Source organism: Bacillus sp. OTU530 (genome assembly GCF_038440375.1).
The window spans coordinates 1-57,671 of sequence record NZ_JASATP010000029.1; the positions used below are offsets into that span (position 1 = coordinate 1).

General features: G+C 41.9%; 58 protein-coding genes and 1 riboswitch. Of the genes, 16 read left to right on the forward strand and 42 right to left on the reverse strand.

Features of this window, described 5'->3' with window-relative positions; translation table 11 throughout:
- Window positions 1-157: 157 nt before the first annotated feature.
- The gene (locus AAHB12_RS19420; RefSeq protein WP_342046596.1) at window positions 158-1,411 is read left to right on the forward strand and encodes an MFS transporter; all 1,254 of its coding nucleotides are present in this window, start codon (window positions 158-160) and stop codon (window positions 1,409-1,411) included.
- A 93-nt stretch (window positions 1,412-1,504) separates the two neighbouring features.
- On the opposite strand, the gene AAHB12_RS19425 is transcribed toward AAHB12_RS19420, so the two are convergent.
- From AAHB12_RS19425 to AAHB12_RS19450, 6 genes are all read right to left on the reverse strand, one after another.
- Window positions 1,505-1,879, reverse strand: a complete 375-nt coding sequence (locus AAHB12_RS19425; protein ID WP_342046597.1) for a hypothetical protein — start codon at window positions 1,877-1,879, stop codon at window positions 1,505-1,507.
- Between the two features lie 447 nt (window positions 1,880-2,326).
- A complete protein-coding gene (locus AAHB12_RS19430) occupies window positions 2,327-2,524 on the reverse strand; it encodes a YjcZ family sporulation protein (protein ID WP_342046598.1) in 198 nt (65 codons plus the stop codon).
- A gap of 378 nt (window positions 2,525-2,902) precedes the next feature.
- Window positions 2,903-3,130 (reverse strand): helix-turn-helix domain-containing protein, encoded by a 228-nt coding sequence (locus AAHB12_RS19435; RefSeq protein ID WP_205650969.1) that lies wholly within the window; start codon window positions 3,128-3,130, stop codon window positions 2,903-2,905.
- 1,149 nt (window positions 3,131-4,279) lie between these two features.
- On the reverse strand, window positions 4,280-4,633 hold the full coding sequence (locus AAHB12_RS19440) for a HesB/IscA family protein (protein WP_129729417.1): 354 nt from the start codon (window positions 4,631-4,633) through the stop codon (window positions 4,280-4,282).
- A gap of 85 nt (window positions 4,634-4,718) precedes the next feature.
- Window positions 4,719-5,573 (reverse strand): diaminopimelate epimerase, encoded by an 855-nt coding sequence (dapF, locus tag AAHB12_RS19445; RefSeq protein ID WP_129729419.1) that lies wholly within the window; start codon window positions 5,571-5,573, stop codon window positions 4,719-4,721.
- Window positions 5,574-5,958: 385 nt separating this feature from the next.
- Window positions 5,959-6,198 (reverse strand): YuzB family protein, encoded by a 240-nt coding sequence (locus AAHB12_RS19450; protein ID WP_129729421.1) that lies wholly within the window; start codon window positions 6,196-6,198, stop codon window positions 5,959-5,961.
- A gap of 199 nt (window positions 6,199-6,397) precedes the next feature.
- On the opposite strand from AAHB12_RS19450, the gene AAHB12_RS19455 reads away from it, so the two are divergent.
- A complete protein-coding gene (locus AAHB12_RS19455; RefSeq protein ID WP_129729423.1) occupies window positions 6,398-7,465 on the forward strand; it encodes an NAD(P)/FAD-dependent oxidoreductase in 1,068 nt (355 codons plus the stop codon).
- 79 nt (window positions 7,466-7,544) lie between these two features.
- Here AAHB12_RS19455 and AAHB12_RS19460 read toward each other — a convergent pair whose 3' ends face one another.
- Window positions 7,545-7,847 carry a YuzD family protein gene (locus tag AAHB12_RS19460; RefSeq protein ID WP_129729425.1) on the reverse strand — a complete coding sequence of 101 codons (303 nt, stop codon included), beginning with the start codon at window positions 7,845-7,847 and terminating at the stop codon, window positions 7,545-7,547.
- Window positions 7,848-7,997: 150 nt separating this feature from the next.
- On the opposite strand from AAHB12_RS19460, the gene AAHB12_RS19465 reads away from it, so the two are divergent.
- Window positions 7,998-8,234, forward strand: coding sequence for a NifU family protein (locus AAHB12_RS19465; RefSeq protein ID WP_129729427.1), 237 nt, complete (start codon window positions 7,998-8,000; stop codon window positions 8,232-8,234).
- Between the two features lie 497 nt (window positions 8,235-8,731).
- Here the strand turns inward: AAHB12_RS19465 and yutH are convergent, their stop codons facing one another.
- Complete coding sequence (gene yutH / locus AAHB12_RS19470; protein ID WP_342046600.1) at window positions 8,732-9,742, reverse strand: spore coat putative kinase YutH; 1,011 nt, start codon at window positions 9,740-9,742, stop codon at window positions 8,732-8,734.
- 133 nt (window positions 9,743-9,875) lie between these two features.
- On the opposite strand from yutH, the gene AAHB12_RS19475 reads away from it, so the two are divergent.
- Window positions 9,876-10,367, forward strand: a complete 492-nt coding sequence (locus tag AAHB12_RS19475; protein WP_342046648.1) for a phosphatidylglycerophosphatase A family protein — start codon at window positions 9,876-9,878, stop codon at window positions 10,365-10,367.
- Window positions 10,368-10,635: 268 nt separating this feature from the next.
- On the opposite strand, the gene AAHB12_RS19480 is transcribed toward AAHB12_RS19475, so the two are convergent.
- The 3 genes from AAHB12_RS19480 to AAHB12_RS19490 all read right to left on the reverse strand — a co-directional run bounded on the left by AAHB12_RS19480 (window position 10,636) and on the right by AAHB12_RS19490 (window position 12,918).
- Entirely contained in the window at window positions 10,636-11,415 is a 780-nt protein-coding gene (locus AAHB12_RS19480) for a Cof-type HAD-IIB family hydrolase (RefSeq protein ID WP_342046601.1), read from the reverse strand.
- A 118-nt stretch (window positions 11,416-11,533) separates the two neighbouring features.
- On the reverse strand, window positions 11,534-12,304 hold the full coding sequence (locus AAHB12_RS19485; RefSeq protein WP_342046602.1) for a TIGR01457 family HAD-type hydrolase: 771 nt from the start codon (window positions 12,302-12,304) through the stop codon (window positions 11,534-11,536).
- Window positions 12,305-12,477: 173 nt separating this feature from the next.
- On the reverse strand, window positions 12,478-12,918 hold the full coding sequence (locus tag AAHB12_RS19490; protein WP_129729437.1) for a DUF86 domain-containing protein: 441 nt from the start codon (window positions 12,916-12,918) through the stop codon (window positions 12,478-12,480).
- 382 nt (window positions 12,919-13,300) lie between these two features.
- On the opposite strand from AAHB12_RS19490, the gene AAHB12_RS19495 reads away from it, so the two are divergent.
- Entirely contained in the window at window positions 13,301-13,570 is a 270-nt protein-coding gene (locus AAHB12_RS19495) for a DUF3055 domain-containing protein (RefSeq protein WP_129729439.1), read from the forward strand.
- Between the two features lie 311 nt (window positions 13,571-13,881).
- Here AAHB12_RS19495 and AAHB12_RS19500 read toward each other — a convergent pair whose 3' ends face one another.
- Window positions 13,882-14,184: a YutD family protein gene (locus tag AAHB12_RS19500; RefSeq protein WP_129729441.1), complete on the reverse strand. Its 303-nt coding sequence runs from the start codon at window positions 14,182-14,184 to the stop codon at window positions 13,882-13,884.
- Between the two features lie 120 nt (window positions 14,185-14,304).
- Between AAHB12_RS19500 and AAHB12_RS19505 the strand changes: the two genes are divergently transcribed.
- Window positions 14,305-14,931 (forward strand): YhcN/YlaJ family sporulation lipoprotein, encoded by a 627-nt coding sequence (locus tag AAHB12_RS19505; protein ID WP_129729443.1) that lies wholly within the window; start codon window positions 14,305-14,307, stop codon window positions 14,929-14,931.
- Between the two features lie 51 nt (window positions 14,932-14,982).
- Here the strand turns inward: AAHB12_RS19505 and lipA are convergent, their stop codons facing one another.
- Window positions 14,983-15,879 (reverse strand): lipoyl synthase, encoded by an 897-nt coding sequence (gene lipA, locus AAHB12_RS19510; RefSeq protein WP_342046603.1) that lies wholly within the window; start codon window positions 15,877-15,879, stop codon window positions 14,983-14,985.
- Between the two features lie 190 nt (window positions 15,880-16,069).
- Between lipA and AAHB12_RS19515 the strand changes: the two genes are divergently transcribed.
- On the forward strand, window positions 16,070-17,044 hold the full coding sequence (locus tag AAHB12_RS19515; RefSeq protein ID WP_446715589.1) for a M23 family metallopeptidase: 975 nt from the start codon (window positions 16,070-16,072) through the stop codon (window positions 17,042-17,044).
- A gap of 89 nt (window positions 17,045-17,133) precedes the next feature.
- Here AAHB12_RS19515 and yunB read toward each other — a convergent pair whose 3' ends face one another.
- The 16 genes from yunB to AAHB12_RS19595 all read right to left on the reverse strand — a co-directional run bounded on the left by yunB (window position 17,134) and on the right by AAHB12_RS19595 (window position 31,036).
- Window positions 17,134-17,910 carry a sporulation protein YunB gene (gene yunB / locus AAHB12_RS19520; protein WP_342046606.1) on the reverse strand — a complete coding sequence of 259 codons (777 nt, stop codon included), beginning with the start codon at window positions 17,908-17,910 and terminating at the stop codon, window positions 17,134-17,136.
- Between the two features lie 54 nt (window positions 17,911-17,964).
- On the reverse strand, window positions 17,965-18,267 hold the full coding sequence (locus AAHB12_RS19525) for a YunC family protein (protein ID WP_342046607.1): 303 nt from the start codon (window positions 18,265-18,267) through the stop codon (window positions 17,965-17,967).
- 50 nt (window positions 18,268-18,317) lie between these two features.
- The gene (locus AAHB12_RS19530) at window positions 18,318-19,745 is read right to left on the reverse strand and encodes a bifunctional metallophosphatase/5'-nucleotidase (RefSeq protein WP_342046609.1); all 1,428 of its coding nucleotides are present in this window, start codon (window positions 19,743-19,745) and stop codon (window positions 18,318-18,320) included.
- Window positions 19,746-20,077: 332 nt separating this feature from the next.
- Window positions 20,078-21,475 (reverse strand): Fe-S cluster assembly protein SufB, encoded by a 1,398-nt coding sequence (gene sufB, locus AAHB12_RS19535; RefSeq protein WP_129729455.1) that lies wholly within the window; start codon window positions 21,473-21,475, stop codon window positions 20,078-20,080.
- 30 nt (window positions 21,476-21,505) lie between these two features.
- Window positions 21,506-21,940: a Fe-S cluster assembly sulfur transfer protein SufU gene (gene sufU, locus AAHB12_RS19540; protein WP_129729457.1), complete on the reverse strand. Its 435-nt coding sequence runs from the start codon at window positions 21,938-21,940 to the stop codon at window positions 21,506-21,508.
- Window positions 21,930-23,150, reverse strand: coding sequence for a cysteine desulfurase (locus AAHB12_RS19545; RefSeq protein ID WP_129729459.1), 1,221 nt, complete (start codon window positions 23,148-23,150; stop codon window positions 21,930-21,932). Before AAHB12_RS19545 ends, sufU begins: the two co-directional genes overlap by 11 nt.
- Window positions 23,150-24,442, reverse strand: a complete 1,293-nt coding sequence (gene sufD / locus AAHB12_RS19550) for a Fe-S cluster assembly protein SufD (protein ID WP_129729461.1) — start codon at window positions 24,440-24,442, stop codon at window positions 23,150-23,152. The genes AAHB12_RS19545 and sufD overlap by 1 nt, the downstream gene beginning before the upstream one ends.
- Window positions 24,443-24,460: 18 nt before the next feature.
- On the reverse strand, window positions 24,461-25,243 hold the full coding sequence (sufC, locus tag AAHB12_RS19555; protein ID WP_129729463.1) for a Fe-S cluster assembly ATPase SufC: 783 nt from the start codon (window positions 25,241-25,243) through the stop codon (window positions 24,461-24,463).
- A 643-nt stretch (window positions 25,244-25,886) separates the two neighbouring features.
- Window positions 25,887-26,714: a MetQ/NlpA family ABC transporter substrate-binding protein gene (locus AAHB12_RS19560; RefSeq protein WP_342046611.1), complete on the reverse strand. Its 828-nt coding sequence runs from the start codon at window positions 26,712-26,714 to the stop codon at window positions 25,887-25,889.
- A 17-nt stretch (window positions 26,715-26,731) separates the two neighbouring features.
- Window positions 26,732-27,400: a methionine ABC transporter permease gene (locus tag AAHB12_RS19565; RefSeq protein WP_129729467.1), complete on the reverse strand. Its 669-nt coding sequence runs from the start codon at window positions 27,398-27,400 to the stop codon at window positions 26,732-26,734.
- Window positions 27,390-28,418 carry a methionine ABC transporter ATP-binding protein gene (locus AAHB12_RS19570; protein ID WP_342046612.1) on the reverse strand — a complete coding sequence of 343 codons (1,029 nt, stop codon included), beginning with the start codon at window positions 28,416-28,418 and terminating at the stop codon, window positions 27,390-27,392. The genes AAHB12_RS19565 and AAHB12_RS19570 overlap by 11 nt, the downstream gene beginning before the upstream one ends.
- 98 nt (window positions 28,419-28,516) lie before the next feature.
- Window positions 28,517-28,624: riboswitch (SAM riboswitch) on the reverse strand.
- A 224-nt stretch (window positions 28,625-28,848) separates the two neighbouring features.
- Entirely contained in the window at window positions 28,849-29,193 is a 345-nt protein-coding gene (locus AAHB12_RS19575) for a hypothetical protein (protein ID WP_342046613.1), read from the reverse strand.
- 87 nt (window positions 29,194-29,280) lie between these two features.
- Window positions 29,281-29,601, reverse strand: coding sequence for a thioredoxin family protein (locus AAHB12_RS19580; protein WP_342046615.1), 321 nt, complete (start codon window positions 29,599-29,601; stop codon window positions 29,281-29,283).
- A gap of 11 nt (window positions 29,602-29,612) precedes the next feature.
- Window positions 29,613-29,957, reverse strand: coding sequence for a toprim domain-containing protein (locus AAHB12_RS19585; protein ID WP_129729475.1), 345 nt, complete (start codon window positions 29,955-29,957; stop codon window positions 29,613-29,615).
- A gap of 289 nt (window positions 29,958-30,246) precedes the next feature.
- Window positions 30,247-30,630, reverse strand: coding sequence for a glycine cleavage system protein GcvH (gene gcvH, locus AAHB12_RS19590; RefSeq protein WP_342046616.1), 384 nt, complete (start codon window positions 30,628-30,630; stop codon window positions 30,247-30,249).
- Between the two features lie 49 nt (window positions 30,631-30,679).
- Window positions 30,680-31,036 (reverse strand): arsenate reductase family protein, encoded by a 357-nt coding sequence (locus AAHB12_RS19595; RefSeq protein ID WP_129729479.1) that lies wholly within the window; start codon window positions 31,034-31,036, stop codon window positions 30,680-30,682.
- Between the two features lie 263 nt (window positions 31,037-31,299).
- Between AAHB12_RS19595 and adh the strand changes: the two genes are divergently transcribed.
- The 3 genes from adh (at window position 31,300) to adhP (ending at window position 34,531) form a co-directional block, all read left to right on the forward strand.
- Window positions 31,300-32,820, forward strand: coding sequence for an aldehyde dehydrogenase (gene adh / locus AAHB12_RS19600; protein WP_342046650.1), 1,521 nt, complete (start codon window positions 31,300-31,302; stop codon window positions 32,818-32,820).
- A gap of 60 nt (window positions 32,821-32,880) precedes the next feature.
- Window positions 32,881-33,237 (forward strand): DUF779 domain-containing protein, encoded by a 357-nt coding sequence (locus tag AAHB12_RS19605; protein ID WP_129729481.1) that lies wholly within the window; start codon window positions 32,881-32,883, stop codon window positions 33,235-33,237.
- Between the two features lie 280 nt (window positions 33,238-33,517).
- On the forward strand, window positions 33,518-34,531 hold the full coding sequence (gene adhP / locus AAHB12_RS19610) for an alcohol dehydrogenase AdhP (protein WP_342046652.1): 1,014 nt from the start codon (window positions 33,518-33,520) through the stop codon (window positions 34,529-34,531).
- Window positions 34,532-34,710: 179 nt separating this feature from the next.
- Here adhP and AAHB12_RS19615 read toward each other — a convergent pair whose 3' ends face one another.
- The 3 genes from AAHB12_RS19615 to AAHB12_RS19625 are packed head-to-tail and all read right to left on the reverse strand — an operon-like array spanning window position 34,711 to window position 38,981.
- Window positions 34,711-36,174 carry a sigma-54-dependent transcriptional regulator gene (locus AAHB12_RS19615; protein WP_342046618.1) on the reverse strand — a complete coding sequence of 488 codons (1,464 nt, stop codon included), beginning with the start codon at window positions 36,172-36,174 and terminating at the stop codon, window positions 34,711-34,713.
- A gap of 3 nt (window positions 36,175-36,177) precedes the next feature.
- Window positions 36,178-37,821, reverse strand: a complete 1,644-nt coding sequence (locus tag AAHB12_RS19620; RefSeq protein WP_342046619.1) for a PAS domain-containing sensor histidine kinase — start codon at window positions 37,819-37,821, stop codon at window positions 36,178-36,180.
- A gap of 11 nt (window positions 37,822-37,832) precedes the next feature.
- Window positions 37,833-38,981, reverse strand: coding sequence for an iron-containing alcohol dehydrogenase (locus AAHB12_RS19625; RefSeq protein ID WP_342046653.1), 1,149 nt, complete (start codon window positions 38,979-38,981; stop codon window positions 37,833-37,835).
- Between the two features lie 343 nt (window positions 38,982-39,324).
- Here AAHB12_RS19625 and AAHB12_RS19630 point away from each other — a divergent pair, with 343 nt between their 5' ends.
- Window positions 39,325-41,418: a sensor histidine kinase gene (locus tag AAHB12_RS19630; RefSeq protein WP_342046620.1), complete on the forward strand. Its 2,094-nt coding sequence runs from the start codon at window positions 39,325-39,327 to the stop codon at window positions 41,416-41,418.
- On the forward strand, window positions 41,415-42,158 hold the full coding sequence (locus AAHB12_RS19635; RefSeq protein WP_342046622.1) for a response regulator transcription factor: 744 nt from the start codon (window positions 41,415-41,417) through the stop codon (window positions 42,156-42,158). Before AAHB12_RS19630 ends, AAHB12_RS19635 begins: the two co-directional genes overlap by 4 nt.
- Before the next feature lie 77 nt (window positions 42,159-42,235).
- Here AAHB12_RS19635 and AAHB12_RS19640 read toward each other — a convergent pair whose 3' ends face one another.
- The 3 genes from AAHB12_RS19640 to AAHB12_RS19650 are packed head-to-tail and all read right to left on the reverse strand — an operon-like array spanning window position 42,236 to window position 47,613.
- Window positions 42,236-44,023: an acyl-CoA dehydrogenase family protein gene (locus AAHB12_RS19640; protein ID WP_342046624.1), complete on the reverse strand. Its 1,788-nt coding sequence runs from the start codon at window positions 44,021-44,023 to the stop codon at window positions 42,236-42,238.
- Window positions 44,024-44,042: 19 nt separating this feature from the next.
- Window positions 44,043-45,218, reverse strand: a complete 1,176-nt coding sequence (locus AAHB12_RS19645) for an acetyl-CoA C-acetyltransferase (RefSeq protein ID WP_342046625.1) — start codon at window positions 45,216-45,218, stop codon at window positions 44,043-44,045.
- A gap of 13 nt (window positions 45,219-45,231) precedes the next feature.
- A complete protein-coding gene (locus AAHB12_RS19650; RefSeq protein ID WP_342046626.1) occupies window positions 45,232-47,613 on the reverse strand; it encodes a 3-hydroxyacyl-CoA dehydrogenase/enoyl-CoA hydratase family protein in 2,382 nt (793 codons plus the stop codon).
- 349 nt (window positions 47,614-47,962) lie between these two features.
- Here AAHB12_RS19650 and AAHB12_RS19655 point away from each other — a divergent pair, with 349 nt between their 5' ends.
- Together AAHB12_RS19655 and AAHB12_RS19660 are read left to right on the forward strand one after the other, a co-directional pair.
- Window positions 47,963-48,109, forward strand: coding sequence for a YuzL family protein (locus AAHB12_RS19655; protein ID WP_129729499.1), 147 nt, complete (start codon window positions 47,963-47,965; stop codon window positions 48,107-48,109).
- 99 nt (window positions 48,110-48,208) lie between these two features.
- Complete coding sequence (locus AAHB12_RS19660; protein ID WP_246040300.1) at window positions 48,209-49,036, forward strand: D-alanyl-D-alanine carboxypeptidase family protein; 828 nt, start codon at window positions 48,209-48,211, stop codon at window positions 49,034-49,036.
- A gap of 203 nt (window positions 49,037-49,239) precedes the next feature.
- On the opposite strand, the gene AAHB12_RS19665 is transcribed toward AAHB12_RS19660, so the two are convergent.
- The 3 genes from AAHB12_RS19665 to AAHB12_RS19675 form a co-directional block, all read right to left on the reverse strand.
- Window positions 49,240-50,157, reverse strand: a complete 918-nt coding sequence (locus AAHB12_RS19665; RefSeq protein WP_342046628.1) for a proline dehydrogenase — start codon at window positions 50,155-50,157, stop codon at window positions 49,240-49,242.
- 162 nt (window positions 50,158-50,319) lie between these two features.
- Window positions 50,320-50,565 carry a DUF2573 family protein gene (locus tag AAHB12_RS19670; protein ID WP_129729505.1) on the reverse strand — a complete coding sequence of 82 codons (246 nt, stop codon included), beginning with the start codon at window positions 50,563-50,565 and terminating at the stop codon, window positions 50,320-50,322.
- 382 nt (window positions 50,566-50,947) lie between these two features.
- Window positions 50,948-51,250, reverse strand: coding sequence for an MTH1187 family thiamine-binding protein (locus AAHB12_RS19675; RefSeq protein WP_342046630.1), 303 nt, complete (start codon window positions 51,248-51,250; stop codon window positions 50,948-50,950).
- A 428-nt stretch (window positions 51,251-51,678) separates the two neighbouring features.
- Between AAHB12_RS19675 and AAHB12_RS19680 the strand changes: the two genes are divergently transcribed.
- Both AAHB12_RS19680 and AAHB12_RS19685 read left to right on the forward strand, forming a co-directional pair.
- Window positions 51,679-52,818 carry an MGDG synthase family glycosyltransferase gene (locus AAHB12_RS19680; RefSeq protein WP_342046631.1) on the forward strand — a complete coding sequence of 380 codons (1,140 nt, stop codon included), beginning with the start codon at window positions 51,679-51,681 and terminating at the stop codon, window positions 52,816-52,818.
- Between the two features lie 124 nt (window positions 52,819-52,942).
- Window positions 52,943-53,497, forward strand: coding sequence for a hypothetical protein (locus tag AAHB12_RS19685; RefSeq protein WP_342046633.1), 555 nt, complete (start codon window positions 52,943-52,945; stop codon window positions 53,495-53,497).
- 52 nt (window positions 53,498-53,549) lie between these two features.
- On the opposite strand, the gene AAHB12_RS19690 is transcribed toward AAHB12_RS19685, so the two are convergent.
- The 4 genes from AAHB12_RS19690 to AAHB12_RS19705 form a co-directional block, all read right to left on the reverse strand.
- Window positions 53,550-54,056, reverse strand: coding sequence for a GNAT family N-acetyltransferase (locus AAHB12_RS19690; RefSeq protein WP_129729513.1), 507 nt, complete (start codon window positions 54,054-54,056; stop codon window positions 53,550-53,552).
- Window positions 54,057-54,396: 340 nt separating this feature from the next.
- A complete protein-coding gene (locus AAHB12_RS19695) occupies window positions 54,397-56,244 on the reverse strand; it encodes an alpha/beta fold hydrolase (protein WP_342046654.1) in 1,848 nt (615 codons plus the stop codon).
- A gap of 57 nt (window positions 56,245-56,301) precedes the next feature.
- Window positions 56,302-56,868, reverse strand: coding sequence for a TetR/AcrR family transcriptional regulator (locus AAHB12_RS19700; protein WP_342046636.1), 567 nt, complete (start codon window positions 56,866-56,868; stop codon window positions 56,302-56,304).
- A gap of 131 nt (window positions 56,869-56,999) precedes the next feature.
- A complete protein-coding gene (locus tag AAHB12_RS19705) occupies window positions 57,000-57,434 on the reverse strand; it encodes a DUF3920 family protein (protein ID WP_342046637.1) in 435 nt (144 codons plus the stop codon).
- Window positions 57,435-57,671 lie beyond the last annotated feature (237 nt).

Here is a 57,671-nt window from a genome sequence, read left to right on the forward strand (position 1 = left end):
AAAAAAAGGCCTGTTGTACATGATGTACTTCAGGCCTTTTTATATGAAAATAGGACAAACTCTTATATTTTTCAAAATACATTGTAAAACATTTATTTTTCTGTCTACAATGGAATCTATATAGAACACTTCACCTTTTAAAAGCGAGGAAATAACTATGGAAGAATTACAGCAAAATCAAAAGCTTTCTGTTCCACTGCTTAGTGCTTCACTATTTCGGAATTCCAATTTCTTGTATTTGTGGGCAGCCACGCTATTTTCCAGCTTTGCGCTTGCCTTTTTTATGTTTTCACAAACGTGGTATATCGTTAAAACGCTTGATTTAGAAGCATCTCTTGGCCTGGTCTTCCTTGCCTCAAGTGTACCGCGTCTCATCTTTATGATTGTCGGTGGTGCGGTCGCTGACAAGTTTCCAAAGAAAAACATCATGTTTTTTTCCAATCTCATTCGGGCCATTCTTGTAGGGTCTATCCTTGTTTGGCTGCTTTTCGGCCATATCACCTTATATACATTCATGTTGTTTGCCTTGTTTTTCGGCTTGGCTGATGCGTTTTTTTGGTCTGCAGACGGTTCTATCTTGCCAGAGCTAGTAAAAAAGGACAAGCTCACGCAAGCTAACTCTATTACACAAATGACAAACCAGTCGTCACTTATTCTCGGTCCAATGCTGGCTGGTGTAATTATTAAAGTCGGCGACTACGAAACAATTTTCATCATTACGATCGTCATGCTCATCATCTCAGCTATTCTTGTACAATATATTCAGATGGAGGCACAAAAAGAAGAGCAGCAGCACAATAAAGATATGCTTACTTCGATTAAAGAAGGGATTTTGTATGTAAAACAGTCCCCTTTTCTGACAACTCTGTTGATTTGCAGCGCCTTCTTAAATTTCTTTCTAATTGGACCTATGCAAATCGGCTTCCCAATTTTCGTGAAAACCGTTCTGCACGGCGACTCCCTGCACTTTAGCTATTTAGAGGGTTCTGCCGGGGGCGGCATGGCAGTGGGCGCTATTCTTGTTGCTGTGTTAAACATTAGAAAACATCGCGGCTGGTTTTGTATCATCATGCTCTTTTTATCAGGTGTTTCCTTCTTTCTGCTCAATTACACTGAAACGCTCTGGCAGGCGCTGCTTGCAGCATCCATATTCGGTATAACACTTGCTATGGCAGCAATTCCACTTATGAGCGTGATTCAATCAACCGTACAGGAGGATATGATGGGACGAGTTATGAGTCTGCTTATGCTATCCTCAATGGGATTGATTCCCGTATCATATGCAGGGGCATCCCTTCTCTTAACACTTGGCCTATCCGTTTTAACAATTATGAAGCTCGGGGCCATCGCTCTTATTTTATTTGTTCTATTCGTTGCACTTCGTGTGCCCACTGTGCGGACGTTTGATTAAACTTACAGGGAAAACTGTTATACGTACAACAAAAGCATCGGCTGCGCGATGCTTTTGTTGTACGTTATATATTATTTCGTTTCCATCATTCTTCTACAACGTCAGTTTTCTGCCATTCTTTTGTTTATGTTGACGCCATAATACTTTCACAATAATACTCGTACGTATAAACATATACACGTATCCGCCCATAACAAATAATGCCCAGTTTTCTCCCTTCTGCAGCGCCGTTAAAAAATTGCCGTATTCTGTACCACTTTGTCCAATGGAGTTTACGAGAAATATGATCGGAACAGACAATAAAAACATGAGATTAAACAAGTTAAACATTCTCTCCCGCGGATGATTGCTGCCTGTTAGTACATGCATAACCGTGAGTGCTAAACCAATTGCAATGCACAAGTAGTAGCAAATCCAAACCCACGGCGGCAAGGTTGGTGCAATAGCCGCATTAACTTCCTGAACCATAGCTATCCCCCTCTACATCCTGTACATATTCGAAATGCTGTTTCCAATTCCCTTTCTTACTTCAAGCTTTTTATACCCTGTGATGCAAAAGTTATAAAAAAAGACAAATTCTTGTCATAAAATTTGCCTGCCTTTCATGATAATAGTTATATCAACACTTGGCGATGCTCTCCAACACATATACTATATTCCTAAAATTTCCGACTACATTGAATTGTCTTCAAGCTGGAAATTTATACTTTCCTACAGTGGTAAAGAAAACTCGCCGATTGGCGAGCCCTGCACTTGGGCGAAGACAGAGACGTAGTTGCCCTTATGCTTTGTTCCTAAAATTTCTCACTACGTCGAATTGGCTTCCAGCTAGAAATTTATACTTTCTTAAAGTGAAAAAAAGAACCCTCCCGTTCCAGAGAAGATTCCTTGTAAGCATATAATTTTTATCATTTACTAGTAGCCATAACCGTAGCCGTAACCATAGCCTCCGCCAAAGCCTCTGCCATAACCTCCGCCCCAGCTTGCACCAACAATAATCAACAGAATAAATAGAACTACGATAATCGCAAACCCAAAACCAAATCTATGACCATGGCCATGGCCACGTCCGCAGTTTCTGTCATTTGCACCTTGTACGACATTTTCACTCATCTGTCTTCCTCCTTATGTTAAAAGTCTTAGGAATCATTTCCTAAAACCAATAGACTCGATGTATACTATTCATCTGAAAGGGACATGGGATGGGCAAAAAACAAAAACAGGCTTACACCTAGAGCATGTTTTTCTCGCGCCGCCTGCACTATCGTGGCTATTGGTGAGCCGTTAGGCGAAAACAGCAGCATAGTCGCACTTACATCTTATTCCTAAAATCCCCCGCTACATTGATCTCTCTTCTAGTTGAAAATTTATACTTCTAAAGAATAATAAAAAAAGACTGATAGCATGTGCGTATCAGTCTTTTTTACCGTCTCTCCATTCGGCTGCAGATAAACAATGGAGAAACGCGAAGGCATCTGGCGTATCCTTCGATTATACATTTAAATAATGAAAAAACTCTGTTAGGCTAATCCCTAGTGCTAAACATATTTTCCGCAGAGAAGAGATTGTTGTACTACGCTGTCCCCGTTCAATCATACCAATGAAGTTTTTATGAAGTTCAGCTCGTTCCGCAAGCTCGGCCTGGGAAAGTCCTTTTCGCAGCCTCTCACTTTTGATCGTGTTTCCAATTTGAACCAACAATTCATCCTGTCTTTCCACTTTCAATCACCAACGTATAGTATATTACAAAAAGAACCACTATGGTGTGTAAAAATGATTACAAAAGTAACTTTTATAAGAATTTTTATAAGCTTTATTTATATTGAACTACCCCCACTTACTCGTTAACGCTCCTTTCCCACAAGGGGACTTCCGTTGGTCGAAGGTGGGAGATTCCGTATCCTCTTCCTAAGAAGCGAAATACAGAGCCATTCAACAGGCTTCTCATAGGGCAAATAGGGAGAGCTCACACTTTCTTGTAAGGGATAAATGTCACCGAGGCGACTTTGCCTCTTGCAAGGAGTGATAGCTGCTTCTCTTTTTTCACCCTATACGTGTTGCGATGTTCTTGCATCAATGCGCCCACCATTCTGGAGCTAGATCCTCTGGCCTTTGCGGCAAAATGGTGGTAATGCAAGAACAGATTGTGCCACTCCAAATGAAGTCAGGCTTCTGTTTCTTCTAACCAAACATGCTAGGCGATTGCCTAGCCGACATTCATCCCCCACTTACCACTGGGCTACGCCCATCACGTGCTTGAAGTGGAAGTCTTCTGTCGGAAAATGATAAAATACCCACTCTTTTCTTGTCCCTTCTTAGAGACAAACATGCAACATCCTTGCCTTGATTTCCGGACAGGCAATTCAGTGTTGTCTATACAATCCTTTGAAAATACAAAGCTCCCATAGACAGCTCCAAATCACGGCAAACAGCTTCTTGACCTGTGCATGCAGCGTGATTATTGTTCACTCCAATGATTCATACTAATCGACATACTTGACCATGTATTCCCTAACTATATCATACCCAAACTAGACAATATTGACAAGCATTTAAACGTTGCTATTTGCGTTCCTATCATTCGCAATATTTCATGTTTTATCCAAAATTTCTACTTATTAACAAGTCTATTAAACCATTACTTTCTTTGATTCAGTACTAAACAAACTAGACCCTCTCAACACACGAATTTCGCAATTCATTGTCAAGAAGGTCAACAATATGAACCGTTATAGGCACGCACTTATCAAGGCCGATTCTAGGACTGTGACCCTCTCTGTAGACGCAGCAGGATTCTCTGCCCTCTACGCATGCTTTGTTCTGCGGAAAAACTGAATTACTGCCGGTGATTTATTCAGCTTTGCAGTACTAACACTGCTCTGGCGTTCCTGCATTTGCCGCTGTACGGAACGAGGAACCGCAACCGCATGTTGCGATAGCATTTGGATTATCAATCGTAAATCCACCGCCAAGCATAGATTGCTTATAATCGATTTTTACTCCTTGTAAAATCGGAGCATCTTGTTTATCAATAAGGAATTTCACACCGTGAAACTCGAGTATCTCATCCTGCTCATTCGCATCCTTCTCGAAGCCTAAACCGTAGGAAAGACCACTGCAGCCGCCGCCATTTACTGCAAGGCGTACATATTGCTCGCCTTCCCCGGCCTCTTTAATCATTTCTTGAATTTGGTATGCTGCTTGTTCTGTTACAATAATCATCTATAACACCTTCCCTTCTTGCCCTATTATACCCTTTAGACATCTCTCTCCTCAAACAGAGAGACTTGCTTAATGTTGGTAGCCTTTAGTAATAATATATGCCGGTGCAAATCGTTTCAGCAGGACCCTTCATCAAGACAGTACCATCTTCTGTCCAGGTGATAAACAAATCGCCCCCTGCCAAATGAACAATTGTCTCCACGCCTTTTTCCATTTTATCGTTTAACACAGCCGCAACTACCGCAGCACATGCTCCTGTTCCACACGCTTGCGTTATACCAGAGCCTCGCTCCCATACGCGAAAATTCATTTCCTTCTCATTAACAATCTCAACAAATTCTACATTTACACTATCTGGGAACATTTCATGCTTTTCTAATACCGGACCAAGTGTTGTAAGCGGTGCATCTTCAATACGATCCACAAAAATCACGCCGTGCGGATTCCCCATAGAAACGGCAGTCAGCTCATAACGGCGATTTTCATATAAAAACTCTTCGATGATAAACGGTGTTTCTCCTTCTCCAAGCATCGGGATTTCGCTTCTTGTCAAGCGCGGTTGCCCCATATCAATTGTAACAAGCGTTACCTTTCCGTCCTGAACCGTCACTTCTGCGTGCACCGGTCCGGACAACGTATCAATCGAGAATACTGTATCCTCTACTAAGTTATGCTCGTACGCATACTTTGCTACGCAGCGCAAACCGTTACCACAGCTTCTCGCCTCAGAACCATCACGGTTAAAAATCCGCATTTTCACCGGTGCGTTCTCCGAAGGACAAACTAAAATCATACCGTCCGAGCCAATCCCAGTGTTTACATCTGAGACTCGACGGGCAAGTTCCGGGAGCATTGCCTCCTCTAGCTGTTCTTCAAACAGATTGACGTAAATATAATTATTACCAAGACCATGCATTTTCGTAAAGGAAAATTGATTCATCTTTTACTCCACTCCAAAAAATATATTTATCTAAGTATAAAATGAGATGTTTTTGAACACAATAGAGATATCCCCCGTTTCTCATTATAAAAGGAAAAGCCCATTAGATAGGGTTTTTTCTTTTTTTATACTTAAATAATAAAGTATCAGGGCAACTACGCCTCTGGCTGCGCCTAAGAGCAGGACTTGCCCATCGGCGAGTTTTCTTTACACTGTAAGAACGTATAAATTTTTAGCCGGATGCCAGTTCGACGTAGCGAGAAATTTTAGGAATACAGTATAAGTGCAACTACGCCTCTGTCTACGCCCAAGAGCAGGGCTTGCCATTCGGCGAGTTTTCTTTATTTTATCCAAAAGTGGAAAAGCATCGCCTATAAGGCCATGCTTAAAACATTGGATTTTCTTCCAAATATTCATATATATTTTCAATGAGCTTGTCCGGTGTCTCTCCTGTTACGACCTCTCCGTTTACTAAAGCGTAAGGGCCATCATAACAAATACCGCAATAGCCGAGACAACCGTACTCAATGACATCTAGATTTGAATCCTTCTCCAGCACCGCCCGCGCCTTTTGCGAACCGTTCGCCAGATTGCTGACACAAAACTCAATAATCGGTTTTATCACTACTTCTCACCTCACTCCCCTTACTGTAATCATTTTTATTTTTTTCGTCAATATTCTTATTTTCCTTATATTTACCTAATATTCATTGCTATTTTTTCATGAATTCGTTATATTTTTGTTGGGCATCATACGAAGAAAGTTTTGTCAATATGATTTCTATATGCAAAAGAACCATTCTATAGTAAAGGGGGACTCCCTCATGAAGCACCTTGTACTTGTCGGTGGCGGATACGGCGGAATGAGAGTCTTACAACGTTTTCTTCCAAACGATCTTCCGGACGATGTTCAGATTACTTTGATTGACAAAGTTCCATACCATTGCTTTAAAACAGAATACTATGCACTTGTAGCAGGCACAACCTCGGATACGCATGTTCGCATGGCATTTCCAGACCATTCTCGCTTAGAGAAGAAATACGGTGAAGTTGTTCATATTGATCTTGAAAATTGCTTCGTAGAACTGAAGAACGGGGAAAAAATTCAGTATGACGACGTTGTGATCGGACTCGGCTGTGAGGACAAATATCATAACGTACCTGGTGCCCAGGAACATACACTAAGTCTGCAATCCATTGAAAAAGCGCGACAAGCATACCAGCATCTAAACGATTTAAAACCGAATGCAGTAGTTGGCATTGTTGGCGCAGGCCTAAGCGGAGTTGAGGTTGCAAGTGAATTACGCGAAAGCCGATCAGATTTGACAATTTACTTATTTGACCGCGGCTCACGCATCCTCTCCATGTTCTCTGAGCGTCTAAGCTACTATGTGGAGGATTGGTTTATCGATCACGATGTAACAATTATCCGTAATTCTAACATTACGAAGGTAGAACCAGGCATTGTATATAACCACGACGAAGCGCTGCCATGCGATGCAATTGTCTGGACAGCAGGCATTCAGGCACACCATATTGTACAACAGCTGCCAGCCGAAAAAGATAACATGGGACGTGTTCTAACAACAAAGTACCATAACATACCAAATTTCGAGAATGCTTATGTGATTGGAGATTGTGCGCACGCCAATCATGCACCGTCCGCCCAGCTAGCTGAGGCACAGGCTGAGCAAGTTGTCAGCATCCTGCAAAAAAAATGGAAGAATGAGCCGCTTCCAGAGGAGATGCCTATCATCAAGCTCAAAGGGGTACTCGGCTCCCTCGGGAAAAAACGTGGATTTGGCTTACTAGCTAACCAAACACTCGTCGGACGTGTGCCGCGTTTATTAAAATCGGGGTTGCTTTGGATGTACAAACATCATAATGGATAAAAGAGCGAGGATCTCGCTCTTTTTTTACACTTTTAAGAAATGAAGTATAAATTTCTAACCGGAAAGACAGTCAACATCGTTACAAATATTTTTCAATCTCCTCATATACATCCTTCAAGCGCGGATTTCCTTCCCCCACAATACAATCATTCACAAGGACAACTGGGTAAAATAATTCTTCGTCTACAACACGCTGCGCAAACAATTGCTTACGGGGATTGTCCTGCTGTTCAAAAATATCGATATACTCAAATTGAAACAATTGCTCTGGATACTTACGTCTGATTGCCGCCTGCAACCATTCAAATGTCTCAATTGATGAAGGCATGCCAACGCAGCTAGCACAAATCACCTTTGCCCCATAAACGCTAATTTTTACCATACATCACCCTCCTGACATGCTAGCTTTAAAATGCATATACTATAAGAGAAGATTCTGTTTGTCTGATCTCATTGTGGAAAGCTAAGAGATATCAATAGATTTTTCGCTTTATAATGATTATAATAAAAGAGAAGAAAGGAGTCGATAACAATGGCAAACGAAAACATGTTTGAAGAAGTTCAGGAAGTATTAGATAAATTACGTCCATTCTTGCTTCGCGATGGCGGAGACGTAGAATTGGTTGACATTGAAGAGGGTATTGTAAAATTACGTTTGATGGGTGCTTGCGGCAGCTGCCCGAGCTCTACTATCACATTAAAAGCAGGTATTGAGCGTGCTCTTTTAGAAGAAGTTCCCGGCGTTGTAGAAGTAGAACAAGTATTCTAAAGAGAGAACGGGTCCTGTCCTTAGGCGAAGACAGAGACGTAATTGCACTTACACTTTGTTCTTACAATTTCCTGCTAGATGGAATGCGCTTCTATCTGGAAATTTATGCGTTCTTAAAGCGTAATACAAAAAGCACACTCGTCCCTTGAAAAGAGTTATATATTCTTTTCTTTTACTTTTAAAGAAAACTCGCCGATTGGCGAGCCCCGCTCTTGGGCGAAGACAGAGGCATAGTTGCCCTTATACTGTATGCCTAAAATTTCCGACTACGTCGAATTCACCTCTAGCTGGAAATTTATACTTTCTTACAGTGTAAAAAAAGCTGCTGCTTAAAAATCAGCTTTTTAGGGCAGATGCTTGTGATAGATGAAATTGAAAAGAGACCTTTTTAGAAGGTCTCTTTTTTGTCACCTTTAGAACCATCTTTAAACGTACTGCTTCATACTGGGGACTAGCCTTAGTACGGCCATCTCACAAGTTTGAAACGTCCGCTCTGTTTAACGCTGCAGCCAGTCAATTTCTCGAATACCAAGTTTTTGAATAGGAAGGTGTACCATTTTATAAAAACCGCTCAGAAAGCTCTCAAACTCACTGGAGCGTTCGACCATCTGTTGGAGGTTCTCATAGTGCATACTTCGCACCTCCTCCTTGTTGGTTAAGTAATATCCTTCGACTATTTCAAAATACTGCAACGGACAGAGGAGACGGGCAAACAGCATCCGCCATCCAAAGGAAGAGAGGGGGCTTACGCTTTCATAATCGGTGAGAAACTGCAGAATCCGTTTCTCGGCATCATCCTGCTCTTCCATGTAAGTGTGACGGATCCACTCTGCCAAATCGCGGGTTGGGTGATCGTATACCCATTCCACCGGGATCTTGATACGCTTTGTTTTTTGCCATGTTTGCGATGTGAAGCGCTGCTGGCAAATAGCAGCAGCATCAGTTAGCTTTGGATCATCGTCTAATTCGGTATCTACAACGTACTGAATTGCGTTTTCTGTTATTCCTAAGTAATATGGGAACGATTCAATAAATAGTCTCTCAAACGGATCAGCAGGATGAGTACCGGCTTTTCCTTGCCAAAACTTTTCGAGTTGGTCAAGCCGCTTTTCCCAAAGGCCTTTCCATTCACCAATACGATTCAATTCTATAATTTCTTCTGGAAACAGCTTGCTGCGTTCATGGAAGGCTGCCAACTCCTTCCCTTCGCTCAGATTAGGTATCTGTCGGTCCATCTGCCGCATAGTTTTGAGCAAGCAATAGTTTTGGTTCGCGATTTCACTTACATAATAACCGTGTATAGTCGGAACAAAGGAGGCCACACTCAAATCTCCTTGCTCTGTCATATAATCACTCAATTTTTTCATCTCAACAAGCTCCTCTTCTTGAAACTTGCCGACAGGCACGAGGATGTACACCTTGTTGCGAATCCAAAAACTTTGGTACGGGCCGAATGAAGCAAGCTCGCTAACGGTGATTTGATATTGATCGAACAACTCTTGTATCATCTATTTCACCTCGTGTTTTTACTTCTATGTATATGAACGTGTTCGATTGTTTTACCTATTTTTTCATAGGTGTTGTCTCGTCACATAATAAAGCGTCTTTACGTATAGAATATTAAAAAGAAAAGGTGATATGATGACTAAAGGAAAACAAATTGGCGAAAAAGCAATGGAGCTTCTGCAACAGCGCGGCGTAACGATTGAGCATATCGCAGAGCTTGTTTATTTCCTGCAAAAAGACTACCATCCAAATCTTGCTATGGAAGACTGCCGCTATAACGTAGAACGCGTATTATCAAAACGTGAGGTACAAAATGCGCTTGTCACCGGAATACAGCTTGATATGCTAGCGGAGAAAGGCCTACTAGAAGAACCTTTGCAAACTATTATAAAAAATGATGAAGGCTTGTATGGAATTGATGAGGTTGTCGCTTTGTCCATCGTCAATGTATATGGCTCTATTGGGTTTACAAACTTCGGGTATGTAGACAAAGTAAAGCCAGGTATTTTAAAAATGTTGAATGATAAATCCAGCGGATATGTGCATACATTTTTAGACGACATCATCGGTGCGATTGCTGCTGCAGCATCCAGCCGCCTTGCCCACCGCGCAGCACATGCAGAATAGAAAACAGCAACAGCTGATCTGCTCTTATAGTAAAACCACGCGTGTCTAAAACGCATGGTTCCATGTAAGGTATTTATAGCAGCCTTCCGTGTGTTCCCTTACCACGGAAGGCTCTTTCTTCTTTTTTACACTTTAAGAAAGTATAAATTTCTAGCAGGAAGATAATTCGACGTAGTTAGAAATTTTAGGAACAAAGTATAAGGGCAACTACGCCTTTGTCTTCGCCCAAGGGCAGGGCTCGCCAATCGGCGAGTTTTCTTTAGCGGCTTTATTTCAATAATCCTACCATTTCAAGCCCATGCAGGATGCCATTTTCTTGAACGTCCTTTGTAACATGCTTAGCTGCCTTTTTTACGTCATCAGGCGCATTTCCCATTGCAACACTATTTCCCACAAATTGCAGCATTTCAATATCATTTAAGCCATCACCAAAAGCATACACTCGTTCCGCCGTGAAATCGAATGCATCCATCACAGCCTGCAGCCCTCTTGCTTTAGATCCTCCCGCAGGCAAAACATCGGTTGATAGCGGATGCCAACGTACAAAACGAAACTGTTCAAACGCATCTGCATATTGTGCTTCATCTTCATTCTTACAAAATAATAAAGATTGATAGATTTCACGTTCCTCAAGATATTTCGGATTATGTGTTGGGTAACGATCAATTTTTAACGTACTCATGCTTTCTTCCATGTAAGGATGGTTCTCAACCGTTGCCTTCATATCTTCATGATCCATATAGACTAGCGGATGGTCATTTGTCGCAGCAGCACGAGTAAGGGCTGCTAGTGTTTCGGTCGACAACGGATTTTTATAAAGAACCTTATTATTTGCGACTACATACTGTCCATTGTAGCTTACATACGTATCAATCTCTAATTCCTTGCGAAGCTCTTCAAACATAAAAGGAGCACGTCCGGTAGCAATTGCAACCTCATGTCCTTTTTCCTTTAATGCTCCAATTGCCTGCTTCGTAGCGAGCGGCAATTGTTTGTCATGATCCAAAAGCGTCCCGTCTATATCAAAGAAAATTAGTTGTTGTTTCATCGTATCTCCCGCCCCTATGAATCGTATTGTGATAAAAGTAAGTAAATTACTTTGCTTCCCTCGCTATTATATAAGAAATCGATTCCAAAATCTAGAATATCCCCTTTGGCAGGGGATACTATATTTTATCTATCCACTCCGTCAAAGAATGGATCACATGTGTTGGCTGTGTTTCATACTCGCGCAGTTTTTCAACAGTCGTGACCCCTGTATGCACAAGCAATGTGTCCAGTCCAGCCTGAATACCTGCCATAATATCAGTGTCATAGTTGTCCCCAACCATAATTGTTTCTTCCTTTGTTGTCCCTATCACCTTTAGCGCTTGCTCCGTAATAATGGATTCAGGCTTGCCAATAAAAATAGGTTTTGTCTCCGTTGACACAGCAACAACAGAGGTAAGAGAACCATTTCCTGGCATCATACCGCGTTCTGTCGGCAACGCAATATCCCCATTTGTCGAAATAAAGGTTGCACCGTTGCGCACGGCTAGACATGCTTTTGCAAGCTTTTCATATGTAATATCGCGGTCGATACCCATTACGACAAAATCCGGGTTGGTATCATCAAAGGTAAACCCTTTCTCTACAAGCGCTGCATGCAATCCTTCTTCACCAATCATGTAAATCGTAGCAGTAGGCTTTTGTTCATAAATAAAGTTTGCCGTTGCTTGACTTGTTGTAAATACTTGCTCCGGTGCCGCTGGAATATCCAGACTCATTAGCTTGTCCGCTACCTGCTCAGGCTTACGCGATGAGTTATTTGTCACAAATAAGTATGGTATCCCTTTCTCTTGCAAAGCTTTCACAAAATCGCTTGCTTCCTCAATCTTTTCTTCCCCTTTATACATCGTTCCATCTAAATCAATCAAATAACTTTTATATGATTTCATCTTTTCCTTCTCCTTTACATATGGAACCGTTTTTATTCCGAATCAAAAAAGCGTTTACACGGCTTGGACGTAATTCTGTATACGCAGGCTTAATCTGCCATATGCACAAGAAACTGCTATAACCGCAGTAAATAGGATAAAATCCCAATACAACTTTTCTTCCAGATTCCCTCTCATAGGTTCGTAAACGCTGACACAGGACCGAGCTCTTGCTCGAGATAACGACGTACATGGGAAGGATACGCCTCAATGACAGCACGTTGTTCCTGCAAAGCTGCTATTACTTGTTCATGCTGCACGCTTATATAATCTTGTACAAGCATCTTGCGAAGACGGACAATCTCCTTTAGTCCCTCTCCCTCTTTCAACTGTACGACCTTTTCATCCACTAAAATGTCGATAATATCCTCATAACTTCCTGGATCTCTCATAATAAAGCCATCAATGATCGCATTCCCAACATCTAAAATACAATCAATCATAAGCTGTGCCATTCGTTCTAGAGCATATTGATCGATCTGCTGTACGTACTCCTCCTTAGCAGAAAAAACAGCCATTGTCTGCTCCAAACATTGCAGTGTTTGTTCAATTTTTTTCCGATCTACGAAATACATATCTGTCACCCTTTACCTTTTTACTTTAATGAAAGCCTGCCGATTAGCGAAGACAGCGGCGTAGTTGTACTGACACTTCATTCCTAAAATTTCCGAATACATCGAAGCTGGAAATTTATACTTCCTTAAGGTGTGATAAAAAAGCGCACTCTTTTAGAAAATATTCACTTTCATTGTAGCGCTTTATACAGGAAAAATCGATATTTTTCAAATTCAACTTTCCTCCTCACTCTGTTATAGTTAAAAGAGGGTACATGTATTAAAACTGGAGACAACAAGCAGCTCGCTCCTCTGTACCAAACATCTCGTTGCAATTCAGCTCTTCATAATCTAAATTCAAAGCTATGCTCAAAGTAGAGCGGTAAAAAAGGGGGTAAAACATATGTCAGAACGTTTTTTTCTGTATGATGATACTGTAACAACGCAAACACGTTTTGTTAGCTTTATGGGGGAAAAAGAGCGTTACGATTTAGCATTGGTTATATCTGACCGTTATTACGGTAAAGTATTGGTTCTAGATATTTTGCGAAACAAGTTTGCCATTATCGGCCGAGATGATCTAGACGAACCTGGATATTTAGAACATGCATATGATCTTGATGAAGAGGGAGCAGAAGAGCTGCGTTCATTTTTATATGAAGTCATTATGTAACCGTTTTATTAAAGAAAACTCGCTGATTGGCGAGCCGCTAGGCGAAGACAGAAGCGTAGTTGCCCTTATACTGCATTCCTAGAATTCCTAAATGCGTCAAATGGGATTCCAGCTGGAAATCTATACTTTCCTACAGCACAAAAAAGTGTAAGCGCCTTTTCTTAGCTTAACAGGCATACAAGGCGCTTTTTTCTTTTATTCCAAAAATTATCCTGAAGGCAGGAGCAGACCGTGGAACGGGACAATGTCCCAAGCTTCTTGCTATTTTCATCCCCCTCAAAAAAAAACGTACAGATTGTAATCCGTACGTTTCACTTTTTTATTTTCTTCAAGACGAAATACGCACAGCCAAAATTACAAAACTCATACAAGTACTCAGACAATGTGCTGATTCTCGTATCATATGTTGCGCGTTGGCTGCTGTCTTCAAAAAAACCGCGAAGCCTCAGCTGATTATAGCCCCAATCACCAACAATATAATCGTATTTATTTAAAATTTCAGCATAGCGCTCTTTAAACGCCTGTTCGTTAAAGCCCTCTCTATATTCGTCCATCAGTTCGTAGGAAATGTTGTTGATGGTGACCGTTTTCGTTATTTCTTCTTTTTGTTCCATCGCTTTGCCTTTCCTTTCTGCGCATGATTATCCTAATCCTATCATAAAGAGTGACAACCAACAATTTCTAATCTGAAAAAGGCATTACTGACAAATGATAAGTCTAAGGAGGTGAAAGTAATGAAGAGACTATTGCTAACAACCGTTGCCGCCCTTTCCCTCTTAACAGCCTGTCAGGCCAGGGATACAGCTGAAGTGGGAAAAGGGGGTGATGCGCTTCAGCAGGAAGAGGGCGGGCGTGTCCTTCTATCCAATGAGGGAAATACAAATAGCATGTACAGACATGACTCCAATACGGGCGAGATGCGATATGCCACAACAAATATGGGGTATTCACGCAGACAAAAAAATGACAGTGCAGACCGTAACCGCAATCAGGTTGCCTATATTGACAGAGAAAGACTTGCCAATATTATTACCGATCTAGAAATTAAGATGCCGGACGTAACAGATGCAGCAACGATGGTGACGGACGATGAAGTATTTGTTGTCTATCGGGCTAACACAACCAATCCAAAGCTCGTTCAAGATCAGGTCCGCAAAACCGCTCTCTCTGTCGTACCGCGCTACTATCATGTATATACCTCCACAGAGCAGAAGCTAATGACACAAATGGAGGGCTTAAAATCTGGAAAAATGAACAACACCGAATTCTCTCACACAATTGACATGTTAAAGCGGGAAATGAGCACCAACCCGCATTTGAACAATCAACGTGATGATTCGATGCAAAATACGGTGAAATAGTACAAGCAGCTGAATGTTCAGCTGCTTGTTTTCCTCGGAGAAAGGCTCGCTTTAGTTCGCTTGTGCATTATGCTCCTGTGCAGATTTTACTTGCTCATCAGCATGATAAGACGAGCGGACAAGCGGACCCGCCTCACAATGGCTGAAGCCTTTCGATAGTGCAATTTCCTTAAGTTCTGCAAATTCGGCTGGAGACCAATATTTTACAACTGGTAAATGCTTCTTAGTTGGCTGCAGGTATTGTCCAAGAGTAACAATATTAACATTGTTAGCACGTAAATCGTCCAATGCCTCCACAATTTCTTCCTTCGTTTCTCCAAGCCCAATCATAATGCTTGATTTCGTTGGAATATCTGGCTGCATTTCCTTTGCACGGCGTAAAAATTCAAGAGAGCGATCATATTTTGCACGTGCACGAACACGATCAGATAAGCGACGTACTGTCTCAATGTTATGGTTGAGAATATCAGGACGCGCATCCATTAGCATTCTTAGATTTTCCTCCACACCACCCATATCAGAAGGCAATACTTCAATAGATGTGAATGGATTTTTACGGCGTACTGCGCGAACTGTTTCCGCAAAGACTGCCGCTCCCCCATCCTTCAAATCATCGCGGGCAACTGCTGTAATTACAACGTGCTTCAAGTTCATTTGGAAGACAGAGTCTGCTACACGCTCCGGCTCCTGAAGATCTAATTCTGTTGGTAAACCTGTTTTGACCGCGCAGAAACGGCACGCACGTGTACAAATAGCCCCAAGAATCATAAAGGTTGCCGTTCTTCTTACCGCCCAACATTCATGAATATTCGGGCATTTTGCCTCTTCACAAACCGTATGCAGGTTTTCCGAGCGCATCATTTTCTTTAGGCTCGTATAGTTTTCGTTTGTGTTTAATTTAATTTTTAACCACTCTGGCTTACGCACATGTTCCGGTTTATTTGTCATAATCATCACTCCACTTTTTTCCGCATACTTCACAGTAACATATCTATTTTAAAGGAATTTTGCAAAATGCTCAAACATTGTGTGCCATTACCATTAATTTCCCATTATGAAATATCGTGTATATCCCAAACTATAAAGAGTAACGGCTGGAAAGGAGCTTATACCCGTGTATAAAAAACTCTTCCTTCTCATGAGCATTAGTTTGCTTCTTCTTCAAGGAAAAGTATACGGAGAGGCAAATGATAAAGAGAAGATTTACAAAAAACGAATGGCATTATATAAGGAAATGGAAAGTGTAACATTTATTCCTTGGTATTACTACGCTGCAATCGATCAGTATGAGCGCAGCGTTCGATCTGTACGACGCGATATTCCGAAAAAGCAAAACGGTGTGATTTCCATTTATTTCAGACCAGAAATGTGGTCCGGTCCTAATAATCCAAACCAAGGAGATAGTAATCCTTACACAATTGGGTTATTTGGAGGAATGGGATTAGATGGGAATGGAGATGGCTCCGCTGACTCAAATAATGACAGAGATGCATTGTATACGATGGCTACAACACTCAGCCATTTCGGAACAGATCGTGACCATTTAAAAATTGCACTTTGGGAGTATTATCAACGCGCCAAAACAGTTGAAATTATTTTAGGGTATGCCCGTATTTATCATCATTACGGCCGGTTACAAATTGAAGGAAATGCGTTTCCTGTACCAGTGCGAAGCAATCATAGCTACCGCAGTACCTTTGGTGATAAACGAAGCTTCGGCGGAAGGCGCATGCATGAAGGGACAGATATCTTTGCCGCTCACGGCGTTCCTGTTCGCGCAACATGCTACGGCATTATAGAATTAAAGGGCTGGAACCGTCTAGGCGGTTGGCGCATCGGGATTCGTGATCTAAACAACAACTATCATTATTACGCTCACCTAGGAGGCTTTGCAAAGAATATAGCGATTGGACAAATTGTCGAGCCAGGTACCGTAATTGGCTTCGTCGGCAACACTGGCTATGGACCGCCAGGAACAGCAGGAAAATTCCCGCCGCATCTTCACTATGGAACATATAAAGATAACGGCTATATGGAATGGGCATACGACCCGTACTATCAGCTTAGCTTTTGGGAACGTCAGGAACGGCAAGCGCTTAAGAAAAACCGGTAAATCAAGCTGGAGGTTTATACTTTCCTACAGTGTAAAAATAACGAAGAGGTATATGATCTAACATGTCATGTACCTCTTTTTACTATCAATTATGAATTCTTTTCCTTTATAGCAGGAAGTGCCGGACTTGCACCATTTGTTCCGCCATTATGATAGTAACTCGGAACGTCTCCCTGAATAATCTTGATCATGAGCGGAATATCCGTTTTGACCGTCGTTTCCTTCGTCTCAAACGGAATAATAACCTTCAGCATCACCTCGACCTCCATAACAACCTGCACCATCGCATTATTAATCCCATACGGCTTAACTTGCTCCTTTACCTTTGCGCTTACATTTCCAACAGTTGTAAAGCTAACAGGAATTTTAGGTCCTATGTTTCCGAGAATGGCGTTCTTCGTTACCTGTCCGAGAGGTACCGTGAATAGGATGCCCTCATCAGCTAAACTTTTTGCCAAATTGACCTTTGTCGTTCCTTGAATGCCTAGCTTCTCAACATTTCCCTTTTCCGCTGCATGCAAATATTTTTCCATAGTAGTTGTCGTAGACGTCACGATGGAGCTTACCATTTGTGCATCAACATCGACAGATGATACATTGCCATCGTTATCCTTTTCCACTTTTACAAGTTTTTCTGTGTTTAATCCTTCTGACAGCCTATCCTCTACAGCCTTTGTCATAATAACAATAGCAAGCCGCTTCGTTTCTACTTCCGCATAAGACATCAGCGTCGGTTCAATACCTTTATTTACAAGCCATAGTCCTTGAACGCTCAGCACGAGAAAAATGAAAAATGAAATCATCAGCACATACCGGAATGGGAGCGGACCGCGGCGAAGCCTGAAGCTGCGTCGTATTCTGCGCATACAAAAACCCCTCCTTCCTAACCATATGTATGCAGAAAGAAGGGACAATATCTGTCAAATCATTTTTAGTATTGCATCGCGACCAATCATGCCGACTGTAATACCGAGTTTCTCAGCTTCATACGTGACAGATTCTAAAGGTGCCTCAAGAAGCTGTTCAATCGTACGTACACCTACTGCACGCCCTGCAATAATGCCGCGATCACGCAGCTTTTCGTTCAATAAAGCAACATCAAGCGCACCACACATAATATAGCCCTTCTCGCTCATCACCGCTAGCAGATTTGTTTTTGGGAGCTTCACGCTTACCGCCAAAAAGGTATGATTGTCGATGACAATGGGCTCCAATGTAACCATTGCTTCTCACACTCCTCTCCTTTTATCTGTATGAAAGGAGAAAGCAGATGTTACAATTTCATTAAAGTGTCTTGTAATACGTCACGCAGCAGCTCCGGCAGAAAATACTTTTTCTCAGTCGCATTTGCAAGCTCAGGATAAATGTATCCAAATGTAAACATATCAAGCGTGCCCACTGAATACACCCGCTCCGGCTCAAGCGGGCGTCCATTCACCAGTACCTCTTTTAACAACAGCTTATTCCCCGGAATGTCGTCAGGAGTCACTTCGAGGCCAGAATAAATCATTTTCCCCATTACTTTGCCGCGAAAACCAAGACCCTTAATTTCTAGCTGCTCAGTCTGTGGTCTATGCGCTTTAATAATGACCTCCCGCAATGTTTTTCCTGTAATAAGCAAACGGCATGGATTAATAGGATGAGGACAAGTACGGTGAATATCCCGGCGCGTAATATGTCCCTGAGGAAGTGAATCAAGCAGCACTCCTGCATTCAGCATGCCAATTTCCGCATCACACCACTCCTTTAAAGAATCTGCGAGCATTTTATTGAATGCTGTTTCTTCATACCAATGTGCGTGCAAAGTTTCTTTTAATTCAACAACAGGCTCATTCATTAGCTGTTCACTTTCTTCCTGCAGCATCCGCATGCTCTGATCCATCCCAGCATCAGTATATCCGCCAAGAAGCTTAGAGGGGATCACACGTGCCTGCTTGCTTATAAGCTTCTTCTTTGTAAATTGCAGCTTGACATGCCCCACGTACTGTCCCCATTTCCCCGTACAGCAAAGAAGGGTGTCGTTCACAAGCAGTCCGGTTTCAAACAAGTGATGCGTATGCGCACCAAGAATAACATCAATATCATAATGCTCAGCGATGTATTCATCCTCATTGCGCCCAAGATGAGATAAAAGAATAACCGCATCTGCCTGATGCCGAATCTCCGCCAATACCTCCTCTAACGCCTCATATGGGTCACTAACTTTCCAGCCAAGCTGCGAATAGAACGCCTCATATGCAACTGTAAGGCCAAAAAATGCAATGACAGCTCCGTTTGGCAATGTGTACAGATCATACAGCTTCGTCCAGCTCGGACGACTTCCGTTCTCTTCAAATAAATTTGCAAGCAGCACTTGAAACTTTGCTTCTTCATACAGCTCAGCTAATTGCTTTTTAGAGAGCGTAATGCCTTCATTATTTCCGATGGTTACATAATCGTACCCTGCCTCGTTCAATAGCTTTACATTCCCCTTGCCGCCCGTTGCTTCAGAAATCACATGGAATCTATCGATATGATCACCAATGTCTAATATAAAAGCAGCTTCTCCCTGCTGCTTATGCCTTTGTTTCTCCTGCCGGACAAACCGGGAAATAGAACTCCATTCTTCAAAATGACTATGTAAATCATTGGTATGGTATAAATGAACGACTGCTTCTTGGTCTGGTTTCAGAAAACAACACTCCTCTCTCCGTTTGCCCATCTTCTTTATCGTTTTTAGCTCAGAAGACTCCCTCCTCAACTTGTGTGGAGGCGGGAGTGTTCAACTTACTTGCGTACAATATAGAAGGAAATGACAATTGTACAAGTCTCTTACTTTAAATTATGTTATTTCAACAAGAAAAATCAATAAAAAGAGCAGGTTTCTAAAAGAGATTTTTTCTTAGAAAAGCGGACATAATCCGGTTTATCGGCTAAAGGAGATATATCCGATAAGCTGCTTTATATTCAAATCAAACAGGCTTTAGGAACGTTCCCTAAAGCCTGTTTGATTTGTTTCACTATAACATCTAATCCGTTAAGGCAATAAGAGTCTTAACCGATAGAACCTTCCATCTCGAACTTAATGAGACGGTTCATTTCAACTGCATATTCCATTGGAAGCTCACGTGTGAATGGCTCGATGAAGCCCATAACAATCATTTCTGTTGCTTCCTGCTCAGAAATACCACGGCTCATGAGATAGAATAATTGCTCTTCAGATACCTTTGATACCTTCGCTTCATGCTCAAGTGAGATATTGTCGTTCAAAATCTCATTGTATGGGATTGTATCGGATGTGGATTGGTTATCCATAATGAGCGTATCACACTCGATGTTTGAACGGGAACCTTCCGCTTTACGACCAAAGTGAACAATACCACGATATGTCACTTTTCCACCGTGCTTTGAAATAGACTTAGACACAATTGTGGAGGATGTGTTTGGCGCTAAGTGAATCATTTTCGCACCTGCATCCTGATGCTGACCTTTACCAGCAATTGCGATAGAAAGCGTCAAGCCACGTGCACCTTCTCCTTTTAGGATAACCGCAGGGTATTTCATTGTCAGCTTAGACCCGATATTACCGTCAATCCATTCCATTGTCGCATTCGCTTCACAAACTGTCCGCTTCGTTACAAGATTGTAGACGTTGTTTGCCCAGTTTTGAATCGTTGTATAACGGCAGTAGCCGCCCTTTTTCACGATAATTTCTACAACGGCACTATGCAGTGAGTTTGTTGTATAAACAGGAGCTGTACAACCTTCTACATAGTGAACGTGCGCATCCTCATCAACAACAATTAATGTACGCTCAAACTGTCCCATGTTTTCAGAGTTAATACGGAAATACGCTTGCAAAGGTGTATCAACCTTAACTCCTTTTGGAACGTAGATGAAAGAGCCTCCAGACCAAACTGCAGAGTTTAATGCTGAGAATTTGTTATCAGTTGGAGGAACTACCTTTCCGAAATGCTCACGGAAAATATCCTCATTCTCTTTAAGAGCGCTGTCTGTATCTTTAAATACGATTCCAAGCGCTTCAAGGTCTTCCTTCATGTTGTGATATACAACCTCAGATTCATACTGAGCGGATACACCCGCAAGGTATTTTTGCTCTGCTTCCGGAATACCCAGTTTATCAAATGTTGCTTTAATTTCATCAGGTACTTCATCCCAAGACTTTTCGGACTTCTCAGATGGCTTTACGTAATACGTGATTTCATCGAAGTTTAAGTCATTTAAGTCTCCGCCCCATTGCGGCATTGGCATGTTGTAGAAATGCTCCAGTGACTTCAAACGGAAGTCAAGCATCCACTGTGGCTCACCCTTCATGCGGGAGATTTCTTCTACGATTTCTTTTGTTAATCCGCGCTTAGAACGGAAAATTGATACGTCTTTATCTTTAAATCCATATTTATAATCGCCGATATCCGGCATTTGCTTCGCCATTTTATTTCCCTCCTTAATATCCCGAGAGCATTAATTCTGATCGTGCAGTCCCTTCTCCATCGCCTTCCATGCGAGAGTGGCACACTTAATGCGTGCCGGGAATTTCGAAACGCCCTGAAGCGCTTCGATATCTCCTAAGTCTACACTATCATCATATTCTTTTCCTTGCATCATGTTGGAAAAAATTTCAGACAGCTTCAATGCGTCTTCCACTTTTTTCCCCTTTACTGCCTGCGTCATCATTGATGCAGATGACATGGAGATAGAACATCCTTCTCCTTCAAATTTCGCATCCTGTACAATGCCGTCCTCAACCTTCATTGTCAGCTGAATGCGGTCGCCGCAGGTTGGGTTATTTAAATCTACGGTTACACTGTCATCACCTAAAACACCACGGTTGCGAGGTTTTTTATAGTGATCCATAATCACTTGTCGGTATAATGCATCGAGATTATTAGAAGACATTTGTGAAATACTCCTTCGTCTTAATTAGCCCTTCAACAAATGCGTCCACTTCTTCTTCTGTATTGTATAGATAAAAGCTTGCTCGTGCTGTTGCTGACACCTTCAGCCATCTCATAAGCGGCTGAGCGCAATGATGTCCCGCGCGAACCGCAATTCCTTCTACATCTAGTACAGTCGCAACATCATGCGGATGCACATCGTCGATATTAAATGTTACTAAACCAGCACGATGCTTTGGCCCGTAAATCGTCAAGCCATCCACTTCTGATAAGCGTTCCATTGCGTACTGTACCAATTTGTGTTCATGGGCTTCAATGTTTTCAAGACCAAGATCTTCCAGAAAGTCGATCGCCGCACCAAGTCCGATAGCACCACCGATAATTGGTGTACCTGCTTCGTGCTTCCATGGAAGCTCCTTCCATGTTGATTCGTATAAATCTACAAAATCAATCATTTCGCCGCCAAACTCTGCCGGCTCCATATTCTCCAAAATCTGCTTTTTGCCGTATAATACGCCTACGCCAGTCGGACCGCACATCTTATGGCTCGATAATACATAGAAGTCACAGTCTAAATCCTGTACATCGATCTTCATATGCGGTGTGCTTTGCGCTCCGTCTACCACCATAATCGCACCATTGCGATGCGCGATTTCAGCGATTTCCTTGACTGGGTTAATCGTGCCAAGCACATTGGAAACATACATAACAGATACGATCTTCGTATTCGATGTAACTGTTTTTTCCACATCCTCAAGAGAAATCGTACCATCCTCTTGAAGAGGGATGTATTTTAATGTTGCCCCTTTTTTCTTTGCTACCTGCTGCCATGGAATAATATTCGCGTGGTGCTCCATATACGTTATCACGATTTCATCACCAGCACCAACATGCTCCATACCGTAGCTGCTAGCAATCATATTTAACGCTGTTGTCGTTCCGCGTGTAAATACAATTTCTTGCATGGAACGGGCATTAATAAACTTCCGAACCTTCTCACGCGCTCCTTCGTACGCATCAGTTGCTTTCGTACCAAGTGTATGAACACCGCGATGTACGTTGGAATTATACTCTTTATAGTAATGATCCAGCGCCTCAATAACAGAAAGCGGCTTTTGTGAAGTTGCAGCATTATCCAAATACACAAGCTGTTTACCGTTCACCTGCTGATGAAGAATGGGAAACTGTTGGCGTATTGCTCCAATATCCATTAGCGAACTTTCCTTTCAATGACCTCAACAAGCTGTGCTTTTACTCCTTCAATTGGAAGCTCGTTCACAACTGGTCCCAAGAAGCCATGGATTACTAGGCGTTCAGCCTCTTTCTTAGGAATACCGCGGCTCATTAGATAATAGAGCTGCAACGGATCTACGCGTCCTACAGAAGCTGCGTGTCCTGCCATTACATCATCTTCATCAATTAACAAGATTGGATTTGCGTCACCGCGCGCTTTTTCGCTCAGCATCAGCACACGAGATGTCTGCTGCGCATCCGATTTGGAAGCACCATGCTCGATTTTGCCAATACCATTAAAAACAGATGTTGCTGCATCCTTCTGTACACCGTGCTTTAAGATATTACCTGCAGAGTTTTTACCAAAATGCACAACGCTTGTTGTGAAGTTTTGGATTTGCTCACCGCGGCCGACTGTTACTGTTTTTGTATCACCAACAGAGCCATCACCCATCAGGTTTGTAATATTCTCAGAAATCGTATTGCCATCGTTCATTAAGCCAAGCGCCCACTCTAAACGAGCATCACGGCCAACTGTACCACGGCGGTTTACATAAGTCGTGATCCCTTTAGAAAGAAGATCAACCGCACCAAATTTCACTAGTGCCCCTTGCTCAGCAATTACTTCAGCGATGATATTTGCAACACCTGTTGTATTTTCATTCGCTACGTAGTTTTCCACATATGTTACAGAGCTGTTTTCATCCGCCACAACAAGAACGTGGTTATATACGTTAGCTTCTTCACTATCTACAACAAATACAGCTTGAAGCGGAGTTTCAAGTACAACGTTCTTCGGAACATATACAAACGCGCCGCCGTTAATTAACGCTGCATGAAGAGCTGTTAAGCGATGCTCATCGATCTTAACACCCTTTGTCATCAAATACTTTTGCACTAAATCACTGTGCTCACGAGCTGCCGTTACGATATCTGTGAAGATAACGCCTTTTGCCTTTGCTTCTTCAGATAATACAACGAGAGCTGGTGTGCCGCTGCGCTGTACAAGTACGTTTTTCTCTTCTTCTGTGTTGAAAAGCTTTTTTACATCCTCTGGAAGCTCTTCAAGAGAACTTACAGCCTCTTGCTTTGCCGTACGTCCCGTACCGATGAAATCCCACTTGCCGATTTTCGTTTTATCCGGCTTCGGCATTGGAAGTGCATCTGCTTTAGCAAGGGCTTGTAAGCGAAGCTCCGTCAACCATGCAGGCTCTCCGCTTGCTAATTGACGAACATAGTCTTGATCGAATGGTAGTGTACCGATTGTCATGATTATCCTCCTATCCGCTTACGCTTCTTGCTCTGCTTCGTCTTCGATGCCGAGTTCCTTTTTAATCCAGTCATATCCTTCTGCTTCTAGACGTTGTGCCAATTCTGGACCACCAGATTTTACAACGCGACCGTTCATCATAACGTGTACAAAATCAGGCGTGATGTAGTTAAGAAGACGCTGATAGTGCGTGATAATTAAGCAGCCAAAGTCTTCACCACGCATTTCGTTGATTCCTTTAGAAACAACCTTTAACGCATCGATATCTAATCCAGAATCGATTTCATCTAAGATAGCAAACTTCGGCTGAAGCATCATTAATTGAAGAATTTCGTTACGCTTCTTTTCGCCCCCAGAAAAGCCTTCGTTTAAATAACGCTGTGCCATTGCGGAATCCATTTCCAAGAAGTCCATGTTTTTGTCCAATGTACGGATGAATTTCATTAGAGAAATTTCATCGCCCTCTTCACGACGTGCATTCATTGCAGAGCGAAGGAAGTCTGCGTTTGTTACGCCGTTAATTTCGCTTGGATATTGCATTGCCAAAAATAGACCTGCGCGAGCTCTCTCGTCAACTTCCATTTCTAATACATCTTCAGCATCAAGCGTAATGCTTCCGCTTGTTACTTCATATTTCGGATGACCCATAATTGCAGAAGATAACGTTGATTTACCCGTTCCGTTCGGACCCATGATTGCATGGATTTCTCCGCCTTTTACTTCAATGTTTACGCCTTTTAAGATTTCTTTTTCATCGATGGATACATGCAGATCCTTAATTGTTAAAGTTGAACCAGCCATCACAATACCTCCAGTTTATTTCTATATAGAAGAAAAATTGTTATAGAACTTTCACATTCTCATTTTATTCTCATTCTTATTTTATATCAATTAAAATTATATATCAAACAGTTAGAAAATTTTCGGAATTTTCTAACCATTAAATACCCAACTGCTTTGTACCATTTTATCATTTGTATTTTTTTGTGTTTTACGCTTCCTTCAAATGCACTGTATGTATTTTTTGAACTCTCCGCGCAACTATACTTTCTTAAAGTGTAAAATGAACTCGAGCACCATTATACTACACTATCCTCAAAAAAAATAATGTGCTTGTCTAAATTGCCTGCAAAAAAACAGGGCTCTATATGCACTTGAATTAGGAAATATGTTATAGAGCTCCCGCAGCAGCATGAAGGCCCTGCTAAAGCGCCTAACTTTCACTTTTAATCTGAAGTACTACATATGGTCTCCGACTAGCAAGCCGTTAAGCGAGGACAGGGAGTTGCCCTTGCACTGCATTCCTAAAATTTCCGACTGCGTTAAAATGGCTTCTAGCTGGAAATTTATACTTTCCTACAGTGGAATCAAAAGAACCCCTGCGGGAATCACAGGGGTTCTTTTCAGCCTTGAAGCCTTCAAAACCTACCGGACTTCAAATGGTTTATTTACTTGCAGGGATAACAGCACCTTGATATTTTTCTTGAATGAAATCTTGAATTTCTTTAGACTGCAGTACTTCTACCAATGTTTGCAGTTCTTTACGCTTTTCATCACCCTTGCGGACAACTACTAAGTTAGAAGGAACAACATCACTTCCTTCAAACGCAATGCCGTATTTTTTAATATCTACTTTCCCCTCAAGCGCATAGTTTGTGTTAATTACCACAGCATCTCCTTCCCCATTTTTAAAGGAAGTAGCGAGAAGTTTCGCCTCAATCAATGTTGAAAAGTCTAGTTTCTTTGGATTTTCTACGATATCTTCCACACGTGCATTCGCACCAACGCCCGCTTTAAGCTTGATTAACCCAGCTTTTTCAAAAATCGGAAGAATACGTCCATGGTCACTGAACGAGTTGCTCATAATAATTTTTGCGCCTTCTGGAAGGTCCGCTAAGCTTTTGTACTTTTTAGAATAAATTCCAATCGGCTCCTTATGAACTTCACCAATGCTCACAAAGTCATAACCTTTTTTCTCCATCTCTAAGTCTAAATACCCTGGAGTTTGGAAATAGTTTGCATCAATTTCTTTTTCCTTTAATGCAACGTTTGGTAAAACATAGTCTTGAAACACCTTAACTTCAAGATCAATTCCTTTTTTTGCAAGCAATGGCTTTGCTGCTTCTAAAATTTCAGCATGTGGAACAGCGGATGCACCGACAATTATTTTTGTTTTTCCATCAGCTGTTTTTTCCTTTGTAGTGTCTGTTCCGCCGCAAGCCGCTAAAGCAAGAACAAAAACAGCTACAATGAGACTAAGCAGTTTTTTCATTTTGCGTTCCTCCCTAATTACCTTTTATCTAACTTTTTAGTAAAATAATCTCCAGTAAACTGGATGATAAACACAAGAATTAGAATAGCCACTGTCGCAACAAATGTTAATAATGGATTGCTGCCTTGGAATCCTTCTAAATAGGCAAAGTTTCCAAGCCCTCCAGCTCCGATAACGCCGGCCATGGCCGTATAGCTAACAAGAGCGATCGCCGTAACAGTAATCCCTGAAACTAAGGCTGGCAATGCTTCTGGTATAAGCACCTTAAAAATGATTTGTCCATTAGAAGCTCCCATCGCATAAGACGCCTCTATAACACCTTTATCAATCTCGCGGAGCGCAATTTCGACCATGCGGGCATAAAACGGTGCTGCACCAATGATTAAAGCAGGCAGTGCAGCATTGGCTCCTAGAATACTTCCCACAAGTAACTTTGTAAACGGAATAAGCAGTACAATCAATATAATGAAGGGGATTGAACGAAATATGTTTACAAACAATCCAATCACCGTATTGACAGCCTTATTTTCCCACATATTACCTTTATTAGTTAAAAACAAAAGTAATCCTAATGCTAGTCCTAGAATGAATGTAACTGTAACTGAAATAGCTGTCATATAGATGGTTTCTTGCGTTGCATCGATTAGTTTTTCCAATTTAATTAGCTCTAACCACTCATTGTTCATATTCGACCACCTCAACTTCTACCATCTTACCTCGAATAAAAGCAATGGCTCTTACAATCTCCTCATTCTCACCCTGAAGCTGAACAAACAATGTCCCATAGGAGCCTTTTTGCGTTTGGGAAATTTCTCCTTGCAAAATATTAACATCCACTTCAAAATGACGAATCAAATCCGTAATAAGGGGCTTCTCCGCAGTATCACCAACAAATGTTAATTTTACAATCTTTCCGTCTGGATACTTATGAAGCAGTTGTCCAATTGTTTCTCTTGCTTCATCTGATTCAGTAACCTGCTGCACAAACTTTTTGGTTGTTGCATGTTTGGGATGTTTGAATACTTCCAGAACTTCGCCTTGCTCCACAATGTTCCCGCTCTCAATAACAGCCACACGATGGCAAATTTTTCGGATTACATGCATCTCATGCGTAATAAGTACAATCGTCAAGCCGAGTCTTTCATTAATATCAACTAATAAATCCAAAATAGAATCTGTTGTTTGCGGATCAAGAGCAGATGTTGCTTCATCACACAGCAGTACCTTTGGATTATTTGCAAGCGCACGCGCTATGCCAACACGTTGCTTTTGCCCGCCGCTAAGCTGTGATGGATACGCATCTCCCCGTCCCTCTAGTCCAACCAAACGAATAAGTTCATCAACACGTTTTTGGCGCGCTTCTTTTGGAACCCCAGCGATTTCTAATGGAAACGCTATGTTTTCGCGTACCGTACGGGACCAAAGAAGATTAAAATGCTGGAAAATCATCCCGATTTCTTGACGAGCCTTGCGCAGCTCCTTGCCACGAATCGCAGAAATGAGACGCCCTGCCACTGTAATCCGGCCGGAAGTGGGCTTTTCCAGCTGATTCAGCATACGTATTAATGAGCTTTTCCCAGCTCCGCTATATCCAATAATGCCAAAGATTTCTCCTTGGCGAATCTCTAAATTTGCATCATGAACAGCTGTAACTGTTCCACTTTTTGAACGGTAGATTTTCTGGACGTTCTCTAGTAGAATCAATATCCTCTCACCTCTTCATTACATCATATTTTACAGTAAAAAAACCTCTCTGCTTCAGACAAGCAGAAAGGTTTCGAACAATCGCCGTATATCCTTTCCTCTCATCTCTCAAAGCATTCGCTTCGCAGGAATTGGCACCATTTCAACATGTGCTGACGGTTGCCGGGCTTCACAGGGCTCAGTCCCTCCACCTCTCTTGATAAGAGAACATCAAATATAAATTACCTGATGTGTTTCATGTTTTATCATATCATTGAAATTCTATCAATCTCACATATCTATGTCAACAATAATAAATTATTATTTTAAGAAACTCATAAAGTAAATTATGCCATGATTTTAATACATTTCTCTATACTTAAAATACAGAAAATTATTATTTTTGAAATTTTTTAAAAAAATATAAATATGCAAAAAAAAAAGCGAGCATTTAAGCTCCCTTTTCTAACGGCTTGCATATATGAAACAGCGATTCTGCCAATAAAAGTGTTCGGTATGATCCTATATACTCCGTTCCCTTCCACCTTAGCAGCAGTTGTAACCGAACAAGACCGCTTACTAAACTATGTAAGTCCTCTTCTTTCCAAAATGTAATCGTATCTGTTCCCTTTACTCCTTCTAACAATGTGATTTCATGGCGTGACATTTTTAAAGCACAGCTTTCTTCCTTAAACCGAAAACACATAACCTTTTCCTCCAAAGGCAAAAGCGGCTCTAAATGCTGCTGAGTGCTTGCATAATTTGCAAACGACCGCAACAATGCTTGTAACGTCATTTCCATCACTCCTCGTGAATAAGGTGTTGTATATATTTTCCATTTATTCACAGAGCAACCCTTTAATAATAGCTCGACATTTTCTTCTTATTTCTTAGGCAATATGTCGAGTTTTTGCAATTCATTATAAATAAAGTCTACTGACTGGAACGCGTACATTCGTTTCGCAACAATGCCGCGCTTGAAAACAAGCAGGCACGGCACACTTTCAATCTCATATCGCTCCGCCAAATAAGGAGCATAATTGAGATTGACCGTACCGACTGTAAGCTCAAGCGCCGCCTCTACAACTGTTAACATCCTCTTCGCAAGCTGGCACGTTCCACACATGGGCGTCTGCACATAAAGAACTGTTGCTTCTTCCTCTTGAATGTTGCTTTCCACATCTTCCCCTGTCCATTCAATCATTCACGTCATCCTTACTTTAAAAATTCTGCATACACGTCTATATCTGCTCCAAGCAACACGCTTGCAAGGTGCTGCACTGGTGCTGTCGCTACTTCCCGGTACGTACGGTCAATATACAAATGTTCTGCATGCGGGAATTCACGCTTGAATTGCCTGCGAAGCTTCTCGCCTGCTTCATCTGCATCAACCAGTATGTACACCTCTTTATCATAGAGCTTGTCAACAAATTCGTCCATTTTAGATGAACTGATCGTTCCATTTGTGCATACGATTTCTACAGGCTCTTTAATAAGATTTGCAATTTTCTTCTTATCGGATCTTCCCTCAACAATTATCACTTTTTCCATTTCCATCACTGTGCATCACCCGACTAATGTAGACTATGATACAACCTTAATATATAGTATATTCTTTCTTTTCGTCTTGTTTCCTGTTTTATCGAAACTGACCATACGCAAATATTGTCAATTTTGCTAAAGAAAACTCGTCGATTGGCAAACCGGCAGGCGCAGACAGAGACGTAGTTGCACTTACACTTTATTCCTAAAATGTCCCGATATGTCGAGTTAACTTCTCGTTGGAAAATTTATATTTTTTTAAAGTGTAAAAAGCAAGAAGGAGACGGTTTGTCCGTCTCCTCATTCTTCACCCTTGATTTGTCATTTTCTCATATTGCTCAGCAGTTAATAAGCTATCAAGCTCAGCTGCATCCGCAAGCTCAACAACTACCATCCACGCACCTTCGTACGGAGACTCATTCACAAGCTCAGGGCTATCACTTAGCTTTTCATTTACTTCCACAACTTTACCGCTCACAGGCGCATAAAGTTCAGAAACTGTTTTCACGGACTCTACGCTGCCAAACGGCTCATTCGCCTTTAATGCAGCACCAACCTCCGGAAGCTCCACAAATACAATATCACCAAGCTCATGCTGCGCAAACTCAGTAATACCGACGATTACACGGCTCCCATCTACTTTCACCCATTCGTGCTCTTCAGAATAACGCAACTCTTTAGGAATGTTCATTTTTGTCCCCTCCATACTTTGTATCAATTATGTAAATGCCCAGTCGGCATTACAGCCATTCTCTCTCAAACTGCTCTTCATTAAAGCCAACTGTCACCTTGCTGCCATTTGTCACAATAGGACGCTTAAGCAGCATGCCATCGGATGCAAGCAGATCTAGCATTTCCTCTTCACTTGCCGTCTTCAATGTATCCTTTAAGCCAAGCTCGCGATACTTCATACCGCTCGTATTGAACAGTTTCTTCAAATCAAGATCGCTTGCCTGATGCAGCTTGCGCACCTCTTCCTTAGACGGCGGATTTTCTACAATATGTATCATGTTGTAGGAAATATCATGCCCTTCAAGCCATTTTTTTGCCTTTTGGCATGTTCCGCATTTCGGATAAGAATAAAATGTTACTGTCATACCTATCACCTGCCCTTTACTATCTGTATTGTAGCATAGATGGGTATTTTTTTCCTAATTTGCTCACCTATGGCAAGCTTTATACTACTCTTCGCTGTCTATTATGTTTATCCTGCAAAGTGTTCTTGTTCGCTATCGAGAACGATGTGCGCTCTCACATATTTCAAAGCAGCAGTGTCCTCTTGATTTTGGCACACAACTTGCATGTATAAAAGGTGAATATAGTGAGAATAGGGGGAATGAGGATGGCTTACGCAACAAAAATGATCTACGCAGTACCAGGTGAACAGGGTGCAAAAATTTCATTTAAAAGCCGATACGACAATTTTATCAGAGGGAAATGGACAGCTCCAGTTGATGGACAATACTTTGATGCAATATCCCCTGTTACTGGGCGAGTGTTTTGTCAGGTAGCACGTTCACAGGCTGAGGATATAGAGCTGGCACTTGACGCCGCTCATGCCGCAAAAGACAAATGGGGCAAAATGTCAGTTGCAGATCGTGCAAACATTTTAAATAAAATCGCGGATCGCATGGAGCAAAATTTAGAAATGCTGGCCGTGGCAGAAACATGGGATAACGGAAAACCAGTTCGTGAAACTCTCAATGCCGATCTTCCGCTAGCAATTGATCATTTCCGTTATTTTGCAGGCTGCATCCGCGGACAAGAGGGTACGATTGGTGAGGTTGACCAAGATACTGTTGCGTATCATTTTCATGAACCTCTCGGCGTTGTGGGCCAAATTATTCCTTGGAACTTCCCGCTTCTTATGGCAACGTGGAAGCTTGCTCCTGCTCTCGCGGCTGGAAATTGTGTTGTGTTAAAGCCAGCAGAGCAGACACCTGTCAGCATTATGGTATTGGTAGAGCTTATTGCTGATTTACTTCCAGACGGTGTCCTGAATGTTGTAAATGGTTTCGGTCTTGAAGCCGGTAAGCCGCTTGCTTCAAGCAATCGCATCGCCAAAATCGCGTTTACAGGAGAAACAACAACAGGTCGTCTTATCATGCAGTATGCCTCGCAAAACCTGATCCCTGTTACGCTTGAACTAGGCGGAAAATCGCCAAATATTTTCTTTGAGGATGTGCTTGATGCAGATGATGATTTCTTTGATAAAGCAATCGAAGGATTCGTATTATTTGCATTGAACCAAGGTGAGGTTTGCACGTGCCCTTCGCGTGCGCTCATCCAAGAGTCCGTCTATGACCGCTTTATGGAGCGGGCCCTGCAACGCGTAAATGCGATTAAGCAAGGCAACCCGCTTGACCCTGACACAATGATTGGTGCACAAGCCTCCGCTGAGCAGCTTGAAAAAATTCTTTCCTATATTGATATTGGTAAACAAGAAGGTGCCGAGCTTCTAGCAGGAGGCGGGCGCAACGTATTAGATGGTGACTTAGAGAACGGCTATTATGTAAAGCCAACCGTATTTAGGGGTCACAATAAAATGCGCATTTTCCAGGAAGAAATCTTTGGTCCAGTTGTTTCTGTTACAACATTTAAAACACCGGAGGAAGCGCTCCAAATCGCCAATGATACGCTTTACGGCTTAGGTGCAGGCGTTTGGACACGCGATATCAACAAGGCATACCGCTTCGGCAGAGCGATTGAGGCAGGACGCGTTTGGACGAACTGCTACCACTCCTACCCTGCCCACGCGGCATTCGGCGGATACAAAATGTCAGGTATCGGCCGTGAAACACATAAAATGATGCTCAGTCACTACCAACAAACGAAAAATATGCTTGTGAGCTACAGCCCGAAAAAATTAGGATTCTTCTAAAAAACAAAAGCTTCCGCTTGCCTCTCGCAGCGGAAGCTTTCATATTAGGAGGTGTACACTATGGAAACAATACAGCGAGTTACCGCAACCGATGCAGCACTTTCGCTTATTCAGTATTTACAAAGTAAGCACGGTCCTCTTCTCTTTCATCAATCAGGCGGCTGCTGTGACGGAAGCTCGCCAATGTGTTATCCAGCAGGTGATCTTTTAATCGGAGATCACGATAAATTACTCGGTTATATAGGGGGCTGTCCATTTTATATTGCCCATGCACAATATGAGTATTGGAAACATACACAGCTTATTATTGATGTAGTGGATGGCAGAGGAGGAATGTTCTCACTCGAAGGACCAGAAGGAAAACGATTTTTAACACGATCGCGCGTATTTACCGCTCAAGAACTACAGCAGCTCTAGAAAAGCGGAATCGACACGATTTATCCCTAGAGGAAATGATTCTTCATAAATTTACTTTTTTGCAAATGGCAGGATTGTCTCCTGTCATTTTTTATATAAATGTGCCGATAAATCGTCCAATTCGTGCCGTTTTTTCGGCACGAATTGCCAAACTTTCGGCAAACGCTTTCATTTTGTGCACCCCTACACAGCTAAAAAGTTGGCATAGCTTTTGCTTTTATAAAAGATGTAGTGTGAAAATAAAAAAGGGGGAGATTTGAAAATGAATACAAATAAAATGATGAAGGCGGCCATTGTAAATGAGTTTAAACAGCAGCTTGAAATTAAAGAAGTACCGATTCCTGAAATCGGCTACGGTGAAGTGCTTGTCAAAATTAAAGCTTGCGGCGTCTGCCATACAGACCTTCATGCCGCACATGGCGATTGGCCGATAAAGCCAAAGCTTCCGTTAATTCCAGGACATGAAGGTGTCGGGATTGTAGAGGAAGTAGGTCCTGGCGTAACCTCCATTAAAAAGGGGGATGCAGTCGGCATTCCTTGGCTGTACTCCGCTTGCGGTGAATGCGAATATTGCTTAACCGGACGCGAAACATTATGTCCGCATCAATTGAATGCCGGCTATTCCGTGGATGGCGGCTATGCTGAGTATTGTAAAGCTCCTGCCAATTACATCGTTAAAATCCCAAATGGTCTCAGCTTTGAAGAGGTTTCTCCCATTTTCTGCGCTGGTGTGACAACGTATAAAGCATTAAAAGTATCCGAAGCGCAGCCTGGTGATTGGGTTGCGATTTACGGAATCGGCGGTCTCGGACATGTTGCCTTACAATATGCAAAAGCGATGGGCTTTAACGTAATTGCTGTTGATATTCAAGACGACAAGCTTGAACTAGCCACAAAGCTAGGTGCAGATATTACAATTAACGGCTTAAAGGTAGATCCTGTCCAAGAAATTTATGAACGTGTTGGCGGTGTCCAATCCGCTATCAGCGTCGCTGTAACAAAACGGGCTTTTGAACAAGCCTACCGCTCTGTGAAACGCGGCGGCACTCTCGTTGTTGTTGGTCTTCCAAACGATGAACTGCCAATCCCAATTTTCGATACTGTCTTAAATGGCGTAACGGTAAAAGGCTCCATCGTCGGAACGAGAAAGGATTTACAGGAATCCCTTGCCTTTGCAGCACAAGGCAAAGTTCGTACAAATATTGAAGTACAGCCGCTCGATAACATTAATGAAGTATTTCAGCGTATGGAAAAAGGACAAATTAATGGTCGCATTGTCTTAACGATGGCTTAAAATTTGTCTACAGTCGTATCCTCACTCTGCACACAAAATACTCTTGCCCCCGTGTAAAAACGGGGGTCTTGTATCAGATTAGCAAGGGTCCTGATTCAGCAAATCCAGTCTTATTCCTGATGCAAATAATACTCGCATTGCTTTAGTATGAGAAAAGATCAAACTGTGTCTGGTTCTTCTTATGTCCCAGTGTCCCCCTTTTTTTCATTCAACAAATAACGGAGCTTTCGCATTGTGATTTGCAAGCGTTTTGCTGCTTCACTCCGATTTCCAAGCGTATTTTGCAGCGCCTTAAGAATAAAAGCTTTCCCAATTTGGGATTCCAGCTGCTTGACCTGTGCAAGCACATCCTCAAGATGAACATCATCTTTTTTCTCAAATGTTGTTAAAACACTCTGACTCCATGTACGTAAATACTCCTCGAGCTCATGATTTTGTTTGCCCGTATCATCTGATTCCAGAGCGGACGGCATACGTATAGAGGCCCCCTCTGTATCCCAAAGTGGTAAATCCGCCTCTGTGATAACGGTCTGATCAGAATCAAGGAGCGCAATCGTTCTCGCGACAAAATTGGCAAGTTCCCGAATATTGCCTGGCCAGTGATACTCCTGTAAATGTCTGATCGCACCCTTACTAAATGATATATTTCCGCTTCCATACCGCTCTAGCATATGTTGAATCAACAATGGAATATCCTCTTGCCGCTCTCGAAGGGGCGGAATCTTTACATGAACGACATTCAATCTATAAAATAAATCCTCGCGAAAGGTTTTCTTTCGAACAGCTTCCTGTAAGTTTTCATTGGAGGCAGCAATTACTCTAGCATTTGTACGCAACACCGCTGTACCACCGACACGCATAAACTCGCGCGTCTCTAATACGCGCAGCAGCTTCACTTGAATTAGGTGGGAAGCCTCTGCTACCTCATCCAGGAATAACGTGCCTTTACTCGTAAGCTCAAACAGGCCTTTTCTCTGCTGCGCCGCCCCAGTAAAGGCCCCCTTCTCATGACCAAACAGCTCGCTCTCGAGAAGCGACTCGGAAATGGCCCCGCAGTTCACGCCAATAAACGCTTCCTTGCTGCGCGGACCCGCTTCATGAATAAAGTGAGCCAGTACCTCCTTGCCCGTGCCAGTCTCCCCTTCTATTAAAATATTTACCGGCTTTTGCGCTACCTTGTAAACAGTTTGAAGCAACTGCTTCATTTTCTCACTCTTCCCAATTACAAGACCGCTTCTTACTGCTGCCTCCTGTAAATACTGATTAACAGATTCATCTCCTCCGGCAAGCAGTTCATCTATTTGCTGCTCTAATATATCTATATCATCAAACGGTTTCTCCAAATAATTGCTTGCCCCCAGTTTCATGGCATCAACAGCTGTTTGAATCGTGCTGTAGCCTGTCATAATTACAGCTTTACATGCCGGCTGCTGCTGTTTCAAATATTCTAATAAGGATAGACCGTTTGCATCAGGGAGCTTAAGATCCAGTAAAGCGATATGAAAGCGCTGTTTTTTGAGATCAAGATAATAGAAATCCTTGCCGCTGTTTACTACTGTGACACGATATCCTTTCGACATAAATAAATGAGAAAGAAAGGTTCCTATTTCCTTTTCATCATCCACAATTAAAATCCGAATCAACAGTCACACCTCCGTATGATGTACAAACTGGAGAGGCAATCGCAGCGTAAACGTGCTACCCTCATACACACGGCTATGTACCTCAATTGCTCCACCGTGCGCCTTTGCAATACCAATACTAACTGATAAGCCGAGACCTGTTCCTTTTCCAACTCCTTTTGTAGTATAAAAAGGATGAAAAATTTGTGACAGCCTACTCTCTTCAATCCCAATTCCGTTGTCACTAATTGAAATACAAGCACAGTCCTGCTCCCAAAACGTCCGAACTACAATCTCTCCCCTTTCGTAGTTCTTCTCTTCAATCGCATCTCTGGCATTTAACAGCAAGTTGATAATAACTTGTTCAATTTGCGACTGGCTGGCTTCAACAAGGGGCAGAGATGGCTCCAACAGTTGCGTGATCGTGATTCTTTGCTGCTTTAGCTGCCCCTGCAATAAATGAAGCACCTGTCCTATCGCTTCATTCAAAGAGCATGGAGAAAATAGATACTCATCCTGCCGAGAAAAGGTGAGCAAGCTTTTAATGATCGTTTTACAGCGGCTTCCGCAGCTATGAATATCCTTTAAAAGGGTAAAAGATGCATTCTGCTCCGCCGTACTTCGAAGCAGCAGCTGGGCATTTCCAAGAATAGCTGTTAACGGACTATTTAGCTCGTGTGCAATGCCTGCTGCCATCTCCCCGATTGCTGCCAGCTTTCCGGAGTGCTGCAGCTGCAATTCAACTTTTCGTTTTTCTGTTACATCCTTGATATATGCAATAACGCCATAGACCTGCTGCTCATTATTCTGAACCGGATATGTATACATCTCACAAATGGATCCATTCGGAAAATAGACTTCTATATATCCAGGCTTCTTGGACAGAAAGGTTTCTCTCAAGAGCTCCTTGTGCATCTCGTGTAACATCGGCACATCCAAACCGCCTTCCATCTGGAAAAACTCCCTCACAGCGTCATTACATTGCAGCACTCGCAGTTCTTCATCAAATACGATAATCATATCATTCACTGCTTTAAACGTATCCTCCCATTGCTGCTTGCCCCGAAGCACCTCATTGTATAACTGGGCATTTTCGATACTCACGGCGAGATGATCAGTTAGCTGCTCTAAAAACGCAAGATCATCTATTCCCCAGTCTGAGCTACCACGGCAGCCGATGCTTAAAATACCGATCCTTTTCTTTTTACTATAAATCGGAAGTATTAACACTGTGCTAATCCCTAGCTCAAGTAAGTGCGGCTTTTCATAAAAAGAGGCTTGCTCCTCAATTAAATCCTGAAAAATAGTTTGTCTCTTGCTTAATGCAGACCAATATAAGGAGTTTTCATGCGGAATCGGAGTTCCAACTTCCAATGTATAGCTGTCCTTCGGATAAACATTAGTTAAAATAAGCTGTGAATCATGCAGCAGCAGCAGACCAAAGCGTTCAAATTGAATCAGCGCCCGAAGCTTCTCAATGACATTTTGCAAAATTTCCTCTGGCGACATATCAACCTTCATACTTTTCATCACTTCGCTAATAATTTCGAGCTGCATATTTTTTTTACGAAGCTGACCAACTGTTTCTTTCAATTCCGTATAGTAATTACGCTTTGAAGATTTAACACCCGTTAAAAGGGCAATCATTTCTTGTTTGTCCTCAAGCATATATCTTCCTCCTAAAGAGCCCGGGCTAACAAGTTTTTTGCCTGCTCTAACGTCATATCACGCGGATTCGTAATCATGCAGGCATCCTCAAGTGCCGTTAAGCAAATGCTGTGGATTACGCTATCCGTAATGCCAAGATCGCTTAGCCGTTGCGGCGTTCCAATATCAATTGATAGCTCTTGTACAAACCGGATTGCTGCATTTCCCGCCTCTCGCTGCGTTAGTACCCGTGTATCAATCCCCATACACTCGGCAATCTGCCCGAATCGCCCCGGAGCAGCTATAAAGTTAAAGTCCATCACATGAGGAAGCAAAATCGCATTAATTTCACCATGAGGAACAGGGGACATACCGCCAATCGCATGGGAAATAGCATGCGCTGCTCCTAAAATCGCATTAGAAAAAGCAAGGCCAGCCTGCAAACTTGCCATCGCCATCGCTTCCTTTGCCTCTGCATTGGTTCTTGAAGCAACAGATGGACGTAAATGAGCAGACACAAGAGAAAGTGCACTTTTTGCCTGCACGTCCGTCAGCGGCGTAGCCGCGATGCTCACATACGACTCAATGGCATGTGTGAGTACGTCTAGACCTGTAGATGCTGTTAATGCACTGTCTTTCGTAATTAACGTATACGGATCTATTATCGCGATATCCGGAACTAATGTTTTTGAAACAATTGTCATTTTTTTCTTGCGATGAGAATCTGTAATCACCGAAAACTGCGAAACCTCAGAACCAGATCCTGCTGTTGTCGCAATCATCACCATAGGAGGAAGCGGTTTTTCAATTTTATCAACGCCCTCATAGTCACGAATCGTACCACCATTTGCAGCTAACACAGCAATAGCCTTCGCCGCATCTAACGCACTCCCGCCCCCAACGCCAATAACCGCATCACATTCGTTTTCAATAAATGAGGCACAGCCGTTCACAACGTCCGTGTCCCTCGGATTTGTTGCAATATCCATAAACGTCGCAAACGGTAAGCCAGCTAGTCTACAGCAGTCCATTACCCTCTCCAGCCATCCCGCCTGCGCAACCCCCAAATCACTAACAATAAAAACCTTTTTCGCTCCTAGGCGCATACAAGCATCCGCTGCCTGTTGGATCGTGTTATTCCCAAAGATAATCTCCGGTGCTACAAATTTGCTAATACGCATCATTATCACCTATAAAAAGATTGATAGTATTACAATTATGTGAAAACATGTAAATTCCTGTTTGTTTTTGGAGATTTCTTATAAAGAAAACTCGCCGATTGGCGAGCCCTGCTCTTGGGTGAAGACAGAGGCGTAGTTGCACTTACAATTTGTTCCTAAAATTTCTTACTACGTCGAACTTGCTTCTAGCTAGAAATTTATACTTTCCTGCAGTACAAGAAACTTCTCCACCTCATTTTTTGGATTTTGTTACCAGTAAATTATTATACAGGATATAATTGTATGTACTTCATAAAATAAGATAAAATTAAGATGAATTTTTCTTAACAGAAGGATAACATCAATGAAAAGCTTTATAGTAACTCTTATCTTAACAACAGTATATACCCTCGTATTTCCTTTCGCCTCCCATGCTGCCTCGCAGCAGCAGATCACTGCCAGACAGGGGGTTTTGGATGCCCGTTCTCTAGACCTGTCGCAAACTGTTCTTTCTCTTAAGGGTGAATGGGAATTTTATTGGCAAAGGTTAGAGACTCCCGAGCATTCTCATGGTAATAACAGTGCAATGATTGAAGTGCCAGCCGTATGGGCCGATGCAAGCTACACCGGTTCGCAAACATTAAAAAATGAAGGATACGGAACATATCGTCTCCGCATTATTCTGTCTAAACAAAACAAGTCAAAACCATTATCTCTATATATACCATCTATTGCTTCAGCTTATAAGCTTTGGGTAAACGGTAAATTAGCTGCGTCTAACGGAGTTGTTGGCACTAATAAAGAGAGCATGGAAGCCCAATCTTATTCAAAGGTTGTAACGTTTCAAACAAATACAAATGAAATTGAGCTGATCCTTCAAGTTTCCAACTTTACACAGCGGAAGGGCGGAATGTGGAAAAGCATCCAGTTTGGCAGCGATGCTCTTATTCGTCAAGCAAGAGAATACTCAGTTTTAAAGGACAGCTTTCTCGCAAGCAGTCTTTTTGTCCTAGGCTCGTTTCAGCTTATTCTCTATTTGTTTCATAGAAAAAATCTATTATCTTTATTTTTAGGCTGTTTTTGCTTACTTATGACCTTACGTACTCTATTAGTCGGGGACCGGCTCCTTATCGACTGGATCCCTTCCATCTCATGGGAATTTAGCGTGAAACTAGAATACTTAACATCCTATATTGGCTGCTTATTGTTATTTACCTTTGTCACCTATTTATACCCTGAAGAATCGAACCGGTTTATTGCTAAGGTATTTGCGGCTATTTGTATAGGTTTCAGCCTTACTACGTTGCTTCCTGCCATTTATTTCACAAAATGGATATTTCTATTTCAAATTTTTTTAGTTCCAATCTTACTGTATATCATATATATCATCATCCGTGCGGCTATTCGAAAAAGGATTGGCGCACTTATAAATAGTGTCATGCTGATCATTATAATCATTTGTATTTTAAATGATATTTTCTACTATCATTTTTTTTCAATCGGTACAGATGCTGTACCGTTAGGGGCGTTTATCACTTTATTTGTCCAATCGCTAATTATTGCACAAAGGTCATCCTATGCCTTTATAAAGGTAGAGCGTTTATCTGCTGAGTTACTGCAAGTCAACTACTCCTTAGAGGAAAGAATCACGCAGCGTACGATGGAACTGAAGAATATGAATGAAGAGCTGCAGAGAACAAATGAAGCATTACAAACAATCGAACAAACACGGCAGCAGTTTTTCTCTACTATTGCTCATGAATTCGGAACACCTATGCAGTCGATTCAAGGCTATCTGCAATTGCTGCAAGAAGGCTTACCGCTAAAAGAACAGCAAAAGTATTTGCAAGTTGTTTACGAAAAAACAAAGCTCTTGAACCGACTTTCCATCGACCTGCTCGAACTGGCAAAAATGGAGGAAAATCAAATTCAATTTTATTTTGAAGAAGTGGAGATAAAGGAGCTGCTTTCCTATTTTTCTCAACGATTCAAATTAGAAATCGAGCGTAACGGTCTATGCTGTGAGCAGACAGCTCTCATCTCTGTGCCCGCGGGGGGTAGGCTTTTTCTACGGATTGATTTTATCCGCTTAGAGCAAGTATTTTCTAACCTGCTGCAAAACGCTATCCGTCATACGCCTAAAGGAGGCAAAATCTCCTTGCATAGCGAGGCTTATTGCTATACCTCTCTAAATAACGAGGAACATTGGGGGATTCGGATTTTATTTTGTGACACCGGCTCAGGTATTGAATCGGAGTTGCTTCCTCATCTATTCAAACGTTTTGTCAAAGGAAAGCAATCCTCCTCAAAAACAGGAACAGGTCTTGGCTTAGCCATTTGTCAGCAAATTATAAAACATCATGGTGGCACGATTTCTGTCAGCAGTGAGTTGGGAAAAGGAAGTCAATTTACTATCACCCTACCAGCATTTTTACAAAAAGGAGCGGAAGAGCAATGAATAGAAGAATTTTAATAGTAGAAGATGACTCTGAAATATTGGACTTGCTGATAATTGCTTTAGAGAAACAAGGCTATAATGCTCTCGGCTGTCAAAACGGCATGGAGGCCCTTCGCCAATTCGAACAAAATCCGCCTGATCTTGTTTTGCTAGATATACAGCTTCCAGATATGGACGGCTTTCAAATTTGTCGACATATACGAAACGTATCAAATATTCCTATTATTTTCATCAGCTGTTTGAGTGATGGAAGCGACGTGATTCTCGGTCTTGAATTAGGAGCGGATGATTACGTCACAAAACCATTTGATCTCTACCAGCTCTTTGCAAGAATTAAAGCGAATCTGCGTCGCGCACCGATATTTAATCGCGGAGCATTTCCTACTGTTTCCCTAGATCCGCAAAATAAGCTGCAACAATCTAATTCAGAGACCCAGAGATTGCATTTTGGCGACTTGGAAATTGACCTAATATATCAAAGAGCAGTAGTGCGCGGCAAGACCTTGGCGCTATCTTATAAAGAGTTTTCCGTTCTTAGCTTACTTGCCCAAAAGGTGAATCAGATTATCAGTGAGGCTGAACTGCATCACTGGATTTGGGGCACAGAAAGCAATGGAGATACCCGCACCTTGAGGGTCCATATTAGCAACCTGCGTAAAAAGCTTGAGGCGTATCCTCATTTGCCATCCTACATTCGAAATATTCGCGGCCAAGGCTATCAATTTGTTTGGGAGAGCTAGAGGCTAGGAACTGTGAAAAGAGCACAAAAGCAGCTAGAAAAGTGCTTCTGCGCTCTTTTCATTTCTCACACTTTCAATTACACGACGTATTTTTCTTCCGCTAGGATTTTTGCGGCAATCTCGCGTTTTTTAACAATCACGTTAATCGGTAAATGACGTGTCAGCTTGCGAAGCGCAGACAGCATCATGCGCAGTGTGTCTCCTTGCTCCACTGCAATAAGTGTCTCTTTTGCATGCGCTTCAATTTCCTGAAATGCCTCCTGACAAAATACTTGCGTATACAAGAGCTTTTGTTTGTTCTTTTCAAGACCAGTTTTTTGAATCGCCTTTTCTGTACGAAGCAGGACGGATTCCATCGCATACACATTGCTTACGATATCAGCAATATTTGCAAGCACCTCTTGCTCCTGGTCAAGCGATTTTCCGTACTTTTGCACCGCCAAGCCTGCTGCCAGCATCCCAATTTTTTTTGCGTTTCGCACGAGATACTGTTCCTGTGCAAGCGGCTCATCGCCCGGCTCCTCCGGCAGAAGCATCATTAATTCCTCTTGAATAAGCTGTGCCTTTTGGAATAACGGCAGTTCCCCCTTCATCGCTTTACGAAGCAGTGTGCCCGGTACAAGCAGCCGGTTAATTTCATTCGTTCCTTCAAAAATACGGTTAATACGCGAATCACGATACATTCTTTCAATCTCATATTCTGCCATAAATCCATAGCCGCCGTGAATTTGCACACCCTCATCTACAACATAATCCAATACCTCTGAGCAGAAAAATTTATTTAAAGAGCATTCTATTGCATATTCTGCAACAGAATCTGCAACCGCTTTCCCGTTCTTTATTTCTTCATCCGTTAGCTGACTTGCACGCGCCTCAAACAAACCAACCGTACGGTACACTGAGCTTTCTGCTGCATAAATTTTCGTGGCCATGTTCGCAAGCTTTTCCTGAATAAGCGGAAAACGGGCAATTGGCTGTTTAAATTGTTGGCGCTGATTCGCATATTGAGCAGAAATCTCCAGACCTCGTTTAGAAGAACCGACAACGCCGACACCAAGCTTATAACGACCAATATTTAAAATATTAAATGCGATAATATGTCCCCTTCCGATTTCACCGAGCACATTTTCCTTTGGCACAAGCGCATCCTGCAAAATTAATGTACGAGTGGAGGAGCTTTTAATTCCCATCTTCTTTTCCTCTGGTCCCGTCGATACACCAGGAAATCCACGTTCAATGATAAATGCCGTAAAATGCTCTCCATCAACCTTCGCATAGACAATAAACACATCAGCAAACGCAGAGTTGGTAATCCATTGCTTCTCCCCATTTAACACATAATGAGTACCATTTGCATGTAATTTGGCAACAGTTCTCGCACCAAGCGCATCAGAACCTGAGCCCGGTTCCGTCAATGCATAAGCCGCAAGCTTTTCACCCATAGCTAGAGACGGAAGATATTTCTGCTTTTGTTCCTCGCTTCCGAATAACACAATAGGAAGTGAGCCTATACCTACATGCGCCCCATGTGAAATCCCGAATCCGCCCGCGCGCGCAAATTTTTCCGCAATTAACGCGGAGCTGATTTTATCAAGTCCTATCCCGCCGTACTCCTCTGGTACATCCGCCCCGAGCAGCCCAATCTCCCCCGCTTGCTTTAAGAGCTTAACAGAACGCTCAAACTCATGATCCTCTAAGTACTCCAATTCTGGCAGCACTTCATTCACAATAAAGTCTTCTGTCGTTTTTGCAATTAATTTATGCTCATCCGTGTAATCCTCCGGTGTAAACACTTGATCAGCTATAATTGCATCAAGCAGAAAACTTCCTCCTTTGACTGCACTCCCGACTGTATTTTTCGCCATTCCGCTTCCTCCCAGTCTATCAAACTAATTCAAATACGCCTGCAGCTCCCATACCCCCGCCGATGCACATCGTAACAACACCAAACTGTTCACCGCGCCGCTTCATTTCATGAATTAATGATAATGTGAGTTTCGTACCTGTACAGCCAAGCGGATGTCCTAATGCAATAGCTCCGCCATTTACATTTACTTTCTCTTCATCTAGGCCAAGCTCACGAATAACCCCAATGGCTTGCGAGGCAAATGCTTCATTTAACTCAAACAAACCAATATCTGAGATTTGTAAGCCCGCCTGCTTCAACGCTTTTGGGATAGCCTCAACTGGACCAATACCCATTATCTCTGGAGGGACACCCGCCACGGCGAAGGAGCGAAACTTTGCAATGGGCTGTAATCCTTCTACTTCTGCTTTTTCACGATCCATTAAAAGTACAGCCGCTGCACCGTCACTCATTTGTGAAGCATTACCTGCTGTGACAGAGCCTCGCACATGGAATGCCGGCTTTAACATACTGAGCACTCCGGTCGTCGTTTCCGCACGCACCCCTTCATCTTGAGAAAACATGAAGCTTTTTTCATGCATTTGATTGTTGTCACCAACAGAACGCACTGTGACCTGGACCGGAATGATTTCATCACCAAACTTGCCGTCCTGCAGCGCCTTAGCTGCACGCTGATGACTGCGAACCGCAAATGCATCCTGGTCCACTCGGCTGATTCCGTACTTTTTAGCGACCTGCTCTGCTGTATGCCCCATACCCATATAATATTCGGGAGCTGCTTCCACTAGACGAATGTTCGGGCGAACGACATGACCCATCATAGGAACGAGACTCATCGATTCTGCGCCGCCTGCAAGCACCGCACTCGCCTGACCAAGCATAATTCGCTCTGCCCCAAAAGCGATAGACTGCAAACCTGAAGAACAGTAGCGATTAATTGTGATAGCCGGAACCGTATGGGGAAGTCCTGCCAACGCCCCAATATTGCGTGCCATATTCATGCCCTGCTCCGCTTCAGGCATCGCACAGCCGAAAATGACATCATCGATTTCACCTTCGTAATTTCCTGCGCGCTTCAGCGTTTCCTTCACAACTAACGCTCCTAAATCATCCGGACGCACATTCGCGAGCGACCCTTTCTTCGCTTTTCCAACAGGTGTTCTCGCTCCTGCAACAATTACAGCTTCTCTCAATGCTTTCCCCTCCTTAATTACGCAGTGGCTTTCCTTTTATGAGCATATGCTGCATTCTTTCCTGCGATTTCATTTCTTTTATAAGACTGATGAATGCTTCACGTTCTAAGTCCAGCAAGTATTGTTCATCGACTTCTGTTCCATATGGCACCCTGCCCCCTGCAATGACGTACGCCAACTGTTTCGCGATAACCAAATCATATTCAGAAATATAACCGGATAAGTGCATCGCCTGCGCTCCTAATAGCAGCGTTCCGTAGCCCGTTTCCCCGACAACCGGCACCTTCTTACGTACAGGTGCCTTATAACCAGCTTCATATAAGGCAAGAACTCTTTGTTTTGCATCATATAACAAATGATCGCCATTTACACTCACAGCATCTTTAGCGCCAAGGAAGTTCCCCTTGAATGCTTCCTGTGCAGAGGTAGATACCTTCGCAAGCGCAACTGTTTCAAACACCTTGTTTGCTATCTTCTGTAAATCAACCTCAACACCTTGAGGAAGTTGGTTGATATGCTTCATATACAATTCCTTACTGCCGCCTCCGCCTGGAATTAAACCGACACCAACCTCAACAAGTCCGATATATGTTTCGCTTGATGCCTGAATACTTGCAGCAGGCAGACACACCTCAGCACCACCTCCAAGTGTCATGCCATAAGGTGCTGCAACTACTGGCTTTAGGCTATATTTAATTTTCATCATAGCAGCCTGAAATTGCTTCACGACCCAATCGATTTCAAAATAATTATCATCCTGCGCCTCCATTAACATCATCGCCAGATTCGCGCCAACACAGAAGTTCTTCGATTGATTCCCAATGACAAGCCCCTTATAATTGCGGGAGGCTTCATCAACCGCGAAATGAATCATCTGAATAATATCCATACCGATGGCGTTATTGGGCGAATGAAATTCGAGACAAAGCACGCCATCCCCTATATCTATTAAGCTCCCGCCGCTGTTTTTCTTCAGTACGCGGCCCTGTTCCTTTATCTGCCGCAGGCTAATCGCCTTCTTATTTTGCTCCAATAGCCTGTATGCGCCATCTTCATAATAATATACAAAGCCATTGTCACGTTTATAAAAGGTTTCAAAGCCGTTCTCCAGCATCTCCTGCACCCACACTGGAATGGTTAAACCCTTCTCACTCATCTTCTCAACGGATTGACGGACACCGATTGCGTCCCATGTTTCAAACGGACCCATTTCCCAGCCAAAGCCCCATTTCATTGCCTGGTCGATCGCAACGATATTATCAGCAATTTCCTTATTCAACTTTGCCGCATAAAGCAAAGTTGGAGTCAAAATACTCCATAACAGCGTCCCGGCACGGTCATCCCCATAAACAAGTGTCTTTAGTTTGTTAGCTAGCCCCTTTTCTTGTTTACTTGCTTCTATAGAAGGTGCTCGCAGCTTTTTGCATGCTTCATATTGGAGCGTATCTGGGTTCAGCTCTAAAATCTCTTTTCCTTTCTTAATAAAGAAGCCTTTGCCGGTCTTGCTTCCAAGCCATTTATGTTCAATCATTACCTGAAGAAATGTTGGAATCTTGAATATGTTCTTTTCCTCTTCCTCAACATTTTCATAGACGTTATTGGCAACATGAGCGAACGTATCAAGCCCTACAACATCAAGCGTACGAAAGGTCGCACTTTTCGGACGACCAATAAGCGGTCCTGTTACAGAATCCACTTCACTAAATGTGTATCCATGTCGCAGCGCCTCCTGCAGCGTTACAAGCAAACCGTACGTACCAATACGATTTGCGATAAAGTTTGGGGTATCTCGTGCCTCTACTACACCTTTTCCGAGCACATCTTCGCCAAACTCCTTCATAAAGGAGAGAACCTCAGGGGAGGTAGTCTTGGTCGGGATAATCTCCAGCAGCTTTAAATAACGCGGAGGATTAAAAAAATGTGTGCCCAAAAAGTGCTTGCGGAAATCCTCAGACCGTCCCTCTGCCATTTGTTCTACAGAGATACCCGATGTATTGGAACTCACAATGCTTCCTTTTTTACGCACACAATCTACTCGTTCAAATACTTGCTTTTTTATGGCTAAATTCTCAACAACTACCTCAATAATCCAATCCGCATCCTCTAGCAGCCTCATATCATCTTCCAGATTGCCGACCGTAATGAGCGTGGCATTTTCCTTTGCAGTGAGGGGAGCGGGCTTTTGTTTAAACAGCTTTTGTACAGCGCTGCTGCTAAAGCGGTTGCGAACCTGCTTACTTTCGAGCGTTAAGCCCATTGATTCCTCTTCTGATGTAAGCGTTTTCGGAACGATATCCAATAACACTGTTGGAATGCCAACGTTAACCAAATGCGCAGCTATCCCCGCCCCCATTACACCTGAGCCAATCACAGCTGCCTTTTGAATTTGAAACATTCTCCTCTCCTCCTCATCCCTTGAATGAATACCCATTCAGTTTTTTCGCAAAATTTTTTAGCCGTGATGAATGAGTTTCCTATCTACAAATATATATTATTTTCAAAATTTTGGCAATATTTTTACCGCGTTTTCCACATAATCCTGCTCTCCTACCGTCTACATAGCCTATAAAGAAAACTCGCCAACTGGCGAGCCCTGCCCTTGGGCGAAGACAGAGGCATAGTTGCACTTACACTTTGTTCCTAAAATTTCCTACTACGTCAAATTTACTCCTATCTGGAAATTTATGCATTCCTAAAGTGTAGACTTATGGACACACTATATATTGCAAACGGAGGTGGTATTAATGACAAAAATGCAAGGAAACCCTTCCAAGGGCGGCGTGAGCGCAGCAAGTGTGAGAGGCAATGCTGGTCCTGACAATAACGGGAAGGAAAAAGGGAAACACAGCACTAACCAACAATACGGCAAACAAAATATGGGCGCGAAATAAGATTTTAGGATACAAATAAAGGTAGGAAGCATGGCATAATGAAAGGTAAGCCGTCTCCTGCCTTTTTGCTTTTCATTCTATTTGTAAGAGGGATATTTGATGAAAAAAAAAGTTATTATCACCAGCTCAATTGTAGCTATTGCATGTTTACTATTTTTTGCATTTCAACCCAAGCCTGAAACAAAGGTTCATGCAAACCAGCCGAATATTTATGCTAAATCAGGAATTGCGATTGATGCAACCACAGGCAAAATTTTGTACGGAAAAAACGAACATACTACTGCACAGCCCGGAAGCCTTGTAAAGCTGATGACTGCGCTTCTTCTGCTAGAACGAATGCAGCCGGAGGATGAAGTAACGATTACACAGCATGCCCTAGATACAGAAGAGGGTACAAAAAAAATAAAGCTGCAGGCAGGGGAAAAGCTAAAGCGTGATGAAGCATTGCGTCTCATGCTTGTAATTAGTGTTGATCCTGTTGCGGAATCCGTTGCTGAACAACTGGCTGGCTCTAAGGAGAAATTCACAGCTCTTATGAATAGACGGGCAAAGGAGCTTGGCAGTAAGAACCCATCCTTTAAAAATGCAAGTGGAATAGATGCATGGGGACAGCATTTGTCACCATATGATTTGGCGTTGATTGCCAAAGAGCTTCTTAAGCATCCTGAAGCAGTAAAAGCAATGCAGACAGTCACAACACCTATCCAGACCTCTTTGCAAGACACAACAATTACAAACAACGGTCGAAAGGATTTATTTCATGATCCCTATGCCATTGCCAGCAAAAGCGGACGTACTAATATTGGCGGCTATACGCTGGCTGCCGTTTATGAAAAAGACGGGAAAAGGGTTATTAGCATTGTATTGACCGACGACGAAGAGCATCTATACAAGGATGCCGCCATCATGGCGCATTACTCTTTATAAATCTTCGCCTATGTCTATTGCATTACTTTTGTGCAAATCCATTAAAGAAAACTCGCCGATTGGCGAGTCCTGCCCTTGGGCAAAGACAGAGACGTAGCCCTACTTATACTTTGTTCCTAAAATTTCTCGCTACGTCGAATGGTCTCCTACATGGAAATTTACACCTTTTTATGGCACAAAAAAAGCAGGATACACTCCTGCTTCTATTTCTTAAGAATCCCTTTTAACACAAATATGACATTCGCGGGCCGTTCCGCAAGACGCCTCATAAAATATCCATACCAATCCATTCCATATGGTACATACACACGCATCTTATAGCCCTCTAGCGCAAGCTCAAGCTGCCGCTCTGGACGAATACCATACAGCATTTGGAATTCAAATTGGTTAAGAGGAATCCCCTTCTCCTGCACAAGCTGCTTCGTGTACTCAATGATCGCATCATCATGCGTAGCAATAGCCGTATAATGTCCGTTTAACAGATGCTGTTTAATGATCTTCCGAAAATTATCATCCACATCCTTTTTATCAGGAAATGCTACAGTTGCCGCTTCTTTATAGGCTCCTTTTACTAACCGTAAATTCGGCTCATAGCTATCGAGCTCCTCTATATCCTTTTGAGAGCGATACAAATAAGCTTGAATCACCGTTCCTACATTATCATATTCTTCTCGCAGCCTTTTTAATATATCGATAGTTTTTTGGCACCGGGAGAAGTCCTCCATATCAATTGTCACAAATACCCCATTTTCCTTGGCGACGCTTAAAATGCGGCGCATATGATTCATTACCAGCTCATCTGATATATCTAATCCCATTGATGTCAGTTTCAAGGAAAGCTGAGAGTCTAATCCTTCACGCCCAATCCTCCGAATAGCCTCTAGAGACTGATTCACCATTTCATTAGCTTCGCGCTCAGTCTTTACAAATTCCCCTAAATAATCAATAGTTACAGCAAGTCCTTTTTGATTTAACTCCTTGATAATGGCTGCAGCCTGCTCGATCGTTTCGCCAGCAACAAACCGGGATGCACCGAAGCGCAAACCATACCGCTTTGCCAGCTTTGTAAGTGTTCGATTTTTCGATAAAAATAAAAAGGAATCTCGCAGCAATCGCTCCATATCCTCCGCTCCTAAAGTAAGCTATTTTCTCTTACTTCATTTATATTGTTCTCTCAAAATGATTAGACATTAATATAGCGTATATGAAAGAAAATAATAGGAGGATAAAATTATACATTTAAATTATGCGGAAAGACCAACTGCCTCAATACCTCATCCCCTCTATTTCTTTTCCCGATGTGACTCATTCAATTGCTTAATCTCTGCAATAAGCTTCATCATCTCCTGCTTCGCATCTGGATATGTATCATTCCAATGCTTAGCAAGTGCCGGCATTGTTTTTGCAATATATGAATACAACGCCCACATTTGCACTTTTTTCTTTAATGCTTCATCATTTTGTCCAAGCAGCAATTCCGTATACTTCTCAAGCAATCCATCAAACTGCTCTTCAAATTCCTTTTTCATCTCTTTTGCCCCTTCCTTACAAGTTGCTCTTATTATAAGAAACCTTTCCTGCTGTTACAAATAATTACAGACGCAGCCTTTTTATTAAGAAGGCTGATCCATTACGGATCATTTAGGAAATAATCTTTTTCTTCAAGCTGTAAATCGTGATTTATCAAATACAAATAGGGATGAATCTGTTATAAAGATTCACCCCTAAAGAAAGCTCGTCGATTGGCGAGCCCTGCCTTTGGGCGAAAACAGAGGCGTAGTTGCACTTATTCACTACGTCGAATTGTCCTCTAGCTAGAAATTTATACTTTCTTAAAGTGTAAAGATATCCTATCCAACAGCACATTCTTAGCTAAATTAGGAATATGATTTACTAATATAAGGCTGCCTTTTACAGCTTTGACTGCACAGATTGCAGTTTTTTCTCCATTGAACTCTCTTTATCGCGACGATCATCGATACGGATGTTTGTCGCTACACGACCAATCCCCTTCGTGAAGGGCACCTCATGCATTTGCTGAATCACATCAAACAATACAGGTAATTCCCCTTCAATAATTGTATTCATCGGTGTAAGTCTGTATTTGACACGATTCTTATTTTTCTCCAATACCTTCTGAATATCCGCTACATACTCACTCACGCTCGTTGTCGGTGTTCCAATCGGAATAATCGTAATATCAACTATTGCCATACTATGAAGCCTCCTATGTATTTTGACAAATTTTCTCTCTGCTATTGTACAACATACAACATTTGAGTGCACTTTTGCTATACCCAAACGCGTTATATCATATTACCTGCCAAAAAAGCCCCACTAGTCATACTTGTCTGTAAACCTTCATAAACTCTTTAACATTCCCTTATACTCTCTTAACGATCTTATCCTACAATTAGATTGCATGATCTGTAAGGTCAAAAATGCATCAGCATTGTAGCCCTTTCCATTCACAGCACCTGGTCTTGAAGTAAAGGAGCCCTGCCCGTGGACGAAAACAGAGGTGTAGTTGCACTTATACTTTACTCCTAAAATTTCTCACTACGTCGAATGGTCTTCCCGGTAGCAATTTATACTTTTTTAAGGTGCAAAAAATTAGGATGTTTTTTTCAGGAGGAAATCTTGTGAAAACTCAACCGAAAATTTTGTTGGTAACAGCAAGCTTTGGGAATGGACACAATCAAGTCTCACATGCCTTGCAGCATACGTTTAAGGAATTTGGCGTCCATAGCGTTAAAATCTACGACTTATATGCAGATGCCTATCCATACTGGAATGAAATTGCAAAATTTTTATACCAACGCTCCTTTACAATTGGAGCTCCGCTTTATAAGCTGTTTTTTTATGGAACAGATAAAATGTACAGAACAAAGGCTGCTTATTTCTACTGCAGACTCGGAAAGAAGCGGCTAGAAACAGTGGTAGAAGAAGAAAAACCCGACATTATCATCACTACATTCCCTGTTGGAACAGTTCCAGAATGGAGACGGAAAACAAAGCAGCCATTTCAGCTATACACAGTCGTAACTGATTATTGCCTCCATCGGACATGGATACACGAAGAAATTGATCGCTATTACGTTGCCACGGAGGAAGTGAAACAAAAAATTATCCAAAATGGTATTTCTCCCAGAAATATATATGTAAGCGGCATTCCTATTCGAAAAGCCTTTGAATCAGGTCCAAATGCAAGGCAGCTTCAAAACAAATATGGGCTGCACACAGATCGAAAAACACTCCTTTTTATGGCCGGAGCGTACGGGGTCGTGAAAAACTTAAAAGCTATCACTACTAATATATTAGAACAAAGTGATGTGCAAATCATCGTTGTCTGCGGACAAAATAAACAGCTGTACAATCAATTAAGCAAGCTGAAGCTTATCTACACAAAGCGTCTTCATATTTTTGGATATGTAGACGATGTACATGAATTGTATGCTATTGCTGATGCCATGATTACAAAGCCGGGCGGTATCACGCTTTCGGAAGCAACCGCCAAACAGCTCCCGACCATTTTATATCGGCCTGTCCCCGGGCAAGAGAAGGAAAATTCTTTGTTCTTCTCAAGACTTGGTGCTGCAGTTGTTGTTAGCAAAAAAGAAGCGATTGTGAAAGAGGTACTGCATTTATTGAATCATACGAGCAAGCTTGATGAAATGAGCCAGGCACTTGCAAGAATTCATCAAAAAGAAAGTGCTCCGCAAATTGTGCAGGATATTTTATACTCATTCTCTAATCGAAAAACGTCTCAGCAATTCGCATAATCTCCAACTACCAACAGAACGTAATTGTTTATAGAAAGCTCTTCTTTTTCATCAAAATGTCATACTTCTATCTTAAAATACGTCTAGTAAATGATTTGTATTATAGTTGATAGGAGACATTGAGATGAAGAAAAAGCGGTATACCTTGATGATTTCGTGCTTATTATGCACCTCTATAATCGCGGGCTGCTCAAAGGATACGGCAGCTACAGGTGGAAATGGTGGACAGCAAGCAGCCGCAGCGCAAGGAGCATTTGAACGTCCTGATTTATCCGGAGAGATTACAGAAGTAAATGGAAATGAAGTGACATTAAAAATTATCGAGCAACCACAAAGGAACAACGGGAATGGCGGAAAGCCGCAAGGTAACAATCAAAATAATCAAGACAATCAAGAAAAGCAAGGGGATCAGGATAACAACCAAGGTAACCCAGGCGGAACTGGCGGTATGAGGCCAGAGATTAGCTATACGGGAGAGGTCAAAACTATTACTATTCCGGCAGATGCTTCTCTTGTAGCAATGACAAGAGGGGCCAATGGTATGAGTGAAACTGCTGTTAATATGAGCGAATTAACTGCAGGTGTTAGATTATCCATTTACTACAAAGAGGACGGAAAAACAATCAGCAAGGTTAGCGTGCAAAAACAAATGACTGAAGGCGGGAATACTAGCAATTAAGATGATGAATGCCTTCTTAACGTATAACAGGAGCCCACAATAGCGGCTCCTGTTATACTTTGAATGTATGCACAGTACATGGCTCCCCATCAATGAGCCGATGTTCTTCTCTATAAAAGATGCCATGCCTTGCATAAAAGCTTCGCCAAAATTGTAACGCTCTCTCATTTGCTTGCAGCTGTGGCACACAGAAATATCCGCTCCTCTGCTGCAAAAGCTCGTAAACTGCATCCGAAGCAAGCCCACGCCCTCGAAACGCACGAAGAATGAACACATCATTAATACAGTAATCTGTTCCCGATGCAGTAAACGGGCGTTCCGCCAGCAAAAGAAAGCCTACGCACTCTCCTTCATATTGGATAAAATAAGGCTGCAGCTCCTCCCGTTCTATTACCTTATCAAACCCCTCAAATTCATATAGCCCGTCTGTATTTAGAGAAAGAGAATAGCTAAATTCTGATAAATCGTATAAATATAAGGAATATAAATTCCGTAGCTTTTTTATATGTTTTACTGCTTCTAATGTTACACGCAAAACACTCACACCTTTTCCTATCATCCATTATTTCGTCCCATAAATGGTTCTATAAAATTCAAATTCCGCAAAAGTTTGCAAAATCCTTTTTTCTAGCCAGCAAGAATCTATATAAGGGACTAACATAGTGTTACTATATTTGTAGGAGGTGATTTGAATGAAACGAAGAAGCGTTATTGTTAGCCTTGTATCGCTCATACTAAAAACCGATAGAATTCCACCTAGGTAGACACAGAATTTGTCAGTTGTTTATGACCTATTTAACAATCCTTTGGTTAAGGAAAGCTATTATGTTAATTGTTTTTCATCTGGTACTCGATATTGTAATAGTTTTTTCATTTAGATATTACACTTTAATACTACTTTATGTATGTTCTTCGGTCTCCAATATCACATGTGCCGTTTCATTTGGATGACTCAGCGGAAAATGATGCCCATATGGAACATGCTTGATGTCCCCTAGCTTTGTAGGCGTTCGATAAACCTTATCCTGATCTCCCCAAATAATCTGAAAGTGACTGCTCTCAATATCATTCATCTCCATTCCATCCTTCTTCGACAACCATTCATCCAACTGAACCGTCGTATTTAAAATTCTAGGAGAAGTAAAGCTACTTTTGACTTTTGCAACATAGTGCGTAGGAATTTGCTCAACACTTCCGAATATACCTGTATCCAAGAGATATTTTTCTAAACGCTTCAAACTCGCTTTCTTTAACAACCATTTTTTCATAAAGCTCGGATATGCTGTAGCATTCTTCTTCATCAGAGGCGGTTGCAGCAGTGTGATGGTGTCTTGCGGACGAAAATAATTTTCTTTGAATGCGGTCATCAACACAAGCGCCCCAAATGAATGGCCAATAAAGTGAGCACCTTCAAAAGCTTGCGTCAATACGTCTTTGACTGTATGAAGATAAACCGCCATCATATTTTTTCCCTTTTGAAAAGGAGAACGCCCCAAACCAGGAAAATCTACCACCCATACAGGTCGGCCTGTTTTTTCATATAGATGGATCCCTAATGCAAATAAATCTTCTCCATCGCTCAGTAAACCATGGAGCAAAATAAAAGGTTTACCTTCTCCACTTTTTTGGTAAACGATTATATTTCCTATACGCACTCTATCAAACCTGTTATCTAGTTGATGTTTAGGATACGTTATACGATAATCTAAATCCGCTATCACAACAGGTAAAAAAGTCGTTACACTCGTCTCTCGGAACCAATGTTGCCCCATTACTTTTTTCACCATGTCATTTGAAAAATCTTTATTTGTTATAAAGTTTAACCCATCTGCCGGGACTCCTGTTATTTTACTTATCCCACCATTCATTAGTACTTTCATAGTTTGTATCGGAACAGACTTAGTAGGTGCTTTTACATTCATGCTTTCCGACATGATACTAAGTAATTTAGGCACATTAAGATCCATTTGTTGGTCAGGAACAAGTGTATACGTTTGGCTCTTCGGCTGCTGTTGATTCAAAATTTGGACTATAAATTTGGCTAGTGCATCGTTTGCAATCAGCGGTAATCGATAATCCCTTCCTCCAGGCACAACGGACATAAGACCTTTACGCATACTTTTCACAAGTAACCCTAAACCCGCCACCTGTTCCGTACTCCCTGTCTGACTAGGACCAACAACTGTAGGAGGATTAATTACTGAAATGGGATAGCCTACTTTCTTTGCTTGTTGCCGCATATAGAGGTCTGCTAAAAATTTTGTGCGTTCATACGGATTTTTTATTTTCAAATGCTGATATCCATCTCGAAATACATCAATATCTATATTGCTATTTTCATCATCAAAAGGACTCATATAACCTACTACATGAATAAATTGCTCTAAACCTTTTGTTACATGAATGCTTTGTGCTAGTTCGCTCGCGTGTTTTGCACCGTTTAAAAATGCAGTAGTCGCTTGTTGTTCGGAAACACTAATATCCATTGGCCCACCTGCATGAATAATCACGTCGCTCTTTATTACATGTTGTTTATCTTCATCACGTAACCCTAAACCTGTCTTCGTTAAATCACCTTCTACGAATTGCAAACGGTTTTCGTGTAGATGCCCACTTTCTTGAAACATAGTAATTGCTTTACTTTTAGACCTCACCAACAGTAAAATCTCGACCTGCTCAGTTAATAATTGTTGTACTAACTGCTTACCAATAAAACCTGTGCCGCCTATTAAAAAAATCTTCTTCATCATCTGTCCCCTTTTTAGTACTAATCAGTTCTAATTTAGTATAAAAAAATTGCCCCTTTAGCGAAGCAATTGCATAAATTGTTGAGCTGTTTTTGTGATAATTGTTGCATCTCTTTGCGTTTCTGCAATAAATAAAGCACCCTCTAAATTGGTGATAAATAATGCTGCTACTTCATCAGGCTGAATCGTATTTCGAAATTCTTCTCGTTCGATTCCCTGTGTAATGAGTAAACTGACTTTTGATTGCAATTCAGCGAAAAACAATCCAATGCTTTCTTTCAGTTGTACTGCTTGTGCCGGACATTGAATAGCCAGTGTAATAAATGGACAACTGCCTTTATATTCCCTCGCTTGCACGCCTTGCGATAAATGCGTTAAAAACATCATCACACGTTGTTCAACGGAAAATTGTTGCTGGTTAAGCACCTCTTCCATTGCATGACTGTACATTGTGATCCAATAATCAACTACCGATTCTAATAATTCTTCTTTGTTCGAAAAATGATAATACACATTTGACTTGGACACTTTACTGACACGAACCAATTCATCCATGCTCGTGTAGACAAAGCCCTTTTCTAAAAATAAATTCGCTGCCACTTCAATTACACGTTTTCGATTCATTAATTTATTCTTCATCATAATTAGTACTATATAGTTCTAATTGATATTTTTCAAGAAGAAACTTTTTGAATATACGATTTAGCACATCAAACGTTATACATTTATCCAAACAGATAGAGAGCTTTACCAATTCACTTCCGATACTGTCTCATTTTTTCCTCAGCAAAAGCCCGTGCATCCATTTCAATCCATTTTTTCTCGTACACCTGGCTATCATGGTAAAATAAAGGTCTTGTTTGCTCGTTCTCATACTGCATATCATGCCGGAGCTCATGAAGCAGCGTTTCAAGCACGTGTTCATAGCTCTCCCAGGCACAAATAAACACCAGCTGCTTCTCACGGTGATAAAAACCGTTTATTGGATACAAAAACTCCTCTTCTTCCTCCCCAAAATAAGCAAGAATCTGGTTCGCATCGCATGTGTCGCAAAAAAACACAGGAGTTGTACGCATTCCAACGAGAGCAAACACATCCAGCTTCAGCTGCCTAATATCCCACGGAAAATCTTCATCCAGCACATACCAACTCCCAGATTGCTGATATACCTTGTGAGACAGAAATTCCATTGCAGCTCCTCCTTCTTTTCATGCGCGTCTTATCTTCGTTATTCCACCTTTTACACACGGATAAACGCTCCTAAAAGAAACGATGCAAACTATTACAATTTCCTTTTTTTGTTAAAAAATACTTTACCATAGATTACTTGGTCACGTGAACATTTAGAACTGAAATATTTCATATATGTGCAGTTTACACTGTGTGAAACAACCAATACAGGATTACATCTTGAAATAAAGAAAAGC

Bases quoted from the DNA above. Each gene is read 5' to 3' on its own strand.
- AAHB12_RS19595 (WP_129729479.1), bottom strand. From the start codon at position 31,036: ATGACAGTAACATTTTATTCTTATCCGAAATGCGGAACATGCCAAAAG.
- AAHB12_RS19675 (WP_342046630.1), bottom strand. From the start codon at position 51,250: ATGGCAATAGTTGATATTACGATTATTCCGATTGGAACACCGACAACG.
- AAHB12_RS19455 (WP_129729423.1), top strand. From the start codon at position 6,398: ATGAAGCACCTTGTACTTGTCGGTGGCGGATACGGCGGAATGAGAGTC.
- AAHB12_RS19420 (WP_342046596.1), top strand. From the start codon at position 158: ATGGAAGAATTACAGCAAAATCAAAAGCTTTCTGTTCCACTGCTTAGT.
- AAHB12_RS19625 (WP_342046653.1), bottom strand. From the start codon at position 38,981: ATGCGTATTAGCAAATTTGTAGCACCGGAGATTATCTTTGGGAATAAC.
- AAHB12_RS19640 (WP_342046624.1), bottom strand. From the start codon at position 44,023: ATGGCGAAAAATACAGTCGGGAGTGCAGTCAAAGGAGGAAGTTTTCTG.
- AAHB12_RS19620 (WP_342046619.1), bottom strand. From the start codon at position 37,821: ATGCTTGAGGACAAACAAGAAATGATTGCCCTTTTAACGGGTGTTAAA.
- AAHB12_RS19635 (WP_342046622.1), top strand. From the start codon at position 41,415: ATGAATAGAAGAATTTTAATAGTAGAAGATGACTCTGAAATATTGGAC.
- AAHB12_RS19480 (WP_342046601.1), bottom strand. From the start codon at position 11,415: ATGAAACAACAACTAATTTTCTTTGATATAGACGGGACGCTTTTGGAT.
- AAHB12_RS19515 (WP_446715589.1), top strand. From the start codon at position 16,070: ATGAGCATTAGTTTGCTTCTTCTTCAAGGAAAAGTATACGGAGAGGCA.
- gcvH (WP_342046616.1), bottom strand. From the start codon at position 30,630: ATGAACATTCCTAAAGAGTTGCGTTATTCTGAAGAGCACGAATGGGTG.
- sufB (WP_129729455.1), bottom strand. From the start codon at position 21,475: ATGGCGAAGCAAATGCCGGATATCGGCGATTATAAATATGGATTTAAA.
- AAHB12_RS19430 (WP_342046598.1), bottom strand. From the start codon at position 2,524: ATGAGTGAAAATGTCGTACAAGGTGCAAATGACAGAAACTGCGGACGT.
- AAHB12_RS19440 (WP_129729417.1), bottom strand. From the start codon at position 4,633: ATGATTATTGTAACAGAACAAGCAGCATACCAAATTCAAGAAATGATT.
- AAHB12_RS19660 (WP_246040300.1), top strand. From the start codon at position 48,209: ATGAAAAAAAAAGTTATTATCACCAGCTCAATTGTAGCTATTGCATGT.
- AAHB12_RS19560 (WP_342046611.1), bottom strand. From the start codon at position 26,714: ATGAAAAAACTGCTTAGTCTCATTGTAGCTGTTTTTGTTCTTGCTTTA.
- AAHB12_RS19695 (WP_342046654.1), bottom strand. From the start codon at position 56,244: ATGAAGAAGATTTTTTTAATAGGCGGCACAGGTTTTATTGGTAAGCAG.
- lipA (WP_342046603.1), bottom strand. From the start codon at position 15,879: ATGACAAATAAACCGGAACATGTGCGTAAGCCAGAGTGGTTAAAAATT.
- AAHB12_RS19425 (WP_342046597.1), bottom strand. From the start codon at position 1,879: ATGGTTCAGGAAGTTAATGCGGCTATTGCACCAACCTTGCCGCCGTGG.
- AAHB12_RS19605 (WP_129729481.1), top strand. From the start codon at position 32,881: ATGGAAACAATACAGCGAGTTACCGCAACCGATGCAGCACTTTCGCTT.
- AAHB12_RS19575 (WP_342046613.1), bottom strand. From the start codon at position 29,193: ATGACGTTACAAGCATTGTTGCGGTCGTTTGCAAATTATGCAAGCACT.
- AAHB12_RS19685 (WP_342046633.1), top strand. From the start codon at position 52,943: ATGAAGAAAAAGCGGTATACCTTGATGATTTCGTGCTTATTATGCACC.
- AAHB12_RS19485 (WP_342046602.1), bottom strand. From the start codon at position 12,304: ATGAAATCATATAAAAGTTATTTGATTGATTTAGATGGAACGATGTAT.
- yunB (WP_342046606.1), bottom strand. From the start codon at position 17,910: ATGCGCAGAATACGACGCAGCTTCAGGCTTCGCCGCGGTCCGCTCCCA.
- adh (WP_342046650.1), top strand. From the start codon at position 31,300: ATGATCTACGCAGTACCAGGTGAACAGGGTGCAAAAATTTCATTTAAA.
- AAHB12_RS19705 (WP_342046637.1), bottom strand. From the start codon at position 57,434: ATGGAATTTCTGTCTCACAAGGTATATCAGCAATCTGGGAGTTGGTAT.
- sufC (WP_129729463.1), bottom strand. From the start codon at position 25,243: ATGGCTGGTTCAACTTTAACAATTAAGGATCTGCATGTATCCATCGAT.
- AAHB12_RS19460 (WP_129729425.1), bottom strand. From the start codon at position 7,847: ATGGTAAAAATTAGCGTTTATGGGGCAAAGGTGATTTGTGCTAGCTGC.
- AAHB12_RS19670 (WP_129729505.1), bottom strand. From the start codon at position 50,565: ATGAAAAAGGAATTTGAAGAGCAGTTTGATGGATTGCTTGAGAAGTAT.
- adhP (WP_342046652.1), top strand. From the start codon at position 33,518: ATGAAGGCGGCCATTGTAAATGAGTTTAAACAGCAGCTTGAAATTAAA.
- AAHB12_RS19490 (WP_129729437.1), bottom strand. From the start codon at position 12,918: ATGTATTTCGTAGATCGGAAAAAAATTGAACAAACACTGCAATGTTTG.
- AAHB12_RS19475 (WP_342046648.1), top strand. From the start codon at position 9,876: ATGACTAAAGGAAAACAAATTGGCGAAAAAGCAATGGAGCTTCTGCAA.
- AAHB12_RS19655 (WP_129729499.1), top strand. From the start codon at position 47,963: ATGACAAAAATGCAAGGAAACCCTTCCAAGGGCGGCGTGAGCGCAGCA.
- AAHB12_RS19465 (WP_129729427.1), top strand. From the start codon at position 7,998: ATGGCAAACGAAAACATGTTTGAAGAAGTTCAGGAAGTATTAGATAAA.
- AAHB12_RS19495 (WP_129729439.1), top strand. From the start codon at position 13,301: ATGTCAGAACGTTTTTTTCTGTATGATGATACTGTAACAACGCAAACA.
- AAHB12_RS19630 (WP_342046620.1), top strand. From the start codon at position 39,325: ATGAAAAGCTTTATAGTAACTCTTATCTTAACAACAGTATATACCCTC.
- AAHB12_RS19505 (WP_129729443.1), top strand. From the start codon at position 14,305: ATGAAGAGACTATTGCTAACAACCGTTGCCGCCCTTTCCCTCTTAACA.
- dapF (WP_129729419.1), bottom strand. From the start codon at position 5,573: ATGAATCAATTTTCCTTTACGAAAATGCATGGTCTTGGTAATAATTAT.
- AAHB12_RS19500 (WP_129729441.1), bottom strand. From the start codon at position 14,184: ATGGAACAAAAAGAAGAAATAACGAAAACGGTCACCATCAACAACATT.
- AAHB12_RS19665 (WP_342046628.1), bottom strand. From the start codon at position 50,157: ATGGAGCGATTGCTGCGAGATTCCTTTTTATTTTTATCGAAAAATCGA.
- AAHB12_RS19525 (WP_342046607.1), bottom strand. From the start codon at position 18,267: ATGGTTACATTGGAGCCCATTGTCATCGACAATCATACCTTTTTGGCG.
- AAHB12_RS19700 (WP_342046636.1), bottom strand. From the start codon at position 56,868: ATGAATCGAAAACGTGTAATTGAAGTGGCAGCGAATTTATTTTTAGAA.
- AAHB12_RS19530 (WP_342046609.1), bottom strand. From the start codon at position 19,745: ATGGGCAAACGGAGAGAGGAGTGTTGTTTTCTGAAACCAGACCAAGAA.
- AAHB12_RS19650 (WP_342046626.1), bottom strand. From the start codon at position 47,613: ATGTTTCAAATTCAAAAGGCAGCTGTGATTGGCTCAGGTGTAATGGGG.
- sufD (WP_129729461.1), bottom strand. From the start codon at position 24,442: ATGACAATCGGTACACTACCATTCGATCAAGACTATGTTCGTCAATTA.
- AAHB12_RS19690 (WP_129729513.1), bottom strand. From the start codon at position 54,056: ATGATAGGAAAAGGTGTGAGTGTTTTGCGTGTAACATTAGAAGCAGTA.
- AAHB12_RS19580 (WP_342046615.1), bottom strand. From the start codon at position 29,601: ATGATTGAATGGACAGGGGAAGATGTGGAAAGCAACATTCAAGAGGAA.
- sufU (WP_129729457.1), bottom strand. From the start codon at position 21,940: ATGTCTTCTAATAATCTCGATGCATTATACCGACAAGTGATTATGGAT.
- AAHB12_RS19565 (WP_129729467.1), bottom strand. From the start codon at position 27,400: ATGAACAATGAGTGGTTAGAGCTAATTAAATTGGAAAAACTAATCGAT.
- yutH (WP_342046600.1), bottom strand. From the start codon at position 9,742: ATGATACAAGAGTTGTTCGATCAATATCAAATCACCGTTAGCGAGCTT.
- AAHB12_RS19545 (WP_129729459.1), bottom strand. From the start codon at position 23,150: ATGGATATTGGAGCAATACGCCAACAGTTTCCCATTCTTCATCAGCAG.